Source organism: Paraburkholderia polaris (assembly GCF_012927345.1).
In the GTDB taxonomy this organism is placed as follows: domain Bacteria; phylum Pseudomonadota; class Gammaproteobacteria; order Burkholderiales; family Burkholderiaceae; genus Paraburkholderia; species Paraburkholderia polaris.
In genome coordinates this window covers 1-57,671 of sequence record NZ_JABBGJ010000050.1, presented here as the reverse complement: position 1 = coordinate 57,671, position 57,671 = coordinate 1, and the positions used below count along the sequence as shown (strand labels likewise).

Here is a 57,671-nt window from a genome sequence, read left to right as displayed (position 1 = left end):
TGACGCTCTTGAGCCGACGGTGACACTCCTGCGTTACGGCGTGAAGGCAAACGTCGGCGGCAAGCTGGCGCAACTCGGCTCCCGCATGATTGATGCTGCGGCACGTAAATCCGCCGATGACTTCTTTGAACTGTTCCGCAAGCAGGTGGATGGCCGCGCGTCAGACTCCACTTCGCTCTCTGCTGCACAACCGGCTGGCATGCACGCTTTCATGCAGGAACTCTCGGTCCCGGTAGCCGAAGTCGCGACCGTGGAGGCCCCAGCAGCTACGCCCGCAGCCGCTGCTGCACCTGCTGCAGCCAACGCGAAAGCATCGACACTGGAGGCGGCGCCAACGCCAACCGTGCCCGAGCGTGCTGCGGCACCGCGGGATATTCCTGCGCAGCCTGCGCCGGTACTAACGCCCGTGTCACAAGTGCCGGCCGCAGAAGCGCAGGCTGAGGTGATGGACGTGTTGACTTCAGAAAAGATCAAGGTCTGGATTTCGGATCAGGTCGCCGTGGTCACGCTGAACCGTCCTGGCAGCCGAAATGCCATGACTTACGGGATGTGGCTTGCGATGCCGTCGATCATGGCCGCACTCGACCGCAACCCGGAAGTGCGCGCCGTGATTCTAACTGGCGCAGGCGCGGACTTTTGTGCCGGGGCCGACATCGCCGAATTCGAACAGGTCCGCGCTGACGTCGCGCAGGCGACGACGTATGAAGTCGCCGTTGACGCCTGTTGTGATGCCATCGTAAACATATCGAAGCCGACGGTCGCAGTACTGCGGGGCTACTGCCTGGGAGGGGGAGCCCATCTGGCCATGTCCTGCGATTTCCGTTTTGCGGGTCAGGACGCAATGATGGGAATACCCGCTGCGCGTCTGTCGATCATTTACGGCGTGAAGGGAACGCGCAAGCTGCTATCTCTCGTCGGGCTCTCCGAAGCAAAGAAGATTCTGTATGGCGGCCAACGGTTTGACGCCACCCACGCCCTGAGAATCGGTTTCGTAGATCAGGTCGCCGGCCTTGGCGTGGTTGCTTCAGGCCGGTCTTTTTGGGAGCGCCTTATCGGCGCGAAGCAGCAGGTTGCCAAAAGTGACCCAATGGCCGAGGCCCGTGCTTTTGCCACATCGCTGGCGGGCAATGCGCCACTGACCATGGCAGGTGCCAAGTACCTTCTCAACGGGATGGCGATGGGGACGGGCGCTCTCGATCTGGTCAGATCTGAGGCACTCATTGCCGCCGCAGCTGCCAGCGAAGATTACCGCGAAGGGCGCGCTGCGTTCGGTGAAAAGCGTTCGCCAAAGTTTCAGGGCCGCTAGACGGGATCACTATGAAACCTGCTCCTTTTGATTACTGTTGTCCCGACACCATCGACGACGCTGTTGAGGTGCTTGCAGCTAACGTCGATGATGCCAAGCTGATGGCAGGTGGTCAGAGTTTGACGCCAATGTTGAACTTCAGGGTCATGCGGCCGGCACTCATCATCGATATCAGCAGGCTGCTAGAACTCGAGTACGTCCGCGAACGCAGCGATGGCGGACTCACGATCGGCGCTCTGACGCGGCATCGAGTGCTTGAAACTTCGGCGTTGGTCGCAAGCCGATTTCCTGTGATTCCGGAGACGATGCACAACGTTGCCCATCTCGCGATTCGCAACCGCGGCACGATCGGCGGAAGTCTGTCGCATGCTGATCCGGCCGCAGAACTGCCGATGCTGAGCCGTCTTCTCGACGCTGTGATCGTTGCTCGTTCGGTTCGGGGCGAACGGGAAATCCCGGCATCCGAATTCTTTGTCGCACCGCTGACGACTGCCCTGGACGATGACGAAATTGTCGTCCGTGTCGAACTCCCGGGATTGCCCGCTGGCATGGGATGGTGCTTCCAGGAGTTTGCGCGGCGCGCAGGCGACTTCGCGCTTGCAGCTGTTGGCGTGTTACTCAATGTGCAGGGCGGTGAGATCCGCGAGGCCCGCGTCGCGATGATGGGTGTCGGTGATACGCCGATGCGCCGTCCCGAAGCCGAAGCAGTACTGACTGGGAAAGTGCTCTCCGACGAGGTGATGGCCGATGCCGTCCATGCAGCCTGCGATTCGCTGCAACCGAATACCGATCTGCATGCTTCGCCTGAATTCCGCCGTCATCTTGCCGGCGTATTGATGGAGCGTGTAACACGCAAAGCGTGGCAGCGCGCCGCAGGAGTCGCTCAATGAGTGATACTGAAATCCCTCTCAAACCTCTGTGGGTCCTGGTCAATGGGAAGGTCCACGAGGATGATGTCGAACCACGTCTTCTACTGTCCGATTATCTGCGGCACACGCTTGGGCTGACGGGAACCCACGTTGGCTGCGAGCACGGCGTTTGCGGTGCATGCACGGTGATGGTTGACGGCGACAGCGTGCGCTCGTGCCTGATGCTCGCGATCCGTGCAAATGGTTGTGAAGTCCGCACGGTCGAGAGTATGGGCACCATCGACGCGCTCAGTCCTTTGCAGGAAGCTTTTCGGGAGCATCACGGCTTGCAATGCGGTTTCTGTACGCCAGGCATGCTGGCCAGCTGTGCAGATGCGTTGCAAAAATATCCGCTCGATAGCGATGAAGAGATCAGGGACGTTCTCTCGGGGAATCTCTGTCGCTGTACGGGCTATCAAGGCATCGTTGAGGCGGTTCGCGTCTGCGTGACCGGACGAAACGCTCTTCGCGATGCTGCAGGAAGCCAGAAAATCAGCAAGGACGATACACCATGAAAATGCATATTCTCAACGGTGGTCGACTGCGTATGCGCAAGAGCGTTTATCTACCGGAAGCGGAGCGCACCGAGACAATCGATTTGCCGGTTTCCTGCGTACTGTTGCGTCATGCACAGGGCAACGTCCTTTTCGACACCGGATGCCATCCGGATACCGCGGTAGATGCGACTGGCCGTTGGGGTGCGATGGCCAAGGCGATGATGCCTTTGAGCGGTCCCGAGGACAACGTTGTTTCACAGCTGGCAACGCTAGGACTAGTGCCGGATAACATTGACATCGTGGTCAACTCGCACCTGCACTCTGACCATTGTGGATGCAACGGGTTTTTCAAGCGCGCCACGTTCTTCTGTCACTACAAGGAATTGGAGGCCGCGCAGGGTCCAGACGCCGTGCAGAAAGGGTACATCCCGGCCGACTGGGAGCATCCCATGCCGACCGAAGCCATTGACGGTGAGCATGACGTTTTTGGCGACGGGAGGTTAGTCCTGGTACCTCTGCCCGGACACACACCGGGAAGCGTTGGCGCGGTCGCGACGCTGAGCCGGGATGGCAGTTTCCTGCTCGCTGCAGACGCAGTTGCCATGAGACCCAATCTGGACCGCGAGGTGATGCCGCGCAACACGTGGAACCCTGACCTGGCGATGGCGTCACTACGCGAAGTCCAACGTATTGCCGCGTCTGGAGCAAAGGTCATATTTGGCCATGACCCGGACCAATGGGAGGAAATGCGTAAGGGGGAAGATCGATATGAGTGAGCGTAACGATCGGTGGGCCCAACCCGCTTCGCCGGATTCAGATGTGCGCGAGAGGACCCGCGACAAGTTAGTCGGGCAGCCCGTCAGGCGTGTTGAAGACGCCCGACTCCTGACTGGACGGGGTCGGTATGTCGATGACCGCCCGAGTGGTCACGCTTTGCATATGGCTATCCTGCGAAGTGACCAGCCGCATGCACGAATCGTGGCAATACGCGCGGACGCTGCCAGAGGGATGCGCGGGGTCTACGGCGTCTACACGTGGCAAGACATCGAGCGGCTTATCAAGCCGGCGCTCGCTGTATCCCGTATGAGTGGCTATCAGCCGACGCCAATCCATGCGCTAGCGAATGGGAAAGTGCATTTCGTTGGTGAGCCTGTCGTTGCGATCCTGGCGGAGAGCCGTTATCTCGCGGAGGACGCGCGGGACGCTATCGAGGTGGAATACGAACCTCTACCGGTCTGCACAGATGCGGAGGCCGCAGCATTGGAGGATGCTCCGCTGCTGCACGATGGATTCGCAAGCAACGTCCTCGTCGAACGCAGCTTTGTTCGCGGTGAGATCGAACAGGCGTTTATTAATCCTCCTGTTCTGGTCGGGGGCCGGTTCCGTTTTCACAGGAAGACATCGGCAGCCATGGAGCCCCGCTGCTATCTCGCCGAGGTTGACGCAGGGCGAGACGCGCTCACTTTATACACATCCAGTCAGGTGCCGGGCATCATCCGCGATGCCCTGGCCGACCTGCTTGACATGCCAGGTAACCGCCTCACAACGATAGCACCCGACGTCGGCGGAGGCTTTGGTGGCAAAACGTCGCTTTACCAGGAGGAAATGCTCGTATGCGTTCTTGCGCGGAAAATCGGCGAAAACGTGAAGTGGACTGGCGACCGCCTCGAGGATCTGCTTTCCACCAGTCAGGCATTCGATGAACTGGTGACTGCGGAGTTGTCGCTTGACGCTCATGGTCAGATCCTGGGTCTGCGTGCCGACGTGGTTGGTGATGTGGGCGCGTATTCCATTTACCCGTGGACCTGCGGGATCGAGCCGGTACAGGTAATCAGCTTTCTGCCGGGCCCATATCGCGTGCCCGCATATCACGGCCATGTCAGGGGAGTTACCACGCCGAAGGCGCCTACCGGGCCTTATCGCGGCGTTGGCAGACCGACTTCCACCTTCGCGATGGAACGCCTCATGGATATGGCCGCTAAACAGCTAGGTCTTGACCCAGCTGAAATTCGCCGTCGTAACCTGGTCCGGGACGAGGAGTTTCCGTACCGTACGCCGGTCGGCATCGTGTGGGACAGGTCTGCTTTCATGGGCGGTCTCGAAGGCGCGATGGAGCGTTTTGACTACAACGCCGCCCGCGAAGCGCAGGCGAGGGCGCGCGCAGAAGGCCGATGGATCGGCATTGGCGTTGCCTGTTATGCGGAACTCTCTGGAATCGGATCGCGTATCTCAGCATCGCCCGGGATGCCAATCAACACGGGAACCGACACGTGTGTCATCCAGCTCGATTCGACGGGCTCAATTACTGCTTCGTTTGGTTGTGCCTCTCATGGCCAGGGCCATGAAACCACACTTGGGCAAGTACTCGCCGATGAGCTCGGCGCACGCCTCGAAGACCTTCGCGTTATTACGGGCAACAGCTCGACAGTGCCACACGGTACGGGTAGTTATGCCAGCCGCACTGCAGTCATCAGCAGCGGGGCGGGGATATTGGCCGCGCGCGAGCTTCGCGAGCGCATGCTGCGGGTCGCTGCTCACTTACTCGATAGCCCTGTCGAGTATCTCGAATGCGTCGACAGTTCGATTCGTGTGCAGGGAGGGGACGGACGGATCACTTTTCCGGAGCTTGCCCGTGCGCTGTACTCGCAGATGGGAAGGGTCCCGGGCGATGTACGCGAAGAAATGTGTGTCACGCGTGTCTACGACCCCGTCGTCGGCACGACCAGTTCGGCCACTCACCTCGTGCAGGTTGAGGTCGACCCGCAGACTTACGCGGTGCACATTCAGCGATATGTCATTGCCGAAGACTGCGGCCGAATTATCAATCCGCTCATCGTCGCAGGCCAGACGCGGGGTGCGCTTGCGCAGGGAGTCGGCGCCGCGCTGCTCGAGGAGGTCGTGTACGACGCAGACGGTCAGTTGCTTACCGCGAGCATGGTGGATTACCTGCTGCCGTCTGCGCCTGAGGTTCCAGAACTGGAGATGGTTCACCTGCATACCGAAGCGCCGAATACGCTCGGCGGGTTCCGCGGAATGGGAGAGGGCGGAACCATCGGTTCCCCAGCGGCGATTGCCAACGCGGTAGCCGACGCGCTTTCACCGCTAGGCATTGAAATTAGCGAGCTGCCCGTCACGCCGGAGCGCATCTTCCAGCTTATCCAATCAACATCGCTTAAACGCAAAGAGGAGAATTAAATGAAGTTCGAACTGGACGAGAAGGTTGCGCTCATCACAGGTGGCGCTCGCGACGTCGGAAGAGAAATCGCGCTTGGACTCGCTGCCGAAGGCGCGAGCGTCGTAGTGAATTATCACGGTTCCCGGGTGGGGGCCGAATCGGTCGTTGCAGAAATCAAAGCTGCGGGCGGTAAGGCTCTAGCCATTGGCTGTGACATCTCCGACCGCCGTGCAGTAGACGCGATGGTGGCGCAGACCGTAGAGACGTTCGGCGGTCTCAACATCCTCGTGAACAATGCCGGCCTTGTCATTCGCAAGCGGTTTGCCGACAGCACGCCTGAGGAATGGCGCAGGCAGATCGACGTGTGCCTGTACGGCACCTTGAACTGCACCCACGCGGCGCTGCCCCATCTGGAAGCCCAGAAAGGCAGTGGTCGGATTATTAGCATCATGGGCGACTCGTCGCGGGTCGGCGAGTCAGGGCTGGCTATTGGGGCTGCAGCGCGTGCCGCCAATATCGCCTTGATGAAATCGATTGCGCGTGAAACCCGTTCGGGAACGACCGCCAATGCGCTCGCGTTGGGTCTGATCGAGACGGCGCACGACCCCGAATTTCTCGAAGCTAACCGCGAAAAACTCACCAGGCTGTACCCCTTGCGTCGGCTGGGGCAGCCGGGAGATGTGGCACCAATGGCTGTGCTTCTTGCGTCCGACAAGGGCAGTTGGATTACGGGCCAGGTGATTAGCATCAGCGGCGGCTTCAGCATGGTCTGAAGTCCGCGCCACCAAACTCATCAGGACAGGGGATGCTTGCCTTGCGACATCGTCGTTGGCTACATCGCTTAGGAGACAGCCATGATTCAAACAGAACTCATCGTACCGGTTCACGAATTACTCAAGCGGCACGCCGAAGAACGGCCCGATAAAATCTCATTCGAGGACGAAAGGTCGTCCCTGACGTACCGGCAGCTCGAGGAAGTCACCGCTCGACTCGCGGTGCATTTTCAGGCCTCAGGCGTAGAGCCGGGAGATCGCGTAGCCGTCCTGCTGCCCAATTCGGTTGAATGGGTTGTAAGTTGTCTGGCTATCGTGCGGGCGGGCGGCATCGCTGTACCGCTCAGTCACGAGGCGACCATGCCTGAAATTGAGTACAGGCTGACGGACGCATCATGCGTAGCCGTCGTGACGAGCGATTCGAGAGAGCTAGAAGTCCGAAAGCTTGGCGATGGTATTCCGTCGCTCAAGGAATACGTCACAGTCCAGTGGAGCTCAGCGCCTGTAGTTGGCACGGAGTACAGAAAAGTAGTCGAAGAAAGGGCGCAGGGTATCCCGGCGGACGCAGATACGCTCGACCTGCCCGCGTTTGTGGTCTATACCTCCGGCACTACAGGAAAGGCGAAGGGCGTGCTGCTCTCAACCCGTAGCATGCTGTGGGTTACCGCGTCCTGTTGGGCGCCAATCGCCGGTCTGAATCAAAACGATCGCGTATTGAGCTGCCTGCCGCTTTATCATTCGTACGCTCTTAATTTTGCAGTGCTTAGCGTACTTGCGGTGGGTGCATCGGAATATTTGATGGATAGGTATTCCTCCAGGGAAATTCCAAAGCTCCTCGCGAACGGCGACTTTTCCGTAATGCCCGGGGTACCGACCATGTTTCATTACCTGCTGGAGGGTGCGCAGACCAGCACTGCAAACGTGCTTCCCGGCATCCGTCTCTGCGTGTCAGCCGGAGCAATCCTGCCAGCGGCTACCAATCGGGCATTCGAGGAGCGGTTTGGCGTGAAGCTTCTGGACGGCTACGGAATTACCGAGACGTCCACGATGGTCACCATGAATTGGCCGACAGGCACTCGTCCTTACGGATCGTGTGGTCTGCCGCTGCCAGGCGTGGCAACCCGCATTGTTGAGCCGGTTGGTATGCGTGACGTCAACGTGGGTGAGGAGGGTGAGTTGCTGGTGCGGGGCCCAAATGTAATGAAGGGTTATCTCAACAAACCGGCTGAGACTGATGCTGCACTTCGGAACGGGTGGTACCACACCGGAGATCTTGCTCGCTTTGACGCATCTGGTTACATCACGATCACGGGCCGATTGAAGGAAGTGATTATCCGTGGCGGACAAAACATTGCGCCTGCGGAAATTGAACAACTCGTTTCGGTGTTTGACGGGGTGCTGGACTGTGCGGTCACAGGGTCGCCGCATGAGCACCTCGGAGAAGTGCCAGTCGTTTTTATCGTCCAGCGGGAGGGCGAAACGGTGGACGTGGAGGCGTTGCTTGCGCACTGCAGGACGCAATTGTCGGCGTACAAGGTGCCGCACGCGGTGCACATCGTTGCTGAAATTCCGCGCACCGGCTCAGGCAAAGTGATGCGCTACAAGTTGCGTGAGGCGCTTGAAGTGGTTGTGATTGCGCCCACGACTCAGGCATCTAGTTAATCTGATTCATAGGATGGGGAAGTCCATGGCAAACAACAATTTCGCGGTCTCCGTACCGATTAAGGATATCGGTCTCGTCAGAAACAAGTGCCTGATCGGCGGCGAATGGCTTGACGCTGACAGTGGTGAAACGATCGAAGTCACGAACCCTGCGAACGGAGATTCGCTTGGTACGGTCCCCCGTATGGGGGCGGAGGAAACGCGGCGCGCCATAGCAGCGGCAAACGACGCACTCAAAGACTGGAGTGCGCACACAGGAAAAGAGCGCGCAGCGATTCTTCGTCGCTGGCACGATCTCATGCTCGAGCACAAAGAGGATCTCGCCGTCATCATGACGGCCGAGCAGGGCAAGCCGCTGACCGAAAGTCGTGGCGAGATCGCATATGCGGCCTCGTTCCTGGAGTGGTTTGCGGAGGAGGCCAAGCGCGTCTACGGTGACACTATTCCGGGCCATGGCCGCGACAAGCGCATTATCGTTCTCAAGCAGCCGATTGGCGTCTGTGCGGCAATCACGCCATGGAATTTCCCCGCAGCCATGCTGACGCGCAAGCTCGGCCCGGCGCTCGCCGCCGGTTGCACGATGGTGTTGAAGCCGGCTAGCCAGACGCCGTTCTCGGCGCTTGCGCTATGTGTGCTCGCTGAGCGCGCAGGCGTGCCGAAGGGCGTCATCTCCTGCGTTACGGGCGCGGCATCCGCCATCGGTGGAGAGCTGACTTCCAACCCCACGGTCCGCAAAATGTCGTTTACCGGCTCGACGGAAATCGGCAAGGTGCTGCTGGCGCAGTGCGCTGCTACGGTCAAGAAAGCTTCCATGGAACTGGGTGGTAACGCACCGTTCATCGTGTTCGACGATGCTGACCTGGACGCTGCTGTCAAAGGAGCGATCGCCTCGAAGTACCGCAACGCGGGCCAGACCTGTGTTTGTGCGAATCGCCTGTTAGTCCAGGACGGCGTCTACGAAAAATTTGTCCAGAAGCTGGTCGCAGAGGTGGAGAAGCTGAGTGTTGGCGACGGTCTGGAGCAGACGACCTTGATTGGGCCGCTCATCGATGACAACGCGGTCGCCAAAGTCCATGAGCATGTAACGGACGCCGTGGCCAAAGGAGCAAGAGTAGTGGTCGGCGGACGGCGCCACTCGAAAGGGGGCAACTTCTATGAGCCTACCGTTCTTGCTGATGCGACGCCTAATATGCAGATTTTCCGCGAAGAGACATTTGGCCCGGTGGCGCCGATCTTCCGGTTCAAAACGGATGAGGAAGCCATCGCGCTAGCGAATGATACTGAGTTCGGCCTCGCATCATATTTCTACGGACGTGATATCGGCCGCATCTGGAAGGTAGCCGAAGCATTGGAATACGGCATCGTCGGCATCAACGAGGGCCTGATTTCGACGGAAGTCGCGCCGTTCGGCGGTGTAAAAGAGAGTGGTCTCGGTCGAGAGGGATCGAAGTACGGTATCGAAGACTATATGGAAGTGAAATATCTCTGTATGGGCGGTATCGCCTGACCACTGAGTTGAGACGCGCCTGGTTGACAGGCGCGTGCCCTGCCGTCCGAATGAACAATGCGACCAATTACCGCTGTACCCCGCGGCGGACGTTGGCGGTCCGAGCCGCCAGCTTCTGCGCCTAGAATGTGGACGCAGTGGCTGCGTCGAGGCGGTTCTCTTACTCGGGCGCTTCAAACACTGGGTAAGGTTGAGGTACAGGTCAATTTCGAGGGTATTGTCTGTCGGCGTGCCGGTGACATGAGACTACGATACGAGCATATGGCCGCACGGAGAAGCTCCTACCAACGTGCTGGGCACGGATCTCCGGTCTGGGTGCGCGACATCACTCTCACTGTAGGTGCAGTGGCTGTGGTTGCGGCGCGCAGCATCGTGTCGGCGCGCGATAGTCGCGCCAGTTGGAAATCACTTCGAACACTTGCCGCGCGTCCCCTTGGCAGCCTCCTTTATAACGACCCAGCAATCAGCCGTTCGAGATTCGCTTACGCGTCTTTTCCCTTGGCTGCTACGCCATTTGTTGATCGCGAATTCGTCGACGATGTCAACCAGTGTGGCCGGGCATGGGCGCGGGTTTCGGAATTTCGCCGAGGACGGGCGCCGCTTGTTCTGACGGAGATCTTCCTGCCAGCATTATGGTCGATGATTGACCAGAAGCGACACGTTATACAAGCGACAAGATCTCAAGGCTCGCACTTTTAGATTTTGGAGTGGTTCATAAAAAAGTAGATTAAGTAGGTGAAAACGTGGGTTTTTATCTGCTTGAAAGGCCATCGTTTACTTCGTATAGTCTTGTAATGCAAGTCACTATAACGGGCGTACTTCAGGTTGGAGGAGATGGACATGTCGGTCACGAATCAGGCATTACCCGCTGCGCGAATGTCACAGGACGAGCGGCTTGTCGTATTTGCGTCGTCCCTTGGGACAGTCTTTGAATGGTATGACTTCTTCCTGGCCGGGTCTCTGGCCGTGTTCATCAGCCGAAACATATTCGCGGGAGTAAATCCAACCGCAGGGTTCATCTTCACTCTTTTGAGCTTTGCGGCCGGCTTTGCGGTTCGGCCGCTTGGTGCTGTTGTCTTTGGCCGCCTTGGCGACCTGGTGGGACGTAAATACACGTTCCTCGTCACCATCCTGCTGATGGGCGCGTCGACGTTTTTTATTGGACTGCTGCCAGGTTTTGCGACGATCGGGATAGCGTCCCCAGTCCTGTTCATCGCTATGCGCATGCTTCAGGGGCTCGCGCTTGGCGGCGAATATGGCGGCGCCGCGACCTACGTTGCGGAGCACGCTCCCAGCGATAGGCGGGGCGCGTGGACTGCATGGATTCAGATGACGGCCACGCTCGGTCTGTTCCTGTCTCTCATCGTGATTCTCGGCGTCAGAACCGGGACGGGTGAGGGCGCCTTTGCAGACTGGGGATGGCGCGTTCCCTTCCTGCTCTCGATTGTTCTGCTCGCTATCTCGGTGTGGATTCGCCTCAAGCTCCACGAGTCTCCCGCCTTTGAAAAGATGAAGGCAGAGGGAAAGGCGTCCAAAGCACCTGTCTCTGAAGCCTTCGGGCAATGGAAAAATCTCAAGCGGGTGCTGGTCGTTCTGTTTGGTCTGACGGCGGGGCAAGCAGTGGTCTGGTACACGGGGCAGTTCTATACGCTTTTCTTCCTTACCCAGACCCTCAAGCTGGACGGTCCGATAGCGAACGTCATTCTCGCGATTGCGCTGGTCATTTCAACGCCGTTCTATCTGCTCTTTGGTTCATTGTCCGACCGAATTGGCCGTAAGCCAATCATCCTGGCAGGTTTTGTTCTCGCGGCCGCCACTTACTTCCCTCTCTTCCAGGGGCTGACGCATTACATCAACCCGGCGCTTGAAAGTGCGCAGCGCAGCGCGCCCATCGTCGTGAGGGCTGATCCTTCCGAATGTTCGTTCCAGTTCAATCCGGTCGGGACCGCGAACTTCACGAGTTCCTGCGACATCGCGAAGGGGGCGCTGTCGAAGGCGGGCCTGAACTACCAGAATGAGGCAGCCCCAGCCGGCTCGACAGCGTCCGTAACCGTCGGATCGGTGACAATCTCCGCGTATAACGCGAAAGCTGCGGACGCAAAGGCCCGGGGTGCGAAATTTGACGGTGAACTGAAGTCCAATCTTCAGCGCTCTGGATATCCGCTCAAGGCAGACCCGTCCTTCATGAACAAGCCGATGGCCGTTCTGGTTCTCGCCATTCTCATGATCTACGGAACCATGGTGTACGGACCGATTGCGGCGATGCTTGTCGAGTATTTTCCGACGCGGATCCGTTATACCGCGATGTCCTTGCCGTACCACATTGGCAACGGCTGGTTCGGAGGATTTCTGCCCGCATCGGCGTTTGCAATCGTCGCCGCAAAGGGGAACATCTATTCCGGATTATGGTATCCAATCGTTATTGCGTTAGCCTCGTTCGTGATCGGGTTGATCTTTGTTCGCGAGACACGTGGCGTGGATATTAACGTCGGGTAGTGTTAGAAACGAAGAGGGTGCTTAGGCTGAGGGACAGCATGCCGATCTACGAATTTGAGGGAAACGTACCTGATATTGATTCCACCGCGTTTGTTCATCCGCTGGCGTCGGTCATTGGTGACGTCCGGATAGCGGCGGGCTGCTACATTGGTCCGTTTGCGTCGATCCGCGGTGACTTCGGTACGATTGTTATCGGGGAAGGCAGCAACGTGCAGGATAGCTGCACCTTGCATGTTGGACATGGCCGTCGATGCGAGCTTGCGCCGGAGTCCCATATCGGGCATGGGGCAGTCGTTCACGGTGCTTTCCTGCGACGCAACACCTTGATTGGCATGAATGCGGTCATCATGGACGACGCTGTTATCGGGGAGTCCTCGATCGTAGCTGCCTGCGCATTTGTGAAAGTCGGCTGGGAGGTGCCCCCTGGATGCCTTGTGGCTGGCATTCCGGCACGTGTGGTCCGTCGGCTTGAGCAGGGCGAGCTCCAGGGGAAAGCAAAGGCCACGCGCAAATACCAGGAGCTTGCGGTTGCTTGTCTTTCTACTTTGCGCGAGGTGAAGGTTGGCGACTAAGGGGGAACCTTTGGCGCCCAATCATTTGGGCGGTGCTGGCAAGGCCGCAGGGCTACCAGGCTTTGACGCCCGCTACTGCATAGACTTTACGACTCATCGATTCACAACACTGACAACTTTCGCCAACGAGCACAAGCAAGTGCAGCATGATGGCTAACAAGTTGGACCGAGGCGAGGAAGACCTGATAGGGAAGATGAACCATTGTGTTCGACGTGCATGTGAGGACCTCGCCAGCGAATTCCATTAGGGCCTGCAGGCAAATGCCGGCCTGCGCAAACGGTCCGGACATAAGCGTGCTGCCTATACCTGCCAGCCAACATCGAAAAATTGTTTGCAATCTGGGAGCGTCCACATAAGACTTTCCCTAAGATTGCGAGAACTGAGCCCAGTCCGATACAGAATGAAATATAAGCAGCACTAACGTCAACGTGTCCAACATTCCGAGATCGGTTCACGTTCGACGGGCACTATGTCGTGCGACTCGCCCATCAGGAATGACCTGTTGCAGTCGGCGACTGCGCGCAGGTAATCCCAGACGGCTGTGATGCGCCGCAGCTTGCGTAAAGCTTCGCGACAACATAGCCAGAAGCATCGCGTCACCCCGACTTCATCTGGCAGTACCGGCACCAGTTGCGGCTGCGGAGCAGGCATGAAGCCAGGCAGAATCGCCAGTGAATGGCCTTGCAGGGCAGCGAAATACTGGGAACGCCATTATCGAAATTCCCGCGCAAAGCGAACCCGTGAAGTACGAGGTCGACAAAAAGCTCGGACTGCTGCTGGTCGACCGGATCATGAGTGCGGGGATGCGCTATCCGCAGAACTACGGATTCATTCCGCGCACGCTCGCGAGAGATGGTGATCCGCTCGACATCATCGTGCTCGCGCCGTTCGCGCTTGAACGATTATCGCTGGTCGCGTGCCGGCCGGTTGGACTCCTGATAATGACGGACCAGGCCGGACCGGACGAGAAAGTCATTGCCGTCCCGATTGATGCGGTGTGTCCGGCGACGATATCTATCCAACGGCTCGAGGACATGGGGGACTACGCGCTGAACCAGCTCAGGTTCTTCTTCGAGCACTACAAGATGCTCGAACCTGACAAGTGGGTCACGTTCGAGGGCTGGGGTGATGTCGACGAGGCATATGACGCGATCCGGAACGCTGTGGCCGCCTTCCGCATGTGATTCAGGAGGACGACGTCAATCTGATTGGCCCGAAATGCGATTCCGAAGGGTCTCAATAATGCGCAGATAAAAAAAGTCTCCTCTTTGAAGGTTCCGATAGCGGGGCGAGCAGGCCGCAGCGATGTACCCGCTCATCGGAACCTGCAATTCAATTGTATCGACCCGCGCGCTTACCCGTGCCATGTTCTGACCTGCATCGCTGATCAACCGATCAACCGCGTTGACGAACTGCAGGCCTCGCGTATTGCCGGGAATCCAGCAAAGCCGCCTGATCCAACTCGCTGAAGTATCCACTCCCGGCTGACATCCGGATAGATCCCTTCCAGGACCGGTGATCGCGGATCACGATCTCACGCTATGTCCACGGGCCCGCATTATGCCGCCGGCCCGCGATTCGAGGCGCGGCGCTTCTGCCGGCGTGTCTGCTGCAACCCGAAATGGTTCGGATCAGGGAAAACCTTGATGGCTGATAGCGCGGAACCGACATAGTGTATCGATATACTAAATCGATACACTAAACCGATACACAAGGCCGCCATCCCCGTGGCCTCACAGGAGACAAAGCATGGCTTCGATTTCCCGGCGACAGTTTCTTCAGGTCGCCTCGGCTGCATCCGTGGCGGCTGTCACGGCGATTCCCACGGTGTCGCGCGCCCAGTCGCCGGTCACGCTGCGCTTTTCATCCTCGATGCCGGCCGACCAGAATGCCTCGCACTACGTGTGGTATCAACACTTTGCGGCGAACCTGAAAGCCAGCGTGGGCGACAACATCAGGATTGGCTATTTTCCTAACAGCCAGCTCGGCAAGGAAAGCGATGCGGTGCAACAGGTCAAGATCGGCGCCATCGACATGATGGCGGCGGGATCGTCCATCTGGGCCACGGTCGCACCGGAGTTGGGGATGCTCGACCTCGGCTTCCTGTTCGATAGCTACGCGCATGAAGCCGGAGTGCTGGATGGCTCGGTCGGGACAAGCCTGAACGAACTGCTGCAAAAGCGCTCCGGCTGCACCATCCTGACCTGGGCATCGCAATTCGGGGCACGCAGCGTATTCACCAAGAAGCCCGTGCGTTCGCTCGCCGAACTCAAGGGCGTCAAGTTGCGGGTACTGCCCACGCCCGCATTTATTGAGACTTTCAAGGTCATGGGCGCCGTCCCGACGCCGATCCAGTTTGGCGAACTGTACATGGCCCTGCAAACCGGTGTCGTCGACGGCCTCGAACACGACCCGGCGACAGTTCTCTCCAGCAAATTCAATGAAGTCGTGAAATCGTGCTGGCAGACCCGGCATGTCTTCAGTCCGCTGGTTGTGGTGATGGGCAAGCGTGCGATGGACAGGATTCCAGTCAATCTGCGCCCCGCGTTTCTTAAAGCCGTGAATGACGCCACCGCGCAACAGCGCGCGATAGCTACTGACAAGGCGAGGCAGGCAGAGCAGGAACTCAGGCAGCGGGGGATGACGTTCTATCCCATGGCGCAAGGCGAGCGCGACGCCGTGCACCGCGAACTGCAGAGCGGGTTGTACCAGAGCTTTGCCAGGCAATATCCGGCAACGGCGCCGCTTTTCTCCGCCATTGCTGCCGACAGGGGGTGAACCATGACTGCTTTCTCCGCTACGCCCGGGCCAGAAACGGAATTGCCCACGCCACCCGGATTCCGCCAGAACACGGCTTTGGGGCGCCCGCTGGCCGCTCTCATGCGAATGACGGAATACCTGTCCGGACTGGTGCTCGCAGCCGATGTGATCGTGGTGTTCGTATCGGTCATCTACCGCTATTTTCTGCATGATCCGGTGGACTGGGCCGAGGAAATCGCCAGCGCCCTGATGGTCGTCCTCGTCTTCTTCGGTGCCGCAACGGTGCTCGGGCGCAGCCAGCACGTGGGCGTGGATCTGTTCCGCGGGCTGCTGCCGGCACGATGGCAACCGGCGATGATTCATGCGGGCCACTGGATCATCGCGGGCGTGTCGATCAGTCTCTGCTTTTCGTCCTGTTTGCTGCTGGTCGATTCGTACGGGCAGACGACGCCGAGCGGTCTGCCGGGCTGGATCAACGTGTATCCGCTCGTGGTCGGCAGCCTGTTCATGACCCTGTTTGCCGTGGCGAACGCCGTCAATGGGACGATCCGGGTCGTGCTGGGATCATTGCTTGCGTGCGCGGCGCTGGCAGCGGCTGTCGTTGCCTGGAACACGTTCGTTCCCGGCAACGCGCTCAAACCCGGCCTTCTGCTCACCGCAGGATTTGTCGGCGGGCTGGTACTCGGGATGCCGATCTGCTTCGTGCTGGCCTTCTCGGCACTGCTTTACTTCCTCGCCGAGCCCAGCTTGCCGATGCTCGTCTATTCCCAGCAGGTGATGGCGGGAACGGATCATTTCGTGTTGCTCGCGGTACCGTTCTTTGTGCTTGCGGGGCTACTGATGGAATCCAATGGCATGTCGTCGCGGCTGATCGAACTGCTGCTGCGCGTATTCGGGCGCGTGCGCGGTGGTCTCGGACTGATCACCATCACCGCAACGGCGTTCTTCTCGGGCGTATCCGGTTCCAAGCTGGCGGACATTGCCGCGGTGGGCGGCGTCATCATGCCCGCGGTGCGGCAGACTGGCCAGGATCCGAACGAGGCGGCCGCCCTGCTGGCGTGCAGTGCGGTGATGGCCGAGACCATTCCGCCGTGCGTCAACATGATCATCATGGGCTTCGTAGCGAACATTTCCATCGCGGGGCTGTTCCTGGCCGGCCTCGTACCCGCCGCCGTGCTCGCGGTGTCGCTCGGCATCGTGGCGGTTGTGTTCGGCCGCAAGATCAACCCCGACGACGCCTTCGCACGCCGCAGGCCGCTGCTGCCGCTGCTTGGCGGTGCGCTCGTAGCCCTGATCATGATCACGATGATCGGCAAAGGGGTGACCTCCGGTGTGGCAACCTCGACCGAGGTGTCCGCGTTCGCCGTTGTCTACGCGCTGGTGGCGGGCTGGCTTGCGTTCCGCGAGTTGACGCTGCGATCCGTCACGCGTCTTTTCGTTCGCTCGGCATCCATGGCGGGCAGTATCCTGTTCATCGTTGCAGCGGCCTCCAGCGTATCGTTCGCTCTGACCATCGAGCAGATCCCCGGGCTGGTGTCGGACACGATGATGGCGTTCGGACACCACTATGGCGCCACGATGTTCCTGCTGCTGTCGGTGCTGATCGTGATCGTGTTCGGGGCGGTGCTGGAAGGCGCACCCGCGTTGATCATCTTCGGTCCGCTGCTGACACCCATTGCGCTGCAGTTGGGCATCAATCCGCTGCACTTTGGGACGGTCGTAGTGGTGGCGATGGGCTTCGGACTGTTCGCGCCCCCTGTCGGTTTGGGACTCTTTGCCACCTGCGCGATCACTGGGACGCATATGAAAGACGTGGCGCGCCCCATGCTGAAATACCTGGCGGTGCTCTTCATCACACTGGTGGTGCTGGTGCTGGTTCCCGCTTTCTCCCTGTGGCTGCCGACCCGACTGGGGCTGTAGCCGATTGACCGAGGATCCTGTGAGTACGATTCAAGACGTTGCCCGACACGCCGCCGTCTCGGTGAGCACGGTTTCCAATGTGCTCAACGGCCGCACCGACAGGATGCGCCAGGAGACGCTGGCGCGCGTCGAGGCGGCCATTACCGCGCTGCAGTTCCGGCCCAATACGCTGGCACGCCAACTCAAGACTGGCCAGACGCCGCTGCTCGGCCTGCTGGTTCCGTCCATTGCGAACCCGATGTACGGCTACATCGCCCGTGAGGTCGAGACGTTCGCACAGGAGCAGTACGGTTACCGGGTCCTGATCGGCAACACCTACCGCGACCAGGACAAGGAAGCGGCCTTCTTCGAGGATTTACTCGCACATGGTGTGCGGCGCGTGATTGTGATCTCGTCGCTCGCCGACGAGCGCCATCTCGAACGGGCGGTACAGCGCGGCATGGTGGTGGTGAGCTATGACCGGCGCGCCACGCCCGGCGAGTTATCCGATGTCGACCACGTCACGCCGGATAATTTCGAGGCCGCGGGTCTTGCCACTCGCTACCTGATCGCCCATGGCCACACACGCCTTGCCTTTGCCACGGTGGCGGGCATGACCATGAGTCGCAGCGACAAGATCAAGGGATTTCTGGCCGCCGCCGGTGACGCCGGCTTGCGCGAGCACGCCCGCGTGCTGGATGGGGGGCCGTTGAACGAGTATGGCGACGCGGTCCTCAGCGAAGTGGGCCGTGCCCTTGCTCAGCAGATGGTCAATGACCCGGAACCGCCCACCGGCATCGTCGCCGTCAACGACCTGATGGCGTTGGGACTCATGGCTGGCCTCCGCGAAGCGGGCCTGCGCGTGCCGGAGGATATGTCGATCGTCGGGATGGACGGTCTGTTCCTGTCCGCGATTTCCAACCCGGCGCTGACCACCGTGCAATTACCTGTGACCGAGATGGCGCGCGCGATGGTCGAGCGGGCCATGAGCCGACAGTCCGGGCAGGAGTCGAATGCCAGCGAACTGGTTTTTACCCCGACCCACCTGATCGAGCGCGAATCCGTTGCGCCGCCTCCGGGCCGGGTGCGGACACGGGCACACGCAACCGGCATGAAGCCACTGAAGGCCAAAAAATGAACACAGTGTTTGTCAGTCATCCCCGGGACATGCTGCAGCGGTACTTTGGTGACAGGGCACTCGCTGCCCTGCGGGCCATCGCCGACGTCAAGTTCAACCCCGAGCACCGCGAGCTCACGACCGGCGAGCTGGTTGCCGCAGCCCGTGGTAGCGACGTCATCATCGCGTACAGGCAAACCCCCGGGCCGCAGGCGCTGTTCAGCGCGCTGCCCGAGCTGGTCGCTTTCGTTCGCTGCGCGGTGGATATCCGCACGATCGATATCGATGCTGCGAGTGCACACGGCATCCTGGTCACGCAGGCCAGCGCCGGCTTCGTATCCGCGGTTTCGGAATGGGTCATCGCCATGATGCTCGACCTGGCGCGCGGCATCAGCGCTTATGCCGGGTCCTACCATCGCGGTGAGCCGCCCGCACCCGTCATGGGTCGCGAACTGCGTGGCGCCACGTTGGGTGTCATCGGCTACGGCCAGATTTCGCGCTACCTGTGCGACCTGGCGCTCGCGTTCGGCATGCGGGTGCTCGTGGCGGATCCATATGCAAGCGTCGAGCGCGAAGCGCTGCGTCAGGTTCAACTGCCGGTGCTGCTGGGCGAGTCCGATTTCGTGATATGCCTCGCGCCGCTCACTTCTGCGACGGAGAACCTGATGGATGCCCGAGCGTTTGCGTCGATGAAAGCGGGCGCCTGTTTCATCAATGCGGCGCGCGGTGAACTGGTCGATGAAGCCGCGCTGCTCGACGCGCTGGAGTCCGGACATCTCGCCGGTTCTGCGCTGGATGTGGGCCGCGCGCCCGACCAGATGCCGTCGCCCGCGCTGGCACAACATCCGCGCGTGATAGCGACACCGCATATCGGCGGACTCAGCCCGACAGCTATCGAACATCAGGCGCTCGAGACCGTCGCTCAGGTCGAAGCCCTCTTCCATGGGAAGATGCCAACCGGTGCGGTCAATGCGACGTACGCGACCCGGCTGCGCAAATTCGGGCATAGCGTTCAGGCAGGCAGCGGGCCCGGTTCCGGGGAACCCGGCCAGGCTCACGTGTTCCACAACGACTGAAACACTCATGGACGCGATCTCTGTTCAGGCCTACCCCGGTGCATGCGACTGCCATATCCACGTCTACGACGGCCGCTATCCACTCGCCACTCATGCAACCTTTCGCCCTCCGCACGCGCCCGTGGCGGCGTACCGCCAGGTGCAGCAGTCGCTCGGTCTGACACGCGTGATCGTCGTGCAACCGACCGGATACGGGTTCGACAACCGGTGCACGCTGGCCGCACTGGAACAGCTGGGGTCTGCCGCGCGCGGCATTGCGGTGGTACCGCCGGAGGTGACCGACGGGGAACTGGCGCGGCTGCATCAGGCCGGCGTGCGAGGCATCCGCTACATGATGCTGCCGGGTGGCCTGCTGCCCTGGGATAGTCTGGAAGCCGTGGCCGCCCGCATCGCGCCGCTCGGCTGGAACATCAACCTGCAGCTCGACGGGCGCGAGCTGCCGCTGCATGAGTCCGTCCTGAACCGACTGCCCGGCAGACTGGTCATCGATCACATTGGCAAGTTCCTGGAGCCCGTGCATCCCGACAGCGAAGCCTTCCAGTCCCTGCGTCGTCTGCTGGATCGCGGACAGTGCTGGATCAAGCTCTCGGCGCCGTACGAAACCTCCCGCGACGGCCCGCCGGACTATGACGACGTAGCGCTCCTTGCACGCACGCTGGCCGCGCACTACCCCGAACGCTGCCTGTGGGCGAGCAACTGGCCGCACCCCAACGTTCAGCCCCCGCCCTCCAATGCGCTATTGCTGGAATGGCTGATGCGATGTGCCGGTGATGAGCGGGCGCGGCGAAGGATACTGGTGGACAACCCCGCTGGGCTGTACGGGTTCTGACCCACCTGTAAGGACGGTGACCGGGACGGGCAACGTCACCGCGGACTAGCCCACCAACGCCCGCCGCCACGCGGCCGATGCGGTTCCCGAAGAAGCGATACCTGCCACCAGAAGGACTACTAAATTACATTTGGAGTATCAGCCATGCCTACCACCTCCACGCCACTGATCGCATCGATGCAGGTTATCCCGGTTGCCGGTCGCGATTCGATGCTGATGAAGATCCGCCAGACGCTCGAGGATGCGAAGCCGCTCGTCGTCGGGCGGTCGATCGGCGACTACCAGCGTGTGCTGCGCCACGTGCGCGAGCAGTTCGCGGATCGCGATGCCGGCGGGCGAAGCATGCAGACCTTCGACCTGCGCACCACGATCCATGTCGTCACCGCGCTGGAGTCGGCGTTGCTCGATCTGCTCGGCCAGCACCTCGATGTGCCGGTTGCAGCGTTGCTCGGCGAAGGCCAGCAGCGTGACGCGGTTGAGATGCTCGGCTACCTGTTCTATGTTGGTGACCGCAACGCCACCGATCTGCCGTACGACAGCGCGCCCGATGCGACCGACGAATGGCTGCGCCTGCGCCATGAGCCGGCGATGACCGCCGATGCCGTGGTGCGACTTGCCGAAGCCGCCCATGCGCGCTATGGGTTCAACGACTTCAAGCTGAAGGGCGGAGTGCTGCGCAGCGAGGAGGAAGTCGAAGCGGTCACGGCATTGCACGAACGGTTTCCCCAGGCGCGCGTCACGCTCGACCCGAACGGCGGCTGGCTGCTGAAGGATGCGGTCCGCCTGATGCGCGACATGCACGGCGTGCTCGCATATGCGGAAGACCCCTGCGGCGCTGAAGAGGGTTTCTCCGGGCGCGAGGTGATGGCCGAGTTCCGCCGCGCCACGGGTCTGCCGACGGCCACGAATATGGTTGCGACTGACTGGCGGCAGCTGACACATTCGCTTGCGCTCCAGTCAGTCGATATCCCGCTCGCCGACCCGCACTTCTGGACAATGGCCGGCGCGGTGCGTGTCGCGCAGACCTGCCGCGACTTCGGTCTCACCTGGGGCTCGCATTCGAACAACCATTTCGATGTCTCTCTGGCCATGTTCACGCATGTGGCGGCGGCCGCACCTGGCAAAGTGACGGCAATCGACACGCACTGGATCTGGCAGGACGGGCAGCGGCTGACGAAAAAGCCGTTGCAGATCATCGGCGGCCTAGTGCAGGTTCCCAGGCAACCGGGACTCGGCGTCGAGCTCGATATGGTGGAAGTCGAACGCGCGCACCAGCTCTACAAACAGTATGGCCTCGGGGCACGCGACGACGCGATGGCGATGCAGTACCTGATTCCCAATTGGCACTTCGACCCGAAGCGGCCGTGCATGGTGCGGTGACGCCCGCACGCCGCTTGACGTTTTCTGACCGCACATTTCAAACCCATTGATCCATCAAGGAGTGCATGTCATGGATAGCACGTCCACGCCGTACCGCAGCATCCCCAACCGCTTTCGTCAGGACCTGATCGCCGGGGAGCGCCTGATTGGTTGCTGGTGTTCACTGGGCAGCCCCATCACGACCGAGGTGCTCGGCCTCGCCGGCTTCGACTGGCTGCTGCTCGACTGCGAACACGCGCCCAACGATGTGAGCAGCCTCATCCCGCAACTGATGGCCCTGAAAGATAGTGTGAGCGCGCCGGTGGTTCGCCCGTCCTGGAACGACACGGTCGAGATCAAGCGCCTGCTCGACGCTGGCTTCTGCAACTTCCTCATTCCCTACATCGAAAGTGCCACTGAGGCGCAACGGGCCGTGGCCGCCACGCGCTACCCACCGCAGGGTGTACGTGGCGTGTCCGTCTCACACCGCGGCAATCGCTATGGCACGGTGCCCGACTATTTCAGGCAGGCGAACGATCACATCGCCGTGATGGTTCAGATCGAGAGCCGCGCCGGTGTCGCCGCCGTGCGGGACATCGCGCGCGTGGACGGCGTTGACGGCATCTTCGTTGGTCCTTCGGACCTGGCCGCCGGCCTCGGCCACCCGGGTGACATGCACCACGCGGAAGTGCAGGACGCGATTGCCGCGGTCTTCGCCGCCGCGAACGCGGCCGGCAAGCCCGCAGGCATCCTCTCACCGGTCGAGGCCGATGCGCATCGCTATCTGGCAATGGGTGCGACCTTTGTCGCCGTCGGCAGCGACCTCGGTGTATTCCGCATGGCGACGCAGCTGCTTGGAGACAAGTTTAAGGGACCGGACGTCGTGCCGATCGAAGCGCAGTACTGACCACTCACAGGGAGATTTTCGATGAAACTCGGATTCATAGGACTTGGCATCATGGGCGCGCCGATGGCGGGCCACCTCATCCAGGCCGGACACGATCTCTTCGTGAACACCCAGGGCAAAATGCCAGAGGACATTGCCCGGAGTTCCGCAACGAACTGTCCCAACGCGGCCGACGTTGCACGCTAGGCCGACATCATCTTCATGATGGTGCCCGACACGCCCGACGTAGAGACCGTCCTGTTTGCCGCGAACGGTGTGGCCGCCGGCCTGTCGGGACCGGGCAAGACCGTGGTCGACATGAGCTCAGTCAGCCCGATGGCCACGAAGGAATTCGCGAGGAGGATCAATGAACTCGGCTGCGACTACCTCGACGCGCCCGTTTCCGGGGGGGAAGTGGGCGCCCGGGCCGCGAGCCTGACCATCATGGTGGGTGGCCCTCAGACGACGTTTGATCGCGTCAAACCGCTGTTCGAACTTATGGGCAGAAACATCACCCTCGTCGGCGGCAATGGCGACGGCCAGACCTGCAAGGTCGCCAACCAGATCATCGTCGCGCTGAACATCGCGGCCGTTGGCGAAGCCCTGCTCTTCGCCAGCAAGGCCGGGGCTGACCCAGGCAGGGTGCGCGAGGCATTGATGGGTGGTTTTGCGGCAAGCCGCATCCTCGAAGTGCACGGCGACCGCATGATCAGGCGCACCTTCGAGCCCGGCTTCCGGATCAGGCTGCACCAGAAGGACCTGAATCTCGCACTTTCGGGCGCGCGCGAGCTTGGTGTCGCGTTACCGCAGACGGCGAATGCCGCACAGCTGATGCAGACCTGCGCGGCATATGGTTTCGCCGAACTGGATCACTCGGCCATCGTGCGCGCGCTGGAGATCATGGCCGCGCACGAGGTTGGCTCGTAGGCGAAACGGAAGCCCCGCATCCGGGCTTCCGGATCGGACCTGGTTGGGGATGCGGTCCTGCTGGTTTCCCAGCGTCGTACGCGACGCGGCAGGGTCATAGGGGTTGCCGGCGCAGAACACGGTCGCCACCTTGCACCGAGACGATGTCGGGTGCAGGGCGGGCACTACTGTGCGTGCAAACCAAACGCGGGTGCTGTAAAGCTTGCGGCCATGACTTGCCCGTGGGCGGCCAAGAAGAAGCTGTACGGTGGGCTGTCCTCTCCGAAAAACCCGCAATCGGAAGTAGCCGCCGTGAAAGCACTGCCGGACCTGATTGCAATATGATCGTGTCCGTCCATCGGGAGCGTCATATTCCGAGTGTGCGCGCCTCATGGCGGTCCGCCAATCCCGCAGCAGTCAATGCATGTTGCTGTCGTCGTGAATCACCACCCATGCTTTGGGCAGGTACAGTAATTCGTTGTGAAATCGTCGACATCTACAAGGAACAGGCCACATGTCATCGAGATGTCTGAGGTTTCTGATTGCGCCGCTCATTGCCTTGTCGTGCCAGCTGGCGGTCGGCGCCAGCAGCGCGCCCAGCGCCGATCAGATTGAGGCGGGCAAATATCTGGCGATTGCGGCCGACTGCATCGCCTGTCACACCGTGGCGGGCGGCAAGCCGTACGCGGGTGGATTGCCGATGCCGTTGCCGATGGGCAATATCTATTCGAGCAACATCACGCCGGACAAGGCCACCGGAATTGGAAACTATTCGCTGGACGATTTCAAAAAAGTCCTGCGTAAAGGGGTGACGCCGGATGGAAGAAATCTCTATCCGGCGATGCCATATCCGTCGTATACGAAGCTGAGCGATCAGGATATCGCAGGCCTGTACGCGTATTTCATGCACGGCGTCGAGCCAGTGAAGCAACCGAACCGCGCGCCGAGCTTCCCATGGCCGCTGACGATGCGCTGGCCGCTCAAGATTTGGAACCTGCTGTTTCTGGACGAAGGCGCCTATGTGGCCAGGCCCTACCGCGACGCGCAATGGAACCGCGGCGCCTATCTGGTGCAGGGAGCCGCGCATTGCGGCACCTGCCACACGCCGCGCGGCATCGGCATGCAGGAGAAGGCCTATGACGAAGCTGGATCCGGCTATCTCGCCGGCGCTGAACTGGGCGGCTGGCAGGCGTTCAACATCACCAGCGACCGTAACGCGGGGGTCGGCATCTGGACGACCCAGCAGATCGTCCAGTATCTGCGGACGGGCAATGTGCCCGGGCGGGCGCAGGCAGCGGGACCGATGGGCGAAGCCGTCGAGCACAGCTTCAGCAAGCTGGCCGACAGCGACCTCACTGCCATCGCCGCGTACATCAGGACCGTTCCGGCTGCAACCGGCCTTGACCGGAAGCCGCGTTCCGAACAGGGCCGCCCCGCCGACAGCTATGTCGCGATCCGCACGAGCGCCAGTATGCACAGCCCGGTGCCCGACGGTGCCGTGCTTTATCTGAATCATTGCGCCAGTTGTCACGGCATGATGGGCATGGGTACAAAAGACGGCTTCTTCCCTTCCATGCTGAAAAACAGCTCGGTGGGCACCACCAGCGCCCGCAACCTGATCCAGGTGATCCTGCACGGCGCGAGTGTCAATAATGGCGCCACACACTATTTCATGCCTGCTTTCCAGACCGAACTCAGCGACGACGACGTTGTGAAACTGGTCGACTATCTTTCCAACCAGTTCGGCAACGGCGAACTCCGGGCGAGCGACTCTGACATCGCGAAAGCCCGGACGGCACCGGCGCACTAGAAGGAGTACCCGCAATGTCCCGTTTCGATCGTTCCCGGGTGACGGATCCGCAACGACGCCGCCTCCTGAAGCTCTCGGCAACCGCCGCGCTGACTGTCGCCATGCCGCTCGATGCGCTTTCGGAAAGCAGCGCTACACACGGCGCTGCCGCGCATGCAACCTTCGCGAGCGTGGCGGCATTCCTGACTCGGCGCAACGCGTTGCCCGATCTTTACGTCCGTTCCGTCCATCAGGGCCTGATTGCCCAGGACAGCAGCTTTCCGGCACGCCTCAACGCATTGTCCGCCGCCATCGCCTCGCTGCGTTCAGCCGATGTCGGTGCGCTGATCCCGGCCCTGGCCGGCACATCCTCCGATGCCCGCAAGACCGCCCTGGCGATCATCGAGGCTTTCTACACCGGCAGTGTAGGACGAGGCGAGCATGCGCGCATGGTCGGGTACGAGACAGCGCTCATGTTCGAACCCACCGCCGATGTCACCGTCATCCCATCATACATTCGCGCCCGGCCGGAATACTGGTCGGCGCGTCCCGACGTCGATGCTTCCTGAACCCCATTTCCGATCAGGCAAAGAAACATGACCCGCGAATATGACGCAGACGTGATCGTGATTGGTGGCGGCATTCTGGGTGGGGCGGTCGCCGCCTCGCTGTCCCAGCAGCGAAAATCAGTCATCGTTCTCGAATCCGGACCCGACGTGAGGCGGGCAAGCCTCGTCAGTGCGTTTCGCAACTACGGCAACAAGTCCGATTACAACGGCCCTTATCCGGACCAGCCGTGGGCGCCCAAATCGTCGACCGGCAAGTACTCCGACCAATACATCGAGAGCGTCGGTCCCATCCTGCAGAAGCCGTCCTATCTGCGCCTCGTGGGCGGCACCACCTGGCACTGGGGTGGCGCGACGTGGCGTATGCTGCCCAACGACTTCAGGCTGCACAGCCTGTATGGGCAGGGGCGCGACTGGCCGGTCGGCTATGACGAGCTGGAGCCATGGTACCAGCTCGCGGAAGAGCAGATTGGCGTGTCGGGTTCGGATACCGATGATCAGAGCGGCCAGGGAGGACAGCCGTTCCCGCATCGCTCGAAGCCGTACCCGATGAAACAGCAGCCGTGGGCCTATCTGACCCAGCAGGTCGCCGACAAGGTGTCGACCATCGGCCATCAGTTCGTTGACGAACCGAACGCGCGCGCAACGCGTCCGTACGCGGGCCGCCCCACCTGCGCGGGCAACAACAACTGCGCACCCATCTGTCCGATCGGCGCGCAGTTCTCGGGAGATCGTCCGGTCTACTGGGCCGTCGACCAGGGTGCGAAACTCCTGACCAACGCGGTGGTGTACCGGATCGAACGGGGCGCCGACCGGAAAATTACCGCCGTGCACTACAAGACGCCTGACGGCAAGAGTGTGCGGCTGACGGCTCGCTATTTCGTCATCGCGGCGCACGGCGTCGAAACGCCGAAGCTGCTCCTGATGTCCGGCATCGCGAATTCGTCCGGCCAGGTCGGCCGCAACATGATGGGACATACCGGCCGATCGATCGCGATGCTGGTCAAGGACCCACTGTGGGCGGGACGCGGACCGACACAGCAGGGCAGCATCAATACCCGGCGGGATGGCACGTTCAGGAGCGAGCATGGTTCGATCCGCCATTTCCTGGATAACACCGTGCCCAACGAAATCATCGCCCGACGCCTGATCGACCAGGGTGTGGTCGGCAAGGAACTCGACGAGCGCATCCGCCACGATGCAGCCCGCTACCTGAAGATCGCCAGCTACGTCGAAGTTCTGCCGGATGCGCGCAACCGCGTCACGTTGAGTGCGAACAAGGACGCGCTGGGGCTGCCAAAACCACAGACGACATACGACATGTTCGATTATTCGCTGCGCGCGCTGCCCCGCCTGCTTGGCGACTACGGTGACTTCCAGCGCGTGTTCAACGCGAGCGACGTGCTGAACGACGTCAACGCCTGGGTGCCAAGTTCGCACATCATGGGCAACGATCCGAAGGATTCGGTTGTCGACCGGGATTGCCGCACCCACGACCACGCCAATCTCTTCATCGCGGGCACGGGCGTCCATCCCAGCTCGTCGGTGGTGAATCCCACGCTCACCGGCTATGCGTTGGCCCTGCGGATGGCGAAGCTTATTGGCGCAGAAGTGTAAAGCGGGCGGAGTGAGGTAAGACAGGCGCCAACCGGGACTGCTAAAAAAACGTGGGGTTTTCGGCAGCTCTAGCATTGAACCTCGCCAGTGCCTACGTCGAGGTCCGCGATGTAACTTGTTATTTGCGTCGAGCTGATTGCCGACTGGGGTGATGTAAATAAGGTGTTGTCAACTTGCCGAGCGTGAGACGAAAAGCCGGCAGGTGTGCTTATCGTTTAGAAGCCGGTCGACGGATTTTGGACTCGGTCTCGTAACACGCGAGCCGGTGGGCGTCGTTGCTGCTGTCGTACCGTGGAATTTCCCCGCGCTCATCGCGATATGGAAATGTGCGTCGGCGCTCGCCTGCGGCAACAACGTCGTGCTTAAGCCCTCGGAGAAATCGCCTCTCAGTGCAATCAACTGGTGGAGCAGTTCAAGATCGCCGAATATGCGGTCGAGACCACCTTGGCGCACGCTCATGAGACGGGGGAGTGGCGGCTCGCGTCTGAGGTAATCAGCGACTTTGAAGCGCTGCGGGCGCTGTATGACGCCCAGCTCGCAAGGGCTCCTCTTCACGAAGTAGTCGAAGCGGAGCGGATTTTTGAAGGGAACGGACCATTCCCCGATCCCGTAATCGACGTATCGGCAAGCCTTGGCAGATTGCGATTCAGGCGGAGCACTTGCCGAAGAGGTCGTTGCATTATTGATTTCGGATGCCGATAAATTTTGGATTCCGAAATTTTACATAATTAAAGTGATCGACATTCGACAGACATCGCAATCCTATATTTGCAAAGCCGGAGAGGTTACAGTTTGTGCAGGAGGCTGCTGCACAAATTCTGGATTCGGCCATGCCTTCAGGTTGCGCGGTGACAATATGCGCAGGGCGGGGAGGGCTGGCTTGCGCTGGATCAGTGTGGCGACACGCTCTTCAAGTTTCTGATGATCGAAACGTCGAAGGGGAGGATTGCCTGTCTCACGAGGCCACGATGAAGCGTCTCGAATTGACGATTGGTGACCTGCCAAGGTGTGGATGCCGTGAGCATGGAGGCTGACTGGTCGCTGGAGGAGCCTGAGCAGCCGTCAACTCCGTTACCATCGCCTAGTATGTGAATCCGAAATCAGTAGCTCAAACCCACCAGTTCTCTTCGGAGCCTGGCGGGTTTTTCTTTGCCTGCGGGGCGCGGGCTACATACAGCGGTGGAGTCGCTCAGCCGTTCAGTTGCGACTCGACGTTCAGGACGATCCGTGCGACCGGGTTGTTGTCTGCGGATTGCGGCGCGAACTTGATCTGGGCGAAGGTGACGATACCGAGAGCGACGACCAGGAGTGCTCCAGACGCGGCGATGCGGGGAAGGTATTTCACAGGGGCCTCATTTTGATGATGTAGACAGAAACTGGGCGTAGCTGACAGGCGTAACGATTCACCTTCAGCGGCATGTCTGTCCGCAACCCGGCAACGCCGGACGCGGTCGTCAGATCGCACTTGCCGATCGGACGGAGCTTGTGCAGTGCACTATAAATGGTTTATCCGTGCGCCCAGTGCGACATCCTGTCGCGAGCGGATGCTTAATTGCTTGAGCGTTTCGTGTATGAGAGATTTCTGTAAGCAGTAACGTGCCGTCATGCTAGGTGGGCGATTCTCGCAGGCACGGACGATGTCGAGGTGGCCGCCTCGACAGTCTCCCCGCTGGAGCCCGCTAGATTGAAGATAGGTTTGCGGACGGTATCAATTGCGCTATCATTAGGTATCAACTGATACTTTAGTCGGGAGTCGCATGTCCCTGATTACGCCTGAAGCAGTGGCCGCGGTCATGGAACTGCGGCAGGTCCCGCACACGCTCGCGGAACTCGAGGCACTTGTCCGCGACGGCCTGCCCAAGTCCGCGCTGCGCGCGGGCGTCGAACATGCGACGCAGGGTGCCGACGCCCGGCGTGCGCTACTTGCCCGCATCATCCCCGAAGCGACCTATAAGCGGCGTCGCGATCGGCTGACGCCAGACGAATCGGAAAAGACTGAGCGGCTGGCCAGGATCGTCGCGACGACGGCCTACGTCTGGAACGACGAAGAGGACGCGCGGGAATTCCTGTCGACGCCGCACCCGGAGCTCGAAGGGCGGGCGCCGCTCGATGTTGCGCTGACCGAGCTCGGCGCGCGCCGGGTCGAAGAGCTGCTCTGGAAACTGTTTTATGGGTTGCCGGCGTGAAGTTGTTTCGAATCGCCGACACTCGACACACGGTCTGGAGTGGCACCGGCGCGATGCTGGTGGGCGGCCGCTTCAATAGCCCGGGGCGACCGGTCATCTACGCCGCGTCGACCTTCGCCGGTGCGATGCTCGAGATTCTGGTTCATGCGCGCATCGGCAAGGTACCGAAGACACACGGATGGGTTGAAGCAGCGGTTCCCGACGATATTCGCGTCGAACGCCATTCGGCCGAATCGTTGCCGAGGGGATGGGATGCGCCAGCACTGCAGGCGGCAAGGGAGTTCGGCGACGCTTGGCTGACCGAGTCGCATACGGCGCTCCTGATCGTACCTTCCGTCGTCGTCCGTGCAGAATTCAACGTGCTGGTCAATCCCGCACACCCCGACGCGACGCGGATTGTCGTGACCGAGCCGCAACCCGTGGTGTGGGACGAACGCCTCTTTGTGATGCCGTCGGTCGGACACTCCTAGATTATGATGGTGGTCGACTAGCCTTACCTCGACGCTTTGCTCCTCGAGGGAGATGACCCGGGCGTCGCTTCTGGTTTAGTTCGCACTCGCCGCTCGCAATGGCCAGTGCAGCGCCGTCTTTATTCTCCTTGTCTGGTTGCCAGAGCCGACACGGCTGTCAGTTTTTGTCAATCGCCCTGACGATTTGACATAACATAATTTATCAACAAAAGCACGATCGTGCTTTTTACGTTTTTATCAGACCACATCGCCGTAACAGTCATCGTCAGCAGACGGTCGGTCACCGAGTCACGAAGTCGCTGACGGTCAGCCGCATCGGTTCGTCGGGTCGCGCAAGTAACTTTCTTTGGGCGACCGCGACGATGCGGTTGCGACCATTTTCAAACGTCCTGAGTGTGCGCGTTGCGTCGGCGGTACGCGGTAACCAGAAATGCTCTTCGAGTGCGTCACGCGCAATTGCGCCTTCGACCTCGCGGCCGCGGATCGACAGCATGAAAACCACGGTGCGTCCGTCCGGCGAGACGGCGGGCGCGCGATCAAGAACTTCCATGACGTACCTCGACAATATCCTTCGCGGTCCTTGTATTTGTACTGCGCCGCGCAGCGATAAATCTACCAGAAGTTGAAAGCAGCGCAATCGTCAATGCCGCAACGGTTCCACTTCACAGGTATCCGTTATCGATAACCGCCAAGCGACGTACGTGTCCACTAATTTTTCAGGCGGCTGACGTGTTGGAGGCGGGTTTGTGTTTTGAGGTGTACGCAAGCGAGACAAACGGTTAGTTGCGTATTGAAAATCAGCATTCTCCGTTATGGTGAGCTTTTTCGGGAGTGCGCGTGTACCACCATCTGGCGAGTGGTCCGGCACCACAACGTGAAGACACCTACCTATAAGACTGAATTTACCAGCGAGAACGCAATAGTCGTTTCTGGAGAAGCGTTCGTAGATCGCGGCGCGTATCGGTGACGACGTGAATGTAAATCGTGTCATCGCGCACCTCATAAATAACCCGATTCTGGCCACTCAACGCTTCCCGGAAATTCAGACCGCCGAAATCTGCAAGCTCAGCCGGGACATAACCGCTCTGTGGGAACTGCCTGATATTGCTAAACGTGACGGTCAATTCCGTGGACGTCTGCTTCCACGGCCCGGCGCCGAAGCTTTTGAGGATGTAGCGACGCAAATCCTTTGTATCCTCCTGCGCCTCGTCGAGAATCAGAAGCTTCAGCTTCGCCTGCCCCATCAGCGGATTTTCTCATTCCGATCAAGATCGTCGAGTTCGGCAAGAAACTCATCAGCATCCTTGAATTTCCCCTGCTTGATGTCCTTCTGGCCCAATGCCAGGATCTTGAGCAACGCCAGCGTTTGCTGGGTGTCTTCGTAGCTTTGCACGTCCTGCACGACGAGCTTCGCCTCGCCATTCTGCGTAATGAGCAGCGGCTCGCCAGAAGCGGTCAAATCCTTGACGATCTGCGCGGCGTCGCTTTTCAGGTAGCTGATTGGCTTTACGTGGTCTGCCAGGCGCATGTCTGATCCTCCGTTGGTCGCGTCGTTCAGACCGAATATAGGCTAAATTCAGTTTTATGCAAAGCCCTGAATCCGGCTGGGCCGCCCGTGATCTGTCATCGGGGCTCGATTTGCCCTTTCCACAAAATACGCTGCAGTTCGACACCATTCATTGGTCGCCATGAATACGCCGCCCTCTCCTGCATCGTCCGCCTCCGCAGGCCACGGGCGATGCAGCGCGCTAGTCCGACCTACGTGTTCAAGCGGCGAATTGCAGACAAGCGGGTCGCAACCGACAGCTGGGAACTTGAACTAAAGCGTTCACGAAAAATGAATTACGTTATGTCATCGTAAGCGGCATATTTTGTGTAGATGCGGAAAGTACTTGCATCCATGACTTTTCGCATCTACAATAAGTCGCATGGAAATTACATTCGATCCCGCCAAAGATGCCAGCAATGTCCGCAAGCACGGCGTGTCTCTCGTCCTTGCGAGCGAGATCGACTGGTCCGACGTGATAGCACGGCCCGACAACCGCAGAGACTATTTCGAGCTGCGCGAGATCGGCTACGCCGTGATCCAGGATCGCCTGTATTGCGTTGTGTTCACGCAGCGTGGCGAGACCATGCACATTATCAGCCTGCGTAAGGCAAACCGCAGAGAGGTCCGTGATGTTCAAGAATCGTAAGCTCATCCCGCCGACGCCTGAAGAAGACGCGGCAATCAATCGCGGCATCGCCGCCGACCCTGACACGTACGAACTGAGCGCGCGTGAGATTGCCGAATTGAAGCCGCTTGGTGCGACGCGACGCATGGGTCGTCCCCCGAAGGAAAACCCGAAAGAACAGGTTAGTGTTCGCTACGACGCTGACGTGCTCGAAGCGTTCCGCGCGACTGGCGACGGCTGGCAGACCCGCATGAACGACGCCCTGCGAACCTACCTGAAAGAGCATCCGCTCAAAGCCGCGTGAACTGGACTAACGAGCTCCCAACCGCGCTAGGGGCTGTGATGCAAATGGCGCAGGCGAGCGAGAAGACCGGCGGTCTTAACCAGCTGGAAAACCCCACCTCTCCGGCACAATCGATCGTCTGGACGGGTTCGAGCCGCACGTTATTGAAGTCAGCGCCGTACGCTTCGCGACGTCTGCACTGAAACATTAGGTGCAAAGCAGCCGGTTGCCCTTCGATGGAGCCGTAGTAGATTGCATCGTATGCTGCATTGGGTTGCTAATACTGCTCGCACCAGTCCTAGTTCATTTGGCTTTCGGTGGTCGGCAAGACGCATTCTTTGAATGCGGGCATGGGTACGAAGGCGATGCAGTTCACGAGGTTGGCTGCGACCAGCATCACGTACCTGTCGCTGTCTTCCGGAACGATACGTTTAAACCAATCCGCAGTCTTCGACCATACGCAGGTAAGCAGGTCCTTCTCGGGATGGTTCTCGATGTATTGCTGCATCAGACGGTCCCGGAGAGCTGGACTCAGGTCTTCGCCCAGTTTGACGGTGGTCACGTAAATCTGCATCTGCAGTTCCTGCCCGTCTTCTGTAATCAAAGGCCATGACAAGCCCGATTCTTTCATCGCCTGAAAGCACAGAATGAGAAGTTCGAAAGCAAACTCCATTTTCTCGCTGGACGCACCGAACTTCTGCAGGACGAGAACCGAACCGAACATATGAGGCTGGGCAAGAAATATCTCATCGATCAAACCCTCCTTCTGCTTGAGGTTCAACGCCTGTATAACTCTCATCGCCTGCGACATTACGTCTAGCGAAATACGGCTCATTTTGTCCTTTCCTGTTACAGATCTATGGGCCACGAAATTTCCATAACCGTTCGTGTTTCCTGCACGTCCTTCGCAAACCGACTGGCCGCTCCAAGCTCGCTCCACCGGAGCCATAGGGTAGTCAATCCCGCAGGTTGCCGATCGGCCCTTGCGCGCAAGTCGGCTGCCGTATTGACTGGTAACGCGGTGAAATCACGCTTGGGCATATCGCTGGACGACTGCGGGAATGGCAGATAGAGTCGCACGACCCATCGGCCGCAATCCTTGTGGCCCGCGTACGGACGCAGGATCTCGCCGTCTGATCCGCGCCGGTCAAAGCGCAACACGTCATCTCTGCGATGGTGGATATGGTTTAAGCACCGTCGGTGATTCTGTAGCCCATGGCGCGATAGCCGCGTTGCCGCTTCTCCCACATTCTCTGCAATGCCGGATGTCCGACATCGACAATATCTGTGATCCGGACATCCGTCTTTGTCGCGTGCTCCCGATGAAGGCGGCCTGCGTACTGCTGAAGTGTGCCTTTCCAGGAGATTGGCATAGCGAGTATCAGCGTGTCGAGCGCCGGGTGATCAAACCCCTCGCCGACCAGCTTCCCGGTCGCCAGCAACACTCGCGGACTATCTGTCTGCAGCGCGTTCAGCGCGTCAATCGCCAGAGCGCGCTGCTTCTTTGACATGCGACCGTGCAGCGTAAAAAACTTTTCAACCTTCCCCGCCAGTGCGCGCGCAATGGCCTCCAGATGGTCGGTGCGTTCAGTCAACACGAGAATTTTTCGACCATTCGAGAAAGCCACTTCAACTTCATTCGCAATCGCCTCTGTCCGGTCGGCATCGCCCGCGATATGACGGAAGACATCCTGAATCCCGGCGTCATCGGGTAGCTCTATCCGCGCCGATCGAATCTGTGACACAACTTCCAGATCGTGAGGTGCCGTGTCGGGTCTGGCCGCGGTAAATCGAATCGGCCCGCACTGCATGAAGATGATCGCGTGCTGGCCATCTCGCCGTATCGGTGTCGCCGTCAGACCGAGCACGTATCTGGCCTTGACCCGTTTCAGCAGTGCCTCGAATGACACGGCTGAAAGATGATGGCACTCGTCGACGATGACGTGCCCATAGTTCTCGACCAGCCCGCCCGTCTCGCCCTGACGTGACAGGGATTGCATGACGGCAATATCGATCTTCCCGGTTGGCCTCGCCTTCCCGCCGCCAATAGTGCCAATCATTCCTTTTCCGACGCCTAGGAATGCCTGTAGCCTTTCCTGCCATTGCTTCAGCAACTCGGAACGATGGACCAGCACCAACGTATTGACACCGCGGCGGGCGATCAACGCCGCCGCCGTTACAGTTTTGCCGAACGCGGTAGGCGCACAGAGCACGCCGGTGTCGTAGCGCAGCATCGCCGACACGGCGGCTTCCTGATCAAGGCGAAGCGTGCCGGCGAACGACACATCGAGCGGCTCGCCCGGAATGCGTTCATCATGAACATCGCAGTCGATTTCGTTTTCGCGCAGCAGATCCTTCGCAGCATCCAGACAGCCTCGTGGCAATCCGATGTGCCTTGGATAGTTCTTCGCGCAACCGATTACACGTGGCTTGTCCCAAACAGGAAAACGCATCGCCTGTGCCTTGAAGAACTCCGGGTTCGGAAAAGCGGCCAATCGAATCAGCCGGTTTAGCAGTGACTGCGGGATCTGCTCCTTTTCAAGGTAGACAAGATTCGCCAGGGTAACCGACAGCGACTTCGGCATCGGACCCGGCAGCTTGTTCCGGACCAGGGATGGCGCCCGCCACGGCTCTGCCTGATCGTCGTCAGTGGTGAACGCCACGTCGAGCGGGTGTGCCCCTCCGGTGCAACGAAGGATGGCCGATTCGATCCGCTCGGGGGGAAGGAACTGGAGTGCCGCGAGGAATGCCCACTGATCCGCGTACGGCTGCAACGTGTCATCCACAAAGACGCTATTGCCCTGCTCACGGGGCTTCTTTTGCAGGGGCAACGCAATCAGATTCCCGAATCCGCCCTTGGGCATCGAGTCCTGATTGGGAAACAACCGATCGTAGGATGTCAGCTTCAGCTGACGCGTCCGCGCACAGGTGTGGCTGATGATTGCGGTGCCCAGGCGGCGCGCGTCCCGGGCCGGGACCCTCGATTGAAAGAAAATCCATGCGTGCGCACCGTTTCCCGAGCGCGAGACTTCCAGTGCCGCCGGGACATCCAGCTCCAGGCAAGACCGAACGAAAGCGCGCGCATCGTCTCGCCAGTCTGCGTCATCGAAATCCACGGCAAGAAAGTGACAGGTGTCATCAGCCATCAACGGATAGACCCCAACGGTGTGCCGGCCCGCGAGATGGTCATAGATGACGTGGTCGGATAGGGGAATCAGCAGGCGGTTGCCGCAGTCCGAACACTTGATGCGCGGTTTCTCGCAGACCCCGGCGCGCCATTCGTTCGCACACGCTGGTGAATAACCTGACTTGCCGGCCTTACTTTCCCACCGTATCGGATATACATCGGTTCGCCCTTGGAAGATACGCTTGAAAAGCGCGATCTTCTCATCCGTGGTCAATCGAGACGGCTCAGCCGTGTGCGAAGCGACGTCCGGGGGCGTCACGTCAATTCCGTGCGACGCGAGCAGTGCTACGAGCCGCGCGTTCTCCGCGCGTAACTGCTCCAGTTCTCGATCAGCGGTCATCGGAGACGTACTCCGCAAACAGCGTGTCCATGTCATCGCTGACCCCGTAACCGAAGTTGCAGCTGACGCGGCGTACTGCGTCGAGCCGCGCGACATGAGCATCGCGTTCATCGTATGACAGCGCGACAGCCGACTTCAGCGCCTGTTCGTCCATGCGCACCGGCGCCGCGAGGAAGGCTTCGCCATCCATCCCGATGTCATCGCAAAAAACGGCGGCCCGCTCGCAATAAAACACCTGAAGCTCCGCCAGCCCCTCTGGCCGTCCGATCGCCTTCCTGTAGTCCGAGATTGCTTGCTTCGCCTTCGAGACTGACGGGGTTTGATTCTTGAAAACATCCGGCCACAGGCACTTGCCTATTATGCTCTTGTAAGGCTTTAGGACATCGTCGCCTATCCCGAAGCGCGCGCGCAGGAACGCCTGGTTGTCCTTGCCCGCAGCGTACGGGTCATGTACGAGGCGCAGCAAGCCGGCACGATCGAACGCAGAAAGCTGGTCCTTGATATCGGCCCAGGAGGGTTTGGTTGTCTTTTTCACGTTACGAAGACTGCGAATCGAACTACTCTCTTACCGGCGCGATGGCGGTAGGACCAATCAATGTTAGGCGAGGCTATGTACAGACTTACTGCCTGACTCGAATGCCACTCTCCGATCGTTAAACGACAGCTCAGAGGCAGGCTGTGACTGGTAAAAGGAAACGTCCAGAGGAATGCGCGCACAACGAAGTTCGATGCAGCGGCAGGCCCAGACCCAAGGCAATTGTGCAACAGGCTGTTGCACAAACCCCTCACCGGGCTGCGCCTCGGCCAGCGTACGCATGTACTTCAGGTTCCGCTGAGAAAACCCGCGCATGTCCGGAAACGCCGCCTGCAGATCCCGCGGCAGTTGGTCGACGACCTTCGCGCCCTACCCCTTGCCGCCGTTGCCGTTCGAGAATCTCGCGGCCTATCTGCCAGTACAGCGATACCAGTTCCCGGTTGACCGACAACGCGGCACTCTGCCGCGCCTGCTCGACGCGGGACTTCGGGCCGGCGAGCCAGGCGATATAGTCAGTGGTGGTGAAAGACACTTTAGTCATACTGTCCTGTTAAACACGAGTGGCAACTGCCGACTGATTGAACAGATTATCAACGTTCACCGTCGAGGCGACAATTGCTTCCGAAACGCACGCGCCTAGCTCGAGATCCGGAATGCCCGCGGTCGTGAAGGATGGGTATGGTCCTCCCAGCCGTGCCAACAATGGTGCGACAGCTTTCGCGTAGACAATCTGGATTTTGCGCCCGCTGCCGGAATAACCAGAATGCCCTGAGTGCGCATTACCCCCGGGCGTCCAGATATGGCGAATTCCCGCTGCGAGGTCGCCCCGCCGTCCAGTTGGAGTTGGTGCCGACCTGCGCTGTAAGTGCAAACCTCTGCCCCTTCCGTTGTAAGCTGAATTTCGCGCTGCGTAGCAGCGGACGGATGGGAAGGAAAAATACAGCCCGTTAGTTGCGTGCATCCCACAATCAAACTACCCGGGTTAAACCACAGTCGGACTGCCTTCGTCCTGCTCGGGAGGTTGTGCAGAAGATGTGATGCGCGCATTGTCAATGAAGCACCTGCGCGAGGACTCTAGCGGCCTACCATATAGCTTCCATGTTTGACGCCTGCTAACCATATAGCTTCCAAACGCGAAATTGTTGACAAGTTGCCTTGCCGCTATTACGCAGCGCTTGTAAAGGTCTAGAGTCTAGAAGCAACATTTCGCAAAAACACAGGAACCGTTTTTATGCAAACCAACGGCTGGCGTGATCGGCTGTAAGGACTACTGCTTTTTACATAATTCTTTTTATGTCAATTCGTGAATTGCCATCGCCCCGAGCTCGTGTCGCGCGGCTGGTGCCAGGGCGATGGCTACCGGGTCGGCTTCGGTTCGTGTTTGGGGCGGATCGTGCCCGCGTCAGAGGATGCATGAGCGGTCTGACGCTGCATGGTTATTTCCGCAGTTCGGCGTCGTATCGCGTCCGTATCGCGCTGGTCCTGAAGGCGATTCCGTTTGATCAGGCGCCAGTGCATCTCGTGCGCGCAGGGGCAAGCAATTACGCCCCGAGTACGGGTCAATCGATCCGGACGGACTGGTGCCGTCGCTGACTCACGCTGTGGGCGGCGACACGAGCGTCCTGACCAGTCGCTTGCGATTGTCGAGTATCTGGACGAGCGGTTCCCCGAGCCACCGCTGCCGCCGCGCTCGGCGCTTGATCGTGCTTTCGCGCGATCGGTTTTCGACCCATGCCGGGCTTCCCGTACATATTCACACGCTCGACGGCGGTGAACGGTAAGGGGGCTTCATCGGAGACCACCCGTCATTACGCGACCTGGCGTCCGGCTAGCGACGATTTCTCGAAGAGCAGGAAACTCGCTGTCAAGAGCGTGCTGCCTATGCCGACCGCGAGCGGGAAATGCCAGTCGGCGACTGTCATGACTTGCGGCAGGAGCCCTATGGCAAGTGCGGGGATTGCATGCAGACGAGTCGCGCGCAGCATGACGACGCCGAACAGCATGGCGAGTACTGTTGAGATAACGCCCGGACCAAATGTTGCCAGCGCAGCGACGCCGGCTGCCGCCGCGAGCGTGCATACCGCCGACAACAATACCGGCCGCTGGGCCCAGGGGCAGACGTCTGCATGCGCGAACATTTCGAACGCGATAACAATGAGCGGCGGGAAGAACACCATTCGCATTCCGGTCGCCATCGAAAGCAGGTAGGTGGTGCCGAGAAACACGACGAAGAACGGCACCCACAGGAATCGCTCGGGCAGCGATTCGATTTCGTCGTCGACCCGATCGGCGGCGCTCGGCGTGGCGTGTGCGGCTTCTTGGTCGTTGAACCTCCGGTATGCCGAGGACAGGACGGCGAGCGCGCCCGTGCCGAGCAGAATCGCAAGCGGATACAGCCAGCTTTTTTCGCCGAGCGAGAGCGCGAGAAAGCAGGCCGAGATGGCTGGCACGATGGGCGAGCGCATCAACTTGAGAATGACGAATGCGCCCACGATGCAGATCGCAATGGATGCAGCTGAATACGGCAGATAACGAGTGACGAGTACACCCAGCACGGCGGTCGCAGCAGGAGAGAGCGCGAGCATCCAGGGCGCACGGGCCCAAGTGCCGCGCGGCCGCAGGAATACGTCGTAGGACAGTGCGGCTAACTCTGGAAAAAGAAGCAAAGCCACGCCGGACGCCGAAGCGGCTCCAGCGATCCCGCCCATGAAGCAGAGCGAGATGAGCACGACTGACATAATGCGGCGAGATTCAGCGGTTCTCATGTAATGGACCTATATATTGTGCGAAGCCCGGGTGGCAGGTTAAGCGGGAACTGCTGCGCCAGCCGACGTGCATGACCAGCAGGTTGCCCAACACGGGGCCTGGCGCATTGATGGCGCTCACGGACGTGCTCATCGGGGAATAAGCCTTATCGGCTGAAGTAATCCCCATGGTAGACACATTGGCTTCGTGCGAATATTCCCTATAACTGCACGCCATCCTTGGAAAAATGCACCGATGTTCGATTGGGAAAACATGCGTCATTTCCTCGCGGTCGCCCGCATCGGTACGTTTTCGGGGGCCGCGCGCAGCCTGAAGGTCGATCACGCGACGGTGAGCCGACGCTTGAGCGCATTGGAGGACGAGATGAAGACCCGTCTGGTCGAGCGTCTTCCCCGATCCTGCAAGCTCACTCAGGCGGGCCAGCGGGTGTTCGAACTGGCGCAGGAAATGGAAGAGAACGCGTACGCGATCGAACGATTCCTGGATGTCAGCCTTTCTCCGCTAAGCGGCAAGGTCTCACTGAGCGCACCGCCTGTACTGGTGGCCAGTTTTCTGGTGAAGCACCTCGCGGACTTCCGGATTGCACATCCCGGCGTGCAGTTATCGGTTTCGGGCGAGCCACGGCAAATTTCCCTGAGTCGACGCGAAGCGGACATCGCCCTACGGCTGATTCGGCCAACGGAAGCGACCACGGTGGTACGAAAGCTGGGGCGTATGTCGTTTGACCTTTACGCGAGCAAGGACTACCCGCATCTGCACAATCCGGCTGCCTGGGAGTTCATCGTCTACGATGCCGGATTCGCGGATAGGCCACAGCAGGCGTGGTTGATGAACGTCGCAAGAGGGCGACCTGTTGCATGCGAAATCGGCGACATCACGGGACACCTCGCAGCGGCTCAAGCAGGCGCCGGCGTGGCCGGCCTACCTTGCTTCGTGGCAGACACCGACCCGAATCTGCGTCGCGTCGCGCACGACGGCGAACGATTCGCACGAGATATCTGGATGGCCGTACATCGGGATCTGCGCCGTTTGCCACAAGTACAGACAGTCATGAACTTTCTACTAAAAATCATCACGGAAAATGCCGCCTTTACGACAAGCGCTTAGAAAGCGCGTTCCAGAATTTTAATCTGACTCATATTGGGCGCGATGTTCCCTCCTTCCGGCCGTAGACACACGCGAAACCGATAATCGTCGTCACCGGAATCCGCAGAATCGGATCAAGGAGCGGCAGACGCTTGCTGATAGAAGTTTTCAAGCGCCTGCTGAAACGTTGCCTTGGAGAACGGCCCCAAGTGCGTTGCCACCAATCGGCCATGACCGTCATAAAAAAGCGTTGTCGGGTAGCCGGCCGCGTCAACCGCCTTCGCCAGATCAAGTCGCGAATCAAGCAGGACATTCTTGATCTGCAACCCATGCGAAGCCAGATAACCCTCAATGCTCGCTTGCGTTTCCCCTTGATTCACGAAGATCAGATGAAGGTGCGGATTGTCGGCCTGGGCAGCAGCGAGGACCGGCATTTCCGCCTGGCAAGGTGGGCACCATGTCGCCCACAGATTGATGACGGTCGGTTCGCCATCCGCTGATTTGAGCGGCTGGAGCCGGCCGCTCATGTCGGCGAGCGAGATCGCGGGCATCAGGTCTGGTCCTCCGCGTGAAGCCACCGCGGCGCTCGCAGCGCTCCATGCAACGGCGCCAGACACAAGCGCCACGACCATCGCCCGGCGAATTCCCTTGACGTGCAAGACGAACCATAACGCCACGCATGCGCCCGCAATAAGCCCAGGAAATGCGTCGAAGCCAAGATCCCGAATGTCCAGTACCGAGATGACGTGCCCTTTGTATGCGGGAAGGTAGCGCAACACAAACCACACCCGTGCAACGCCGAATCCTGCAGCGAGCGTCCAGAGAAGCGCCTTGTCGATATCCGGATCGCGCCGTGCAACCTTTCGCCCGAGCACAAATGCAACGGCGATGCTAAGAAAAAGAACCAGCGGTAGCCAGGCAAAACTAAAAGGTCCAATACGCATGCGAATTCCGCTCCATGTGTCTGTTCGCGGGCGCGAAAGTGCCAGCAGTCTATGGCCTGCGATCGCATACACCTATCCTCCAGAGACTCATCGACATGCTCGATCGTCTCAGGTTAGTGGTGTCAGAGGAGAAAAAACGCGCATGCCGACTTGCACAGGTGCGGCTAGACCGGGACTTGCCCACAAGAAAGGTTCGCGGGAATGGCAACATCCATCATCCTGGGATTGGGCAGGTTCAAATTGTTCATGATCTCGACGTACTCTGCCCGGCTCTTCCCGGCAAGGCGTGGATTTAGGCGCTTTTCGTCGCCAATGCTTGACGACGTACGGCCCTTGTAGTCATGTCCCGGATACAACGTCGTGTCATCAGGTAACGTGAAGAGCTTGTTGACGATCGATTCCCAGGAGCGCTGTGCATCGCCGCCCTGGAAATCGGTGCGCCCGGTGCCGCGTATGAGCAGCACGTCGCCTGTAAAGACGGCCTTGGGTCGTATGGGATCAAGCACAAAGCTAAAGGACTCGTCGGTATGGCCGGGCGTATACAGCGCCTTCAGCTCGATGCCGTCAATGCGTAGTGTTTCGCCCTCGCGTACATGCCGCGACACGCACAGCGCCTTTGACAAATCGCCCATGATGGTCGTGCATTGCGTGGCGTCTCGAAGATCGCCTAGCGCAGTCACGTGGTCGGCGTGCGTATGCGTATCGATTGCATGAACAAGCCGCACGCCAAGGCTGTCGATCGCAGTCAAATAGATCGCCAGTTGTTCTTTGACGGGATCGATGATGAGTGCCTCGCCACCCACGCGTGAAGCAATAAAATACGTATAGGTATTCGAAACCGTATCGAAAAACTGGCGAAAAATCATATGGGATTCCAGGATTCAGGACGGCGTCGCCCGCATCGCAGCCGGCCGGACAACGCTCAATAACTCTTGTAAGGGAGGAACTTTCCAGACAGGACAACCTTGACGCGATCCCCCTTGGGATCGGCTTCACGCTCTATGTCCATGGAGAAGTCGATGGCGCTCATGATGCCGTCGCCAAACTCTTCATGGATCAGTTCCTTGATGGTGGTTCCATAGACGCTGACGATCTCGTACCAGCGATAAATCAGCGGGTCGGTCGGCACGGCTGTTGGCAACGACCCTTTGTAAGGCACGATTTGCAGCCACGCAATCGCCTCTTCCGAAAGATCGAACAACTCGCCCGCCTTCTCCGCCTGGCTCTTGGTCAGCGTCATCTGTCCAAGGCAGGCGGCGGTCGTCCATTCCTTGCTTTGGCCGATTGCCTCGGCAATGCTAGCCCATTTGAGTCCCTTGCTGACTTTGGCGGAAACGATCATCTGCGTTACTTGTTCGCGGCTCGAAATCATGGTCTTCTCCGTTGGTGTTAAATAGGTTTCAGGCAGGTATCAGGCAACTGCCTTGATGATCGGGATCGCATTGCGCACGACTGCGGCGCCCTCGCCGTCGCCCTCGCCCTCGCCGTCGTCAAGTCCGGGCCGAACGAGACGTGGCGTCGCGCTGCTTTCCAGATCGCGATCAGTCTCCCGCGAGCGCCTGACCAGGAAATCGACCAGGTGATTGCGGATCCGGTAGTACTGTGGATCATGATGCATGGTCTCGCGTTGACGATCAGCCGGCAGCGTATTGACTACAATCTCGGCTATGCGGGCACGCGGTCCGTTGCTCATCAGCATGATCTTGTTGGACAGAAGTATTGCTTCGTCCACGTCATGGGTAATCATGAAGACGGTCTGGCGCGTCGCAGAAACAATCTTCAGCAACTCGTCCTGAATGACGCCGCGTGTAAGCGCATCAAGCGCGCCGAAAGGCTCGTCGAGCAACAGCATTTTGGGCTCGACCACGAACGCGCGAGCAATACCCACGCGCTGGCGCATGCCGCCGGAAAGTTCAGACGGCTTCTTTTTCTCCGACCCGTTCAGCCCTACCATGTCGACGAAACGCTGAATATGTGCGCCAATTTGCTCGCGGGTCCATTTAGGATGCCGGGAACGTACGGCAAACGCGATGTTGGCCTGCACCGTCAGCCATGGCATGAGCGCATGGCCCTGGAAGACCACGCCTCGATCGAGGCTTGGACCCGAGATCTCGCGATTGGCCATGATGACGTGTCCGCTTGTGGCTTCTTCCAGGCCCGCGAGTACGTTCAGGATCGTGCTCTTTCCACACCCGGAGTGCCCTATGATGCAGACGAATTCGCCCTGCCCGATCGTGAAGCTGACGTTCTCGAAAACGGGCGGCATGTCCGGCCGATAACGCTTGGTCAGCGCTTCCACGCTGATGAAACCCGGCGTGCTGGCAGGCTGTGTCACGCACGTATCAGTCGACATAGGTCACCTTCCTTTGAAGCTGGGCAAAAAGAAGGTCGAGCGCCATGCCGACGAGACCGATGAGCAGCACCGAGAACAACACGTTCGCGAGCGACGGGTTGTTCCATTCATTCCAGAGAAAATAGCCAATGCCCGTCCCGCCCACCAGCATTTCGGCAGCAACAATGACCAGCCACGCAATACCCATCGAGATACGCATGCCCGTGACAATGGTCGGTGCGGCAGCGGGCAGGATCACCCTGAGCGCGCGGCGCAGCGGCGTAACTTCAAGTGTGCGGGCCACGTTGAGCCAGTCGCGCCGGACGGCGGCTACGCCGAACACGGTGTTGATCAGCATCGGCCAGACTGAGCAGATGAAAATCACGAAGATCGCCGACGTCGACGAGCTTTTGATCGTGTAAAGCGCGATGGGCATCCACGCGAGCGGTGAAATCGGCTTCAGCACCTGGATAAAGGGATTGAATGTCAGGAACGCAAGCCGCGACATGCCGATCAGGAAGCCGAGCGGAACGGCCACGGCGAGTGCTATGACATATCCCGCCGCGACCCGCGCGAGCGAATAGCCTAGCTGGATCGCGAAGCCCTTGTCATTCGGACCGTTGTCACGAAACGGATGCGCCAGTTGTCGCGACGCTTCGGCGGCAAACTGCGCGGGCGTCGGGAATCCAGTCACCTTGGAGGATGACTGCGACGCCGCGCCGGTCTCCGGAATCTTGCCCATGAGCATGGCGTACTCCACCGCCTCGGCATCGCCGGGCGACTTCACCGAAGCGTCAGGCCCACTCGTGCAGGTCGCTGCCTGCCATACGATCAGCAGCACTGCCAGCAACGCGATCGAGCATAGCGCCGCTTTCTGCCGGATTGAGATTCGCGCTGTAATGCGTCGCGGTCCATTCATGACGGTTCTCCTGCGCTCACGTGCGTTTGATGGGAAAGCTGCTGACATAGTCGTCGGGCCGGGAAGCGTCGAAGGTACGTCCCATCACCGAAATTGGCCGATAGCCGCCGTTGAGCGCAGCGTCGGGGACCGGTTCGCCGATCTGCTGCATCGCGCGGCGTGCGTTGGTCAGCAGGAACACCTTTTCAGCGAGCGAACGGTAGTCGACATCACGTTTCAGATAACCCCAGCGTTTCATCTGCGTCATCATCCACGTCGCCATCGAATACCATGGCAGCGGCTCAAAATCGACCCGATCCGGTACGCGTTGCACCTGCCCAAGCCCGTCCGCGAATGTGCCGGTCAGCACCTGGCGCACCACCAGTTCCGGCTGGTTCAGGTAAGCCGGCGCGGAGATCATCCTGGCGAGTGCGGGCCGGTTCGACGCTTCATGCGCGTAGGCTGCCGCCTTCAGGTTCGCCCTAAAGAGCGCGGCGAACGTGTTCGGGTTTCGCTGGATGAACCCATCAAACACGCTGAAGGAACAGCACGGATGACCGGCCCAGATATCCTTGGAGAGGATATGAATGAAGCCGACTTCGTCGAAGACCGCGCGCTGGTTGAACGGGTCGGGTCCAAGGAAGCCGTCGATATTGCCCGCCCGCAGGTTCGCGATCATCTCGGCGGGAGGCGTCACACGCAATTGCACGTCGCGATCCGGATCGATGCCATGCTCGGCCAGGTAATAGCGCAGCAGGAAGTTATGCATCGAGTAATCGAACGGAATCGCGAACCTGAAGCCCTTCCAGTTGCGCGGATCGCGATTATCCTTGTGCTTGAGCGCCAGCACGATCGCCTGGCCATTCACGTTCTGTATCGTCGCCACGCGCGTAGGAGTGGGCTGTGAGCCGATCCCCATCGAGATCGCGAGCGGCATGGGCGCCAGCATGTGCGACGCATCCAGTTCACGGTTCAACATGCGATCGCGCACAAGCGCCCAGCCGCCCACTTTCTGCAGCGTCACATTGAGTCCTTGCTCCTTGTAGAAACCCAGCGGCTCTGCGGCGATAAGCGGCGTGGCGCAGGTAATCGGCAGGAAGCCGATGTTCAAGTCCCGCTTTTCGAGGTTACCCTGCTTGTCTTCAGCGAATGCCTCTTGTAATGACGCGATCGGCAAGACGCTGTAGATGGCGGTCATGGCCGCCCCTTTCCCGACTGCACGCATGAACGAGCGACGCGCGGCATCGCCCGGAAAAAGCGTCCTGACGGCAGCGGCCTCGACGAAGTCGCGAGACATCATCGCAGCGTCCGTGGCGCTTGATGCATGCGCTTGCCGTTCATGCTCGGATTGACTGGCATGCTGTCCGCATGCGCAACGACCGAGCGTCGCGCGGCTATCGAAAGGCCGGTACCGGTTCTGGCGATCCATTGTGATTTCCTTGGGTGTCGGGTGTCGGCCGACGTGCAGCCCGTTCTATTGATCAGCTATGCAGACTAAATGGCGAATTCCAGGCTAGCCTACCCCACGTTCAGCGACGCGACCGGCGTGCCGTTGCGGGTCTGGACCATTGATAGCTGCTGCTCGTCCTCGGCAACCACCTCCCAGCGCAGATCGCACGACGGTGCGCCGCGCATCACGATAGGCAGTGACTTCGTCTTGACGCGCAACACCGGTGGTTTGTGGTCGTATCCGTGGTGGTCACGCCCCAGCACCGCGTGCGCGATAGCCTCGGCCTGTCCTGCGATCGGTTCTATGAAGCGGCACGGCTGGCCTGCGATATTGATGCAATCGCCCAGGGCATGGATATTCGGTTCGCTCGTCTGCAGCGTCTTCGGATCGACGATAATGCCGCGCTCGAAGTGCAAGCCCGCCTGGGTAGCGAGTCTCGACTCAGCGACAAGACCGGTCGCGCTCAGCACCAGGTCGACCCGCATTTGTTCGCCACGTTGCGTCAGGACGAGGTGTTCAGCACTCTCGCCTCGCTCGGCGAGCGTCACCGAAACGACGCTGCGCGTGCCCAAAAAGCGAATGCCGAGATTTTCCCAGCTTGCCAGCAAGCGCTCCGACCCCTGCTCGGGCAATAACGAAGCCAGCGGGCGTTCGTTGATGTCGAGCACACAGACCTCATGTCCGGACCGCGCAAAATCCTCCGCCAACTCGCAGCCGACCAGTCCTGCGCCCACGATCGCGATCCGCTGCGCTCCGGAAGCTAGCGCGCGTTGCACGCCGCTCCACATGCGAAGGTCGTTGATCCGCCAGCAAAGGCTCGGGGGCAGCGCAGCCGGCATCGCGGGGCGTGCGCCCTGCGCGAGGATCAGGCGGGTGTAGCGCACAGTACCGGCGGTGGTGCGCAACTGGCGCAATGCCGGCGACAGCCCGACTGCGTAGGTGTGCGACAGCAACCGCAGCCGCAGGCGCTTGGCCGCATCCTCGCCGCGTTCAGTGACGAGCACATCGGGCAGTTTTCCCTGGCTCAACGCAACGGACAGTTCCGGCTTGCGATACCGGTCACCATCGCAGGCGGTCACCATCGTGATCGGCACGTCAGCGTCGAGCGCGCGAAGGGCTTCGACCACCGCCCATCCGGCCGTGCCTCCGCCGACCACCACCACGCCCGTGTCGCGTGCTGCAACCGTGGAGGTGCCCCCGGACGCGACAGCGGGCATCGGTTCGTACGACGAAAAATCTGCCTTGCTGACCCCGCATAGCGGACATTCCCAGTCCTCGGGGATATCGCTAAAGCGGGTACCCGGCGCGAGCCCACTGTCGGGGTCGCCCGCTTCCTCGTCGTAGATGACGCCGCACGCGCGGCAAATGAATTGCTTCCAGTCGTGGCTAATGACGTTCATACCGGCAGCTCCTCTTCGCTCAAGCGCGCCATTTCCAGACGCAAGTGCTTGATCGCGGGCGTGACGATCGCCACGAAATGCGACTCACGAATCCTTCGTTGCGGCGCGGCGCTCATCAGGTAGCCGCGTGCGCCCTGGTGCAAAAGTGACGACTGGGCCGCCCGCAGCGCGAGTTCCGCGCCCCGGGTCCGGAGGTCCAGCACGTCGAGCACATAATCCTTGCTGCCATCATACGGCGTGAGTGCGAGCCGGGCTGCCTGCGCATGGGCTTCGTCCAGTTCCGCGCGCAATTCGTCAGGGCGGTCGTGCAGGAACCGGTTGACGTGTGCAAGCATCGGCTCGACTTCAAGACTCGAATCGATACTGCCTTGCGCCACGCCGAGCGCCATGCCCACTTGCAACAGGATGAAAGCGGGCTTGATCCGCGCGATGAACGGGCGCGCCGGATCAGCAATCATGCTTGCCTCGCCGACAAAATAATCAGTCAGCCGGATACCCCATGTGCTGGTGCCCTCCATGCCTGAGAACACCGGGCAGTGGCGCAGCTCGACGCGTTCGTCGCAGTCGAGCATGAACATGATTTCGTGCGACACCGACCCGTCGTCGCGGAGCACAGCCGCAATCGCGCCGCAGTACTGGCCTCGCGCGATGTGGCTCACCCACGGCAGCGTTCCGCTGACCCGATAGCCGCCGGCCGTTGGCGTAGCACGCAGCATCATCGGCTCAATGCAGGATATCGCCTTCATTGGGTTCGAGAGCGCCGTGCCGCCGAAGGTTCGGCCGCGCGCGTGCTCGTCCAGCCGGTGGCCGCCGAGTTCCGGGTTGCCCGACTGTTCCATGTAAAGGCCGCACACGTCATGGGCCCACATCAGGAATCCTGTCGATCCGCACGCCCGGCTGGCTTCCCGCATGGCGTCGATCGACAGGGCGAAGCGCGCTCCGTGCCGGTCGAGATGCACGCCTAGCGCGCCGGCCTCACCGAGCTTCGACATGATGTCGAGCGGGTAATACCCTTCTGTGTCGATACGCGTTGCAGCCGCCGCCAGGGGGCCGCTTGCAATGTCGATGACATTCGCGAGGACCTCGCCGTCGATCCAGCCGTCCACGCAGACGTCGTCTGCAGCCAGTACGCTTGCCATGATGGAGTTCCCGTGGGTGTTGAAGCCGGATCGTCGACGACGATCGATAGGATGTTTAGTCGGCGAGTGAGACGCTCATCGGGATCGGGTTGCGCATTGTGTTGGCAACCGGCGAGTTGAAGTTAGCCTGACGCACGATTTCATCCAGTTCCTCACGGCTGGCATCGCCCTCGATCACCACCTTGACGCGAATGTCCTGGAAGCCCATTTGCGACGGTTCCCGCTGTGCGCCGCCCGCACCCCACGCTGCCGTGTTGCCGATGTCGGCTTCCAGGAAGATCTCAAGCCTCGACAGCTTGACCTGTTTCCAAGTCGCTACCGCGGTGATGCCGACGGCCAGGCAGCCGCCAAGGCCAGACAATGCGATTTCGCCCGGCGCCGGCGCTGTGTCTTCGCCGAACAAATGAAGCGGTTCGTCGACGACGACCGGAGTGTGGGCACCGACGTAGCTCAGCGACCGGTATTGCCCTTGCATTACGGTGTGAACGTTGTTCTTGCCGCGTCTGTCGGGGTCGTTGCGGCCCTTCTCCGCGAATGCCAACAGGCCATCGCGGTCGATCGGGCGCAGATGAGCAGAAATGGTCGTGGGGTTGTCGCTGACGGATGTGTTCAAGGCTGGCTCCTGATGGAAAAAGTCGCTGAATAACAGCGCGCCGTACGACTAGTGCGTCGGCGTAACCTCTAAAGCAATAGGTGTGCCAGTCTTCCATGTATTCGATGAAAGCCTTTATGCATAAGGCCTTCAAGGATCAGAGACAATTGAATTGATGAAACGCGAACAAAAAGACGGTGACTCCATTGTTTACAATGTAAACAATGTCGACAATGGCATGTACAACGGCTAGACGTTTGCCAGGCCCAGCTTTTGCCACCGGTAGTTGAACTGCCGCACCGTCATCCCAAGCATCTGCGCGGCGCGCGACTTATTCCCGGCGCACTGTCGAAGCGTCTCGCGCAGCGCGTCGGCGGAGTGCGACCCCACACGCTCATAGGGACGCATGGGCAGCAGGGTTGCCCGCCGCATGTTGGCGGCCAGGACGCTCGCGTGATCCTGGACGTCCGGGGTATCGACCGGTTGCGGCGCCAGCGACGCCGCCCTTTCATCGGGAAGGAAACGTTCAACGCCCGCCGCGTCCAGAATCGGCCGGTCGGCCAGCAACACGATCCGCTCGATCACGTTCGCCAGTTCACGGATATTCCCGGGCCACGAATGTTGCTGGAGGCGATCAAGGGCGCTTGCAGTCAGGTTGACGTTGCGTTGATTGACCTGGTTGGCATGACTGATGAAATGCAGCGCCAGCGCACGTATGTCGTCGCGGCGCTCCGCCAGCGAAGGCAGATGAATGGGAATGACATTGAGCCGATAGTAGAGGTCCTGCCTGAACGCGCCCCTCGCGACCTCGGCCTGAAGATCGCGGTTGGTGGCTGCGACCAGGCGGACATCGATGCGAATTTCCCGCTTGCCGCCGAGTCGCGTCATCGTGCCCTCCTGCAGGGTGCGCAGCAGCTTGGTTTGCATCGTCAGCGGCAACTCGCCGATTTCATCGAGAAAGATGGTTCCCGCATCCGCTTGCTCGAACCATCCGGCGCGCATGGTGGCCGCACCGGTGAATGCGCCGCGTTCATAGCCGAACAGTTCCGATTCGAACAGGGCATCGGGTATGGCCGCGCAGTTGATCTTGATGAATGCCTTGTCACGTCGCGGGCTTGCAAGATGCAGGGCACGCGCGAAAAGCTCCTTGCCGGTTCCCGACTCTCCGAGCAACAGCACGCTCGCGGCCGAATCCGATACCCGTTCGAGCTCGGAGATAGCGCTCAATAACCTGGGCGAAGTCCCTATGATTCCGTAGCGAGCGGTTGCCGATTCCAGCGCGCGCGCCAAAGCCGCATTCTGCTGTTCGAGCGCCTGGGTCTTTTCCTGCAAACGTGTTTCGAGTTGCAGCAGTTGCCCGATTAGCGTGGCGAGAATGCGCAGGAGGGTCAGGTCGTCGGCGATCGCGCGCGAGCGTCTTCGTATGCGGTGACAAGCAAGAACGCCGACCGTGACCCGGTCGATCGAGATAGGGAGGGCGATAAACGCCACCGGTCCGGGGGGAAGTTTTGAGCGCTCCACTGCGCGGGCCAGGAACGATGGTTCCTGGTCGATATCCTGAACGATCGCCAACTGGCCATTCTGGATCACGCGACCGGTAATGCCTTCACCAAACGCATAGCAGCCGCGCTCTATCTCATTCCTGGTCAATCCGTACGCGTGCCGAATTCGACAGAATTGCCGGTTTTCGTCGCTTAGCACGATCCGCCCCCGGTTCAGGCCGAGCAATTCCGACATCAGGTGCAGCATTTCACGCAGCGCGGGGAGCGGGGACAGGTTCTTGCCCACCAGCGCCATCACTTGTTGCAGCAGGAGCATTTCGTGCTCGCGCCAGTAGGCGGGAGACTCAGTATCTCCGAAGTCCTGATCGGTTCGCATCTTCGGAAACTCGTCGCAATGGGTCGTCATAACGCGAATTATTGCAGAATCGCGAAGTAGGTCAGCGAGGCGAAACGCGGGCATCCGCCGCCGGATAGTAGACTGCCTGCCCAGCGGCTATAGACTCGCTTTACAGCGCCTGAACTTGCACCGGTGCACCTAGCTTTCCGGCCATTTGCGGGGCGATGACGAGGTAACGACGCTTGTCGCCCGCCGTGCTCGCGCCCGGTGTAACTAGCTGCCGAATTTGGCCGATCGCATTGACGATCGCAGCGCCCGCCGGATTGGTCATGAAGTTCGCAAGCGGGTCCACGTTACCGCCGCCGTCGGGGCTGTCCGACAAACCTAGTACGTACGGCTGTTTTGGCGCAAGGCCAGTGACGGCGGCCTGCAGCACCTGCACCAGGCCCTGGTCGAACAACGCAACAGTAGTGGGCGCGCCGGCAGCGTCCGCCGGCTTGCTCGCATCCGCCGGCATCATCGCCAGGTGCACGGTCTGTCCTGCCACGCCGAGCGGTTGCGCGTTCTGCGTGCCGTCTCCTTCCGGCACTGCGTTCGGTACATAGGCGACAGCCTGCGGCGCCTGGCCGATCGGCACGGTGGCTATCACCTTGTTGGTCAGCGTGTCGATGGCAATCATCGCATCGGCGTTTTCGAGGCCCACATAGACTCGGCTGCCGTCGCCCGAAGGCCAGATGCCGTGCGGCAGATTGCCGACGGGAATTGTCGCGACCTGTGAGAAGTCGTCGGTGCGGAACACCTTCACCTGATTCAGGCCACCGACCGTTACGTAAGCAAACATGCCACCAGCGTTGTGCACGATGTTCACGTGGTTCGTGATCGGACCGGTATCGAGAGTCTTGAGCAAAGCAAATGGCGGACGCGCGTCGAAGACTTGGGTCTTGCCCACGTCCTTTAGCGTGAACCACACCTGCTTGCCGTCCGGCGTGGCCGCGAGGTCTGGGCAGAAGGGGCTCGCCTGCTTGACCACACCGACGATCTTATGGTCGGCCACCGTGATCACTTCGGTCTCCGGGTTAAACGATGAGCAGACGTAACCGTACTTGCCGTCCGGCGAAAAGATCTGCATCCCCGGACCTGCTGGGACGACGATGCGGGTCTTTTCTTCGTAGGTCTTGCTGTCGAGAACCGCTACATAGTTTTCTCCGCGCACCGTCACCCACACTTCGCTGCCATCGGGCGTAAAGAACGCCTCGTGCGGTGAGCGTCCCACGTACGTCGTGTGCTTCACGGCGTTGGTCTGGGTGTCGATGAACGTCACTGAGTTCGACCCAATCGATACGACTGCGAGCGTGCGGTGGTCCGGCGAATAACCCATGCCGTGCACTAGTACCTGGCCCTTGTACAGCGGACTGAAGTTGCCCGGCGATGGATCGCCCAGTCGAATCACGCCGACCAGTTTGTTGTCGGCCGGATCAGTCACCGACACCGTATTTGAAAATTGCTCGGCGGCATAGACGCGGTCGTGGTGGCTCACCGGCATGTCCGGATCGGACAGGGAACCTGGGGCCTGCCCGGCCCAGACGACGTGGGCAGCGGCGAGCACAGTGGCAGCGAGGGCGGTAGCGAAAATGAACTTGGTTTTCATCACGGTTCCTTGCGGATGTTCATTTGCATGTTGTTATGGGACATCGGGGACGCGCTTGCGGGGTTGGAATCCGGGCCGCGCTGCTGGTCGGGTGCAGGTGCGGGCAACGGCAGCGGCTGTCCCAGTGCGAGACGCATGGCGATGATTTCCTGCTGCTGCTCTACGACGATTTCCTGCGCGATACGTCGTAACTGTTCGTTGTGACCGTAGCGCAGCTCGGCCTGTGCCATGTCAATCGCGCCCTGATGGTGCGGCACCATCATCGCGACGAAATCGTGATCGACGTCGCCTGTGGGCTTGATGGACATCTCATCCATCATTGTTGTCATGGCTTTGTCGTTCTCCAATAGAAACGGTGCTTCTTCGGCGCTTGCGCCGGCTGGCCCGGCAGCGAATGCAGCAATAGGTATGCTCAGCACCGCCAACGCAAACGCGGTTACGGTCAAGCGCGTAATCGCACTAAGCATGTAAGGCATTGGAAAGCTGTTCCTGTTAGAAACCCGAATGGGCATTGATGGAGCAAACACCGGCACATGGTGACTTATTCCATGCTGTCCACATTTTTTCGACCTCATGACTGAGACGCTTCCGGCAGGCCTGACAACACGTGCTGATCGCGGAGCATGATCGTTTCGAGGAAATCAATAGCCGCTCTGATGCGCGGAACACCTTCGAGATCTTGATGAACGACAAGCCACCAGTCACGGGACAAATTGACCTCTTTCGGAAGTACGCGGACTAACGAAGGATCATGATAAGCCAAACGGCGCTCCGTACAGAGCGCCGTTTTTTTGAATTGCTTAGAGTCGCCGGACTACACAAACTGATGACCGATCACGAGTAAGCTGAAGAGTACTGTCACGTTATTAAAGGTCGCGCGAGCGGCATCATATAACGTGACAGTACGGCACTGTCAGGTTGATCTGGAGGCGGCGGTAGAATGAAGTGATGAAGAAAACTAAATCGCTTTATCACGGTCACCGCTTCCCTGCTGTCGTCATCAGCTGCGCGGTTCGGTGGTATTGATATGACTTTGCGTGTCAATCGCGAAATTGGTTTCCAGGTTGCATCGACGCATGAATTTCCTGAGGGCGGCGCAGCAGTAAGTCTCGACGGTGGATCACACTTCTATGAGCATCAGATTGTCAAGGGGCTTTCCTTGAATTGGCACTGTGGCCGACGGCCTGCCTGGCAGTTATCCACGGTCGGCCGGCGGGTCGCCCTGTTTCGACCACGACGCCGGCCGACCGTGGATAACTGCTGACCATCACGAGACAGGTTCTCCCTCCAGGCAACCGTTGCTACGGTGCGTGTCATGCTTCATGTCCGGACTCTCTCAAGATCGTTTTTGCGAAGTTTTCATAACGTGTCTCCTTGTGTTTGGTCTGAAGCCGCCCTTGCGCTCGTGAGAAGAACCAGCATCTCACCGCCTTCTATCCGCTGGCGTGTCACCAGCCTTATCCTGCATGCGCGTTACGCCGGAATCAATCCCGGGAACATGCCCCATCTGAAAGTATTCGGTTGCTTCAGCAACCCAGTGTGATCACGGGCATGTTCACTCCAACCGTGTTTGCTGCGTAACTGCCTGGCCAAACCTTTACCTCCTTCCTGCGAAACCAGAGGGACTCAAGCTGACTTAAGGTGCGCGCCTTCGGGAATGACTCCGTCTTTCAGATAGCGCCACAGCGCAATGGCAAGACGTCGCGCGACCGCGACGATGGCTATCCGTCGCGCACGTCGGTTCGGTCCCGTACCCTGTGTGCGCTGATCAAACCATTTCGCTAATGCGCTGCCGGGCTGGTAGCGAAGCCAGGTCCACGCCATCTCGATCAGCAGCGCGCGCACACGCCGGTTTCCCTGTTGATATGACTCTCCGTGTCAATAGGGTGGTTTCAGATTTTTTTCATAGGCGTTTTTTGAATTTCCTGAAGGCGACGTAGCAGTAAATCTCGACGGTGGATCATGCTGATATTCGCGGATTGGGTACCGCATTACAGAGGTCCGTGTCATGAGCCTGCCGCTTTCTTGCTCCGCAAGTCGGCTGATGCCGTTGCCAAACAGGGGCGCGGGTTACTCGAATACCGGGCTACGCCGCCTTCAGGAAACTCTCCAAGGTGTGTGTGCTGTCGGGTGGTTACATGCATCCGTTATGCAGGCTGACCGTCTTGCGGTAGCGCCAGGGTCATCCCCATCCGGCCGATGTCCCAGATGAAGCCAGCCAGTTCACGAGCGAGCGCGATGATTGCAACCTGGGGGCTCTTGCCTCGCGCCACCAGTTTGCGATACCGGCGACACAGTCGCAGTTGTGCATCCCAGGCGCGATCGATGATCTGCTTCGGGATACCTTCGTGCCGGCGCTGGATATCAATGCTCACGCGCGCCGGATGCCGGTAGCTCCAAGCTGACTCGACCAGCAGCTTTCTTGCATAACTGTTGCCGGTTTTGGTAATACTGCCCTGACGTCTCTTGTCGCCGGACGAATGCTCGGAGGGCGTGACACCCAACCATGCCATCAACTGCCGCGGGTGTTCAAAGCGCGACAGATCGCCCACTTCGGACACCAGTCCAACTGCCGAGACGAACTGGATGCCGCGCATGGCCTGCAAGGCCAGCACGACCGGATAGAACCGCCAACTGGTAACTGCCTCGCGTAGCGCGACTTCCAGCCGTTCGCATTGCGCCAGCCGGTCCTCGATGGTACGCCTGTGTTCGTTGAACGCCAGTTGCTGCCAGGCACTGCTGAACGAAAGGGTGCTCAACCAGCGCCGGTGGGCTGGGCCCCAGTTCGCCCGGCCGGAGTACTGTACGCCGTGCGACAGCAGGAAAGACTTCAGTCGCTGCCGAGCCTGCTTCAGGTCGTCCCGTGCGGACGACCACGCCCTGGCGAGATCACGAAACGCCTCGTCTTCTACGGTTGGCACGTGCACTGCGGAGAGATCACCGGCTCGCAGCGAGCGCACCAATTTGATCGCGTCACGCCGGTCCGTCTTGACACGATCACCTGGTTTCTGCGGAATCAACGACGGCGCACACACCATGCAATCGAAACCCTTCGCGATAAGCCGTCGATACAGGCCGTACCCGCAGGGACCCGCTTCATAGACCACGCGAACGCGCCGTGCCTTCGATTGCAGCCGTTTGCACAGGCGATCGATCTCGATCTGCGTTGTGCCGATCTTGCCGAGCAGTTCCACGTCGCTCATGCCGATCGAGTAGGCGACCGTGATCGAGTCCTTGTGAACGTCGAGTCCCACGTACAACGTGCTATCGTCTTCCATGCTGGCCTCCGTGTCGGAAACAAACCGTTGAGTGGCGGCTCCGTCCCCACTCAATGCGGCTCTGACAGCAATGCTAACCCGCGCATACTTCCCCACGGCGGCCGGCCCTGCTGCGACGGGAGTCATACTGACTTGCTGATGCCCTGGTCGACCTGACTTTCGCCACTGTCGTAGGGCTGCGGCACCAGCCCGACGCACGCACCGACTTCGCGGCGGTTGTTGAAGTCGCGCCAGAACAGCTCGAGGGCAAGGCGCGAAGCGCCTACTTCGCCAATCCCCTTCAGGCGCGCCAGCGCAGCGCAACGCTGGCGCGCCGGTGCTGGTACGTTTGTCTGTCGCGTCTTCTCCAGCGCGGCAAGTTGCTGTTCGACGAGTGCCAGCCGTTCGCACTCGCGCAGTAACCGCTCACGCATCTCCTGCGGTAACGGCGCACCGTCGTGGCAGCGCACCTCTTCGCGCTCGAGCCGGTCGGCAAAGGCCCGGTGATCGACCACATCCCAGCAACCGAGCGTGGCCAGCAGCTTGCGCATCCGGTCGCGGTGCTGCAGGACTTCCTTCTGCAGTTGCCCGCGTTCGCGCATCAGGTGGCGCGATGCCTCGTCCTCCGGTGACGGCGCATGCACCACGTGCATGCGGTCGCGCTCGCCGCGCAGCCACGCGCGCAGGTTGATCACGAGTTTGATGACATCGAGCCGGTCGGTCTTCGCGCGCCGCCTGTGACGTTCGACGGGGATGCTGGCCGGATCGACGACGTAGCACTCGATGCCGTGCGCCTGCAGCGCACGACAGATCCAGAATGCGTCCTGTCCGGCCTCGTAGCTCACGACGATGCGCACGCCGGCCGGCAGCGACCACTTCTCCTTGTCCGTTTCGATCAGGTCCAGCACCGCCTGCAGACGCGCCGCGGCCTGCGGCTGTGCGACCGTGTGCACGGCCGGCTTCTCGCGCCTGCCATCGTGAAGCGCGACTTTCCATTTGGCGGCCGCCAGTTCCAGCGATACTGCCAGCACTGGTACGTCACCATTACCTGTGTATGCCTGATCGGTACGCATGATGTTCTCCTTTGAGCAAACCTTAGCAAGCTGATTTTAGGCGTCAGCTTGTCGAGGGCCTCGCTCATAGGATCTGACATCCGCGGGTTGGATACCGCATTACAGAGGTCCGCCTCATGAGCCTGCCGCTAACTTCCGCCGCAAGTTGGTGATGCCCGTTGCGTAATACCATCGCGGGTTGCTCGGATGCCGGGCTGCGCCGCCTTCAGGAAACTCCTTCCGTTGTTCGGGAAATCACACACAGGCCGCGGGCGGTTTGCTGCGAGGTATTGCAAGCGCCATGGCCAGTCGACTGATGTCCCAGATGAACGCCGCCAGTTCGCGGGCAATAGCCACGACCGTGATGTTGATGGGCTTGCCTCGCGCGGTCA

Annotated in this window: 50 protein-coding genes and 7 pseudogenes (1 of these 57 running past the window's edge); 31 read left to right on the top strand and 26 right to left on the bottom strand. The window is 60.1% G+C overall.

Annotated elements, in window-relative coordinates:
• The 11 genes from HHL24_RS43700 to HHL24_RS35805 all read left to right on the top strand — a co-directional run.
• Window positions 1–1,306, top strand: the 3' portion of a protein-coding gene (locus HHL24_RS43700) for an enoyl-CoA hydratase-related protein (RefSeq protein ID WP_206003169.1). It extends 287 nt beyond the left edge of the window; only the last 1,306 of its 1,593 coding nucleotides appear in the window; its start codon lies beyond the left edge, outside the window; it ends in the stop codon at window positions 1,304–1,306.
• Window positions 1,307–1,317: 11 nt separating this feature from the next.
• A complete protein-coding gene (locus HHL24_RS35850; protein ID WP_169490009.1) occupies window positions 1,318–2,196 on the top strand; it encodes an FAD binding domain-containing protein in 879 nt (292 codons plus the stop codon).
• A complete protein-coding gene (locus HHL24_RS35845; protein WP_169490008.1) occupies window positions 2,193–2,729 on the top strand; it encodes a (2Fe-2S)-binding protein in 537 nt (178 codons plus the stop codon). The genes HHL24_RS35850 and HHL24_RS35845 overlap by 4 nt, the downstream gene beginning before the upstream one ends.
• Window positions 2,726–3,487: an N-acyl homoserine lactonase family protein gene (locus tag HHL24_RS35840; protein ID WP_169490007.1), complete on the top strand. Its 762-nt coding sequence runs from the start codon at window positions 2,726–2,728 to the stop codon at window positions 3,485–3,487. The genes HHL24_RS35845 and HHL24_RS35840 overlap by 4 nt, the downstream gene beginning before the upstream one ends.
• Window positions 3,480–5,906 (top strand): xanthine dehydrogenase family protein molybdopterin-binding subunit, encoded by a 2,427-nt coding sequence (locus HHL24_RS35835; protein WP_268966767.1) that lies wholly within the window; start codon window positions 3,480–3,482, stop codon window positions 5,904–5,906. The genes HHL24_RS35840 and HHL24_RS35835 overlap by 8 nt, the downstream gene beginning before the upstream one ends.
• Window positions 5,907–6,659, top strand: a complete 753-nt coding sequence (locus HHL24_RS35830; protein ID WP_169490006.1) for an SDR family NAD(P)-dependent oxidoreductase — start codon at window positions 5,907–5,909, stop codon at window positions 6,657–6,659. It abuts the gene before it with no gap.
• A gap of 81 nt (window positions 6,660–6,740) precedes the next feature.
• A complete protein-coding gene (locus tag HHL24_RS35825) occupies window positions 6,741–8,321 on the top strand; it encodes a class I adenylate-forming enzyme family protein (protein ID WP_169490005.1) in 1,581 nt (526 codons plus the stop codon).
• Window positions 8,322–8,346: 25 nt separating this feature from the next.
• The gene (gabD, locus tag HHL24_RS35820; RefSeq protein ID WP_169490004.1) at window positions 8,347–9,828 is read left to right on the top strand and encodes an NADP-dependent succinate-semialdehyde dehydrogenase; all 1,482 of its coding nucleotides are present in this window, start codon (window positions 8,347–8,349) and stop codon (window positions 9,826–9,828) included.
• A gap of 57 nt (window positions 9,829–9,885) precedes the next feature.
• Window positions 9,886–10,527: a chorismate--pyruvate lyase family protein gene (locus HHL24_RS45205; protein WP_407947547.1), complete on the top strand. Its 642-nt coding sequence runs from the start codon at window positions 9,886–9,888 to the stop codon at window positions 10,525–10,527.
• A 141-nt stretch (window positions 10,528–10,668) separates the two neighbouring features.
• Window positions 10,669–12,324, top strand: a complete 1,656-nt coding sequence (locus HHL24_RS35810; RefSeq protein WP_169490002.1) for an MFS transporter — start codon at window positions 10,669–10,671, stop codon at window positions 12,322–12,324.
• Between the two features lie 38 nt (window positions 12,325–12,362).
• Window positions 12,363–12,896: a gamma carbonic anhydrase family protein gene (locus HHL24_RS35805; protein ID WP_169490001.1), complete on the top strand. Its 534-nt coding sequence runs from the start codon at window positions 12,363–12,365 to the stop codon at window positions 12,894–12,896.
• A gap of 424 nt (window positions 12,897–13,320) precedes the next feature.
• Here HHL24_RS35805 and HHL24_RS44295 read toward each other — a convergent pair.
• Window positions 13,321–13,602 (bottom strand): annotated as a pseudogene (locus HHL24_RS44295) (hypothetical protein); the annotation flags it as partial.
• Between HHL24_RS44295 and ppa the strand changes: the two are divergent.
• From ppa to HHL24_RS35735, 13 genes and pseudogenes are all read left to right on the top strand, one after another.
• On the top strand, window positions 13,569–14,081 hold the full coding sequence (gene ppa / locus HHL24_RS35795; RefSeq protein ID WP_169490000.1) for an inorganic diphosphatase: 513 nt from the start codon (window positions 13,569–13,571) through the stop codon (window positions 14,079–14,081). The pseudogene HHL24_RS44295 and the gene ppa sit on opposite strands and share 34 nt — an antisense overlap.
• 565 nt (window positions 14,082–14,646) lie before the next feature.
• Window positions 14,647–15,675 (top strand): TRAP transporter substrate-binding protein, encoded by a 1,029-nt coding sequence (locus HHL24_RS35790; protein ID WP_169489999.1) that lies wholly within the window; start codon window positions 14,647–14,649, stop codon window positions 15,673–15,675.
• Between the two features lie 3 nt (window positions 15,676–15,678).
• Complete coding sequence (locus HHL24_RS35785; RefSeq protein WP_169489998.1) at window positions 15,679–17,577, top strand: TRAP transporter large permease; 1,899 nt, start codon at window positions 15,679–15,681, stop codon at window positions 17,575–17,577.
• 19 nt (window positions 17,578–17,596) lie between these two features.
• On the top strand, window positions 17,597–18,694 hold the full coding sequence (locus HHL24_RS35780; RefSeq protein ID WP_169489997.1) for a LacI family DNA-binding transcriptional regulator: 1,098 nt from the start codon (window positions 17,597–17,599) through the stop codon (window positions 18,692–18,694).
• Window positions 18,691–19,749 carry a hydroxyacid dehydrogenase gene (locus HHL24_RS35775; protein ID WP_169489996.1) on the top strand — a complete coding sequence of 353 codons (1,059 nt, stop codon included), beginning with the start codon at window positions 18,691–18,693 and terminating at the stop codon, window positions 19,747–19,749. The genes HHL24_RS35780 and HHL24_RS35775 overlap by 4 nt, the downstream gene beginning before the upstream one ends.
• A 7-nt stretch (window positions 19,750–19,756) precedes the next feature.
• On the top strand, window positions 19,757–20,578 hold the full coding sequence (locus tag HHL24_RS35770; RefSeq protein WP_169489995.1) for an amidohydrolase family protein: 822 nt from the start codon (window positions 19,757–19,759) through the stop codon (window positions 20,576–20,578).
• A gap of 144 nt (window positions 20,579–20,722) precedes the next feature.
• Window positions 20,723–21,958 carry an enolase C-terminal domain-like protein gene (locus HHL24_RS35765; protein ID WP_169489994.1) on the top strand — a complete coding sequence of 412 codons (1,236 nt, stop codon included), beginning with the start codon at window positions 20,723–20,725 and terminating at the stop codon, window positions 21,956–21,958.
• A gap of 70 nt (window positions 21,959–22,028) precedes the next feature.
• Complete coding sequence (garL, locus tag HHL24_RS35760) at window positions 22,029–22,844, top strand: 2-dehydro-3-deoxyglucarate aldolase (RefSeq protein WP_169489993.1); 816 nt, start codon at window positions 22,029–22,031, stop codon at window positions 22,842–22,844.
• Between the two features lie 21 nt (window positions 22,845–22,865).
• Window positions 22,866–23,750: pseudogene (glxR, locus tag HHL24_RS35755) on the top strand (2-hydroxy-3-oxopropionate reductase).
• A gap of 493 nt (window positions 23,751–24,243) precedes the next feature.
• Window positions 24,244–25,539 carry a cytochrome c gene (locus tag HHL24_RS35750; protein WP_169489992.1) on the top strand — a complete coding sequence of 432 codons (1,296 nt, stop codon included), beginning with the start codon at window positions 24,244–24,246 and terminating at the stop codon, window positions 25,537–25,539.
• A 14-nt stretch (window positions 25,540–25,553) separates the two neighbouring features.
• The gene (locus HHL24_RS35745) at window positions 25,554–26,087 is read left to right on the top strand and encodes a sugar dehydrogenase complex small subunit (protein WP_169489991.1); all 534 of its coding nucleotides are present in this window, start codon (window positions 25,554–25,556) and stop codon (window positions 26,085–26,087) included.
• Window positions 26,088–26,114: 27 nt separating this feature from the next.
• The gene (locus HHL24_RS35740) at window positions 26,115–27,701 is read left to right on the top strand and encodes a GMC family oxidoreductase (protein ID WP_169489990.1); all 1,587 of its coding nucleotides are present in this window, start codon (window positions 26,115–26,117) and stop codon (window positions 27,699–27,701) included.
• Between the two features lie 241 nt (window positions 27,702–27,942).
• Window positions 27,943–28,098: pseudogene (locus tag HHL24_RS35735) on the top strand (aldehyde dehydrogenase family protein); the annotation flags it as partial.
• A 792-nt stretch (window positions 28,099–28,890) separates the two neighbouring features.
• On the opposite strand, the gene HHL24_RS35730 reads toward HHL24_RS35735, so the two are convergent.
• On the bottom strand, window positions 28,891–29,046 hold the full coding sequence (locus HHL24_RS35730) for a hypothetical protein (RefSeq protein ID WP_158608233.1): 156 nt from the start codon (window positions 29,044–29,046) through the stop codon (window positions 28,891–28,893).
• 412 nt (window positions 29,047–29,458) lie between these two features.
• On the opposite strand from HHL24_RS35730, the gene HHL24_RS35725 reads away from it, so the two are divergent.
• Entirely contained in the window at window positions 29,459–29,887 is a 429-nt protein-coding gene (locus tag HHL24_RS35725; RefSeq protein ID WP_046565320.1) for an antitoxin Xre/MbcA/ParS toxin-binding domain-containing protein, read from the top strand.
• Window positions 29,884–30,357: an RES family NAD+ phosphorylase gene (locus tag HHL24_RS35720; RefSeq protein ID WP_169489989.1), complete on the top strand. Its 474-nt coding sequence runs from the start codon at window positions 29,884–29,886 to the stop codon at window positions 30,355–30,357. Before HHL24_RS35725 ends, HHL24_RS35720 begins: the two co-directional genes overlap by 4 nt.
• A 280-nt stretch (window positions 30,358–30,637) precedes the next feature.
• Here HHL24_RS35720 and HHL24_RS35715 read toward each other — a convergent pair whose 3' ends face one another.
• From HHL24_RS35715 to HHL24_RS35705, 3 genes are all read right to left on the bottom strand, one after another.
• Window positions 30,638–30,907 (bottom strand): DUF1488 family protein, encoded by a 270-nt coding sequence (locus tag HHL24_RS35715; RefSeq protein ID WP_169489988.1) that lies wholly within the window; start codon window positions 30,905–30,907, stop codon window positions 30,638–30,640.
• A gap of 352 nt (window positions 30,908–31,259) precedes the next feature.
• Complete coding sequence (locus HHL24_RS35710; protein ID WP_169489987.1) at window positions 31,260–31,601, bottom strand: type II toxin-antitoxin system RelE/ParE family toxin; 342 nt, start codon at window positions 31,599–31,601, stop codon at window positions 31,260–31,262.
• Complete coding sequence (locus HHL24_RS35705) at window positions 31,601–31,885, bottom strand: type II toxin-antitoxin system Phd/YefM family antitoxin (RefSeq protein ID WP_169489986.1); 285 nt, start codon at window positions 31,883–31,885, stop codon at window positions 31,601–31,603. The genes HHL24_RS35710 and HHL24_RS35705 overlap by 1 nt, the downstream gene beginning before the upstream one ends.
• A gap of 400 nt (window positions 31,886–32,285) precedes the next feature.
• On the opposite strand from HHL24_RS35705, the gene HHL24_RS35700 reads away from it, so the two are divergent.
• On the top strand, window positions 32,286–32,552 hold the full coding sequence (locus HHL24_RS35700; protein ID WP_169489985.1) for a BrnT family toxin: 267 nt from the start codon (window positions 32,286–32,288) through the stop codon (window positions 32,550–32,552).
• Complete coding sequence (locus HHL24_RS35695; RefSeq protein WP_169489984.1) at window positions 32,536–32,835, top strand: BrnA antitoxin family protein; 300 nt, start codon at window positions 32,536–32,538, stop codon at window positions 32,833–32,835. Before HHL24_RS35700 ends, HHL24_RS35695 begins: the two co-directional genes overlap by 17 nt.
• Window positions 32,836–33,112: 277 nt before the next feature.
• Here the strand turns inward: HHL24_RS35695 and HHL24_RS35690 are convergent, their stop codons facing one another.
• The 4 genes and pseudogenes from HHL24_RS35690 to HHL24_RS35675 all read right to left on the bottom strand — a co-directional run.
• Window positions 33,113–33,649, bottom strand: coding sequence for a hypothetical protein (locus HHL24_RS35690; protein WP_169489983.1), 537 nt, complete (start codon window positions 33,647–33,649; stop codon window positions 33,113–33,115).
• A gap of 352 nt (window positions 33,650–34,001) precedes the next feature.
• Complete coding sequence (locus HHL24_RS35685; protein WP_169489982.1) at window positions 34,002–36,341, bottom strand: TOTE conflict system archaeo-eukaryotic primase domain-containing protein; 2,340 nt, start codon at window positions 36,339–36,341, stop codon at window positions 34,002–34,004.
• Window positions 36,331–36,876, bottom strand: coding sequence for a hypothetical protein (locus tag HHL24_RS35680; RefSeq protein WP_169489981.1), 546 nt, complete (start codon window positions 36,874–36,876; stop codon window positions 36,331–36,333). Before HHL24_RS35680 ends, HHL24_RS35685 begins: the two co-directional genes overlap by 11 nt.
• Window positions 36,877–37,065: 189 nt before the next feature.
• A pseudogene (locus tag HHL24_RS35675) lies at window positions 37,066–37,417 on the bottom strand (DUF1016 N-terminal domain-containing protein); the annotation flags it as partial.
• An 872-nt stretch (window positions 37,418–38,289) separates the two neighbouring features.
• Here HHL24_RS35675 and HHL24_RS35670 point away from each other — a divergent pair.
• Window positions 38,290–38,469 (top strand): thioredoxin domain-containing protein, encoded by a 180-nt coding sequence (locus tag HHL24_RS35670; RefSeq protein WP_169489980.1) that lies wholly within the window; start codon window positions 38,290–38,292, stop codon window positions 38,467–38,469.
• Window positions 38,470–38,684: 215 nt separating this feature from the next.
• Here the strand turns inward: HHL24_RS35670 and HHL24_RS35665 are convergent, their stop codons facing one another.
• Window positions 38,685–39,548, bottom strand: a complete 864-nt coding sequence (locus tag HHL24_RS35665) for an HPP family protein (RefSeq protein WP_329606793.1) — start codon at window positions 39,546–39,548, stop codon at window positions 38,685–38,687.
• Window positions 39,549–39,876: 328 nt separating this feature from the next.
• Here HHL24_RS35665 and HHL24_RS35660 point away from each other — a divergent pair, with 328 nt between their 5' ends.
• Window positions 39,877–40,749, top strand: a complete 873-nt coding sequence (locus HHL24_RS35660; protein ID WP_169489979.1) for a LysR family transcriptional regulator — start codon at window positions 39,877–39,879, stop codon at window positions 40,747–40,749.
• Window positions 40,750–40,862: 113 nt separating this feature from the next.
• Here HHL24_RS35660 and HHL24_RS35655 read toward each other — a convergent pair whose 3' ends face one another.
• The 13 genes from HHL24_RS35655 to HHL24_RS35595 all read right to left on the bottom strand — a co-directional run bounded on the left by HHL24_RS35655 (window position 40,863) and on the right by HHL24_RS35595 (window position 53,733).
• The gene (locus tag HHL24_RS35655; RefSeq protein WP_169489978.1) at window positions 40,863–41,744 is read right to left on the bottom strand and encodes a prolipoprotein diacylglyceryl transferase family protein; all 882 of its coding nucleotides are present in this window, start codon (window positions 41,742–41,744) and stop codon (window positions 40,863–40,865) included.
• A gap of 92 nt (window positions 41,745–41,836) precedes the next feature.
• Window positions 41,837–42,538, bottom strand: a complete 702-nt coding sequence (locus HHL24_RS35650; RefSeq protein WP_169489977.1) for an MBL fold metallo-hydrolase — start codon at window positions 42,536–42,538, stop codon at window positions 41,837–41,839.
• Between the two features lie 56 nt (window positions 42,539–42,594).
• A complete protein-coding gene (gene cynS / locus HHL24_RS35645; RefSeq protein ID WP_169489976.1) occupies window positions 42,595–43,044 on the bottom strand; it encodes a cyanase in 450 nt (149 codons plus the stop codon).
• Window positions 43,045–43,083: 39 nt separating this feature from the next.
• Entirely contained in the window at window positions 43,084–44,025 is a 942-nt protein-coding gene (locus HHL24_RS35640; protein WP_169489975.1) for an ABC transporter ATP-binding protein, read from the bottom strand.
• Window positions 44,015–44,923, bottom strand: a complete 909-nt coding sequence (ntrB, locus tag HHL24_RS35635) for a nitrate ABC transporter permease (RefSeq protein WP_169489974.1) — start codon at window positions 44,921–44,923, stop codon at window positions 44,015–44,017. Before ntrB ends, HHL24_RS35640 begins: the two co-directional genes overlap by 11 nt.
• Before the next feature lie 16 nt (window positions 44,924–44,939).
• Window positions 44,940–46,331, bottom strand: a complete 1,392-nt coding sequence (locus HHL24_RS35630; protein WP_169489973.1) for a CmpA/NrtA family ABC transporter substrate-binding protein — start codon at window positions 46,329–46,331, stop codon at window positions 44,940–44,942.
• Between the two features lie 89 nt (window positions 46,332–46,420).
• Entirely contained in the window at window positions 46,421–47,752 is a 1,332-nt protein-coding gene (locus HHL24_RS35625) for an FAD-dependent oxidoreductase (RefSeq protein WP_169489972.1), read from the bottom strand.
• Complete coding sequence (locus HHL24_RS35620) at window positions 47,749–48,891, bottom strand: acyl-CoA dehydrogenase family protein (RefSeq protein WP_169489971.1); 1,143 nt, start codon at window positions 48,889–48,891, stop codon at window positions 47,749–47,751. The genes HHL24_RS35625 and HHL24_RS35620 overlap by 4 nt, the downstream gene beginning before the upstream one ends.
• A gap of 55 nt (window positions 48,892–48,946) precedes the next feature.
• Window positions 48,947–49,504, bottom strand: a complete 558-nt coding sequence (locus tag HHL24_RS35615) for an OsmC family protein (RefSeq protein ID WP_169489970.1) — start codon at window positions 49,502–49,504, stop codon at window positions 48,947–48,949.
• Window positions 49,505–49,732: 228 nt separating this feature from the next.
• Entirely contained in the window at window positions 49,733–51,361 is a 1,629-nt protein-coding gene (locus HHL24_RS35610; RefSeq protein WP_230417708.1) for a sigma 54-interacting transcriptional regulator, read from the bottom strand.
• Window positions 51,362–51,491: 130 nt separating this feature from the next.
• On the bottom strand, window positions 51,492–52,970 hold the full coding sequence (locus HHL24_RS35605) for a YncE family protein (protein ID WP_169489969.1): 1,479 nt from the start codon (window positions 52,968–52,970) through the stop codon (window positions 51,492–51,494).
• Window positions 52,970–53,446 (bottom strand): DUF305 domain-containing protein, encoded by a 477-nt coding sequence (locus tag HHL24_RS35600; protein WP_169490031.1) that lies wholly within the window; start codon window positions 53,444–53,446, stop codon window positions 52,970–52,972. The genes HHL24_RS35605 and HHL24_RS35600 overlap by 1 nt, the downstream gene beginning before the upstream one ends.
• A gap of 95 nt (window positions 53,447–53,541) precedes the next feature.
• Entirely contained in the window at window positions 53,542–53,733 is a 192-nt protein-coding gene (locus tag HHL24_RS35595) for a hypothetical protein (protein WP_169489968.1), read from the bottom strand.
• Between the two features lie 185 nt (window positions 53,734–53,918).
• Here HHL24_RS35595 and HHL24_RS44285 point away from each other — a divergent pair.
• Window positions 53,919–53,993 (top strand): annotated as a pseudogene (locus HHL24_RS44285) (IS6 family transposase); the annotation flags it as partial.
• 603 nt (window positions 53,994–54,596) lie between these two features.
• Here HHL24_RS44285 and HHL24_RS35590 read toward each other — a convergent pair.
• The 3 genes and pseudogenes from HHL24_RS35590 to HHL24_RS35580 form a co-directional block, all read right to left on the bottom strand.
• Window positions 54,597–54,827 (bottom strand): annotated as a pseudogene (locus HHL24_RS35590) (IS110 family transposase); the annotation flags it as partial.
• A 290-nt stretch (window positions 54,828–55,117) separates the two neighbouring features.
• The gene (locus HHL24_RS35585) at window positions 55,118–56,248 is read right to left on the bottom strand and encodes an IS110 family RNA-guided transposase (RefSeq protein ID WP_169489967.1); all 1,131 of its coding nucleotides are present in this window, start codon (window positions 56,246–56,248) and stop codon (window positions 55,118–55,120) included.
• Window positions 56,249–56,379: 131 nt separating this feature from the next.
• Window positions 56,380–57,300: pseudogene (locus tag HHL24_RS35580) on the bottom strand (IS110 family RNA-guided transposase); the annotation flags it as partial.
• Between the last annotated feature and the right edge of the window lie 371 nt (window positions 57,301–57,671).

Coding starts and splice junctions, on each gene's coding strand:
- HHL24_RS35585 (WP_169489967.1), bottom strand. CDS start 56,248: ATGGAAGACGATAGCACGTTGTACGTGGGACTCGACGTTCACAAGGAC.
- HHL24_RS35660 (WP_169489979.1), top strand. CDS start 39,877: ATGTTCGATTGGGAAAACATGCGTCATTTCCTCGCGGTCGCCCGCATC.
- HHL24_RS35695 (WP_169489984.1), top strand. CDS start 32,536: ATGTTCAAGAATCGTAAGCTCATCCCGCCGACGCCTGAAGAAGACGCG.
- HHL24_RS35690 (WP_169489983.1), bottom strand. CDS start 33,649: ATGAGCCGTATTTCGCTAGACGTAATGTCGCAGGCGATGAGAGTTATA.
- HHL24_RS35670 (WP_169489980.1), top strand. CDS start 38,290: ATGAGCGGTCTGACGCTGCATGGTTATTTCCGCAGTTCGGCGTCGTAT.
- HHL24_RS35830 (WP_169490006.1), top strand. CDS start 5,907: ATGAAGTTCGAACTGGACGAGAAGGTTGCGCTCATCACAGGTGGCGCT.
- HHL24_RS35750 (WP_169489992.1), top strand. CDS start 24,244: ATGTCATCGAGATGTCTGAGGTTTCTGATTGCGCCGCTCATTGCCTTG.
- HHL24_RS35700 (WP_169489985.1), top strand. CDS start 32,286: ATGGAAATTACATTCGATCCCGCCAAAGATGCCAGCAATGTCCGCAAG.
- HHL24_RS35620 (WP_169489971.1), bottom strand. CDS start 48,891: ATGGCAAGCGTACTGGCTGCAGACGACGTCTGCGTGGACGGCTGGATC.
- HHL24_RS35790 (WP_169489999.1), top strand. CDS start 14,647: ATGGCTTCGATTTCCCGGCGACAGTTTCTTCAGGTCGCCTCGGCTGCA.
- HHL24_RS35745 (WP_169489991.1), top strand. CDS start 25,554: ATGTCCCGTTTCGATCGTTCCCGGGTGACGGATCCGCAACGACGCCGC.
- ntrB (WP_169489974.1), bottom strand. CDS start 44,923: ATGAATGGACCGCGACGCATTACAGCGCGAATCTCAATCCGGCAGAAA.
- HHL24_RS35685 (WP_169489982.1), bottom strand. CDS start 36,341: ATGACCGCTGATCGAGAACTGGAGCAGTTACGCGCGGAGAACGCGCGG.
- HHL24_RS35605 (WP_169489969.1), bottom strand. CDS start 52,970: ATGAAAACCAAGTTCATTTTCGCTACCGCCCTCGCTGCCACTGTGCTC.
- HHL24_RS35845 (WP_169490008.1), top strand. CDS start 2,193: ATGAGTGATACTGAAATCCCTCTCAAACCTCTGTGGGTCCTGGTCAAT.
- HHL24_RS35770 (WP_169489995.1), top strand. CDS start 19,757: ATGGACGCGATCTCTGTTCAGGCCTACCCCGGTGCATGCGACTGCCAT.
- HHL24_RS35625 (WP_169489972.1), bottom strand. CDS start 47,752: ATGAACGTCATTAGCCACGACTGGAAGCAATTCATTTGCCGCGCGTGC.
- HHL24_RS35810 (WP_169490002.1), top strand. CDS start 10,669: ATGTCGGTCACGAATCAGGCATTACCCGCTGCGCGAATGTCACAGGAC.
- HHL24_RS35785 (WP_169489998.1), top strand. CDS start 15,679: ATGACTGCTTTCTCCGCTACGCCCGGGCCAGAAACGGAATTGCCCACG.
- HHL24_RS35805 (WP_169490001.1), top strand. CDS start 12,363: ATGCCGATCTACGAATTTGAGGGAAACGTACCTGATATTGATTCCACC.
- HHL24_RS35715 (WP_169489988.1), bottom strand. CDS start 30,907: ATGGAAGTTCTTGATCGCGCGCCCGCCGTCTCGCCGGACGGACGCACC.
- HHL24_RS35710 (WP_169489987.1), bottom strand. CDS start 31,601: ATGGGGCAGGCGAAGCTGAAGCTTCTGATTCTCGACGAGGCGCAGGAG.
- HHL24_RS35640 (WP_169489975.1), bottom strand. CDS start 44,025: ATGTCGACTGATACGTGCGTGACACAGCCTGCCAGCACGCCGGGTTTC.
- HHL24_RS35725 (WP_046565320.1), top strand. CDS start 29,459: ATGTCCCTGATTACGCCTGAAGCAGTGGCCGCGGTCATGGAACTGCGG.
- HHL24_RS45205 (WP_407947547.1), top strand. CDS start 9,886: ATGCGACCAATTACCGCTGTACCCCGCGGCGGACGTTGGCGGTCCGAG.
- HHL24_RS35630 (WP_169489973.1), bottom strand. CDS start 46,331: ATGGATCGCCAGAACCGGTACCGGCCTTTCGATAGCCGCGCGACGCTC.
- HHL24_RS35610 (WP_230417708.1), bottom strand. CDS start 51,361: ATGCGAACCGATCAGGACTTCGGAGATACTGAGTCTCCCGCCTACTGG.
- garL (WP_169489993.1), top strand. CDS start 22,029: ATGGATAGCACGTCCACGCCGTACCGCAGCATCCCCAACCGCTTTCGT.
- HHL24_RS35600 (WP_169490031.1), bottom strand. CDS start 53,446: ATGCCTTACATGCTTAGTGCGATTACGCGCTTGACCGTAACCGCGTTT.
- HHL24_RS35705 (WP_169489986.1), bottom strand. CDS start 31,885: ATGCGCCTGGCAGACCACGTAAAGCCAATCAGCTACCTGAAAAGCGAC.
- HHL24_RS35850 (WP_169490009.1), top strand. CDS start 1,318: ATGAAACCTGCTCCTTTTGATTACTGTTGTCCCGACACCATCGACGAC.
- HHL24_RS35650 (WP_169489977.1), bottom strand. CDS start 42,538: ATGATTTTTCGCCAGTTTTTCGATACGGTTTCGAATACCTATACGTAT.
- HHL24_RS35825 (WP_169490005.1), top strand. CDS start 6,741: ATGATTCAAACAGAACTCATCGTACCGGTTCACGAATTACTCAAGCGG.
- HHL24_RS35765 (WP_169489994.1), top strand. CDS start 20,723: ATGCCTACCACCTCCACGCCACTGATCGCATCGATGCAGGTTATCCCG.
- cynS (WP_169489976.1), bottom strand. CDS start 43,044: ATGATTTCGAGCCGCGAACAAGTAACGCAGATGATCGTTTCCGCCAAA.
- HHL24_RS35840 (WP_169490007.1), top strand. CDS start 2,726: ATGAAAATGCATATTCTCAACGGTGGTCGACTGCGTATGCGCAAGAGC.
- HHL24_RS35835 (WP_268966767.1), top strand. CDS start 3,480: ATGAGTGAGCGTAACGATCGGTGGGCCCAACCCGCTTCGCCGGATTCA.
- gabD (WP_169490004.1), top strand. CDS start 8,347: ATGGCAAACAACAATTTCGCGGTCTCCGTACCGATTAAGGATATCGGT.
- HHL24_RS35775 (WP_169489996.1), top strand. CDS start 18,691: ATGAACACAGTGTTTGTCAGTCATCCCCGGGACATGCTGCAGCGGTAC.
- HHL24_RS35740 (WP_169489990.1), top strand. CDS start 26,115: ATGACCCGCGAATATGACGCAGACGTGATCGTGATTGGTGGCGGCATT.